The organism is Gemmatimonas sp., assembly GCF_031426495.1.
In the GTDB taxonomy this organism is placed as follows: domain Bacteria; phylum Gemmatimonadota; class Gemmatimonadetes; order Gemmatimonadales; family Gemmatimonadaceae; genus Gemmatimonas.
On the sequence record NZ_JANPLK010000042.1, the window covers coordinates 1 to 57,671 of the forward strand.

General features: G+C 65.7%; 51 protein-coding genes, 1 tRNA gene and 1 pseudogene (1 of these 53 running past the window's edge). 37 read left to right on the plus strand and 16 right to left on the minus strand.

The features are described from left to right. Positions 1–477 precede the first annotated feature (477 nt). Complete coding sequence (locus RMP10_RS10695) at positions 478–1,113, minus strand: hypothetical protein (RefSeq protein ID WP_310570279.1); 636 nt, start codon at positions 1,111–1,113, stop codon at positions 478–480. Between the two features lie 107 nt (positions 1,114–1,220). On the opposite strand from RMP10_RS10695, the gene RMP10_RS10700 reads away from it, so the two are divergent. Both RMP10_RS10700 and RMP10_RS10705 read left to right on the plus strand, forming a co-directional pair. Continuing rightward, positions 1,221–1,297: transfer RNA gene (locus tag RMP10_RS10700), tRNA-Ser, on the plus strand. A 435-nt stretch (positions 1,298–1,732) separates the two neighbouring features. Then, on the plus strand, positions 1,733–3,316 hold the full coding sequence (locus tag RMP10_RS10705) for a hypothetical protein (protein WP_310570280.1): 1,584 nt from the start codon (positions 1,733–1,735) through the stop codon (positions 3,314–3,316). Positions 3,317–3,351: 35 nt separating this feature from the next. On the opposite strand, the gene RMP10_RS10710 is transcribed toward RMP10_RS10705, so the two are convergent. Both RMP10_RS10710 and RMP10_RS10715 read right to left on the minus strand, forming a co-directional pair. Beyond that, complete coding sequence (locus RMP10_RS10710; RefSeq protein ID WP_310570281.1) at positions 3,352–4,308, minus strand: NADP-dependent oxidoreductase; 957 nt, start codon at positions 4,306–4,308, stop codon at positions 3,352–3,354. Continuing rightward, positions 4,305–5,702, minus strand: a complete 1,398-nt coding sequence (locus RMP10_RS10715; RefSeq protein WP_310570282.1) for an NAD-dependent succinate-semialdehyde dehydrogenase — start codon at positions 5,700–5,702, stop codon at positions 4,305–4,307. Before RMP10_RS10715 ends, RMP10_RS10710 begins: the two co-directional genes overlap by 4 nt. A gap of 270 nt (positions 5,703–5,972) precedes the next feature. On the opposite strand from RMP10_RS10715, the gene RMP10_RS10720 reads away from it, so the two are divergent. The 5 genes from RMP10_RS10720 (at position 5,973) to RMP10_RS10740 (ending at position 10,806) form a co-directional block, all read left to right on the plus strand. Continuing rightward, positions 5,973–6,518, plus strand: a complete 546-nt coding sequence (locus tag RMP10_RS10720) for a DUF427 domain-containing protein (protein WP_310570283.1) — start codon at positions 5,973–5,975, stop codon at positions 6,516–6,518. A gap of 162 nt (positions 6,519–6,680) precedes the next feature. Then, positions 6,681–8,186: an NAD(P)/FAD-dependent oxidoreductase gene (locus tag RMP10_RS10725; protein WP_310570284.1), complete on the plus strand. Its 1,506-nt coding sequence runs from the start codon at positions 6,681–6,683 to the stop codon at positions 8,184–8,186. Then, on the plus strand, positions 8,186–8,794 hold the full coding sequence (locus RMP10_RS10730) for an SDR family NAD(P)-dependent oxidoreductase (RefSeq protein WP_310570352.1): 609 nt from the start codon (positions 8,186–8,188) through the stop codon (positions 8,792–8,794). The genes RMP10_RS10725 and RMP10_RS10730 overlap by 1 nt, the downstream gene beginning before the upstream one ends. An 8-nt stretch (positions 8,795–8,802) precedes the next feature. Next, entirely contained in the window at positions 8,803–9,855 is a 1,053-nt protein-coding gene (locus tag RMP10_RS10735; RefSeq protein WP_310570285.1) for a saccharopine dehydrogenase NADP-binding domain-containing protein, read from the plus strand. A 108-nt stretch (positions 9,856–9,963) separates the two neighbouring features. After that, positions 9,964–10,806: a hypothetical protein gene (locus tag RMP10_RS10740; RefSeq protein ID WP_310570286.1), complete on the plus strand. Its 843-nt coding sequence runs from the start codon at positions 9,964–9,966 to the stop codon at positions 10,804–10,806. On the opposite strand, the gene RMP10_RS10745 is transcribed toward RMP10_RS10740, so the two are convergent. From RMP10_RS10745 to egtB, 7 genes are read right to left on the minus strand one after another with little or no spacing between them, the layout of a single operon-like run. Next, complete coding sequence (locus RMP10_RS10745) at positions 10,796–11,923, minus strand: Rieske 2Fe-2S domain-containing protein (RefSeq protein WP_310570287.1); 1,128 nt, start codon at positions 11,921–11,923, stop codon at positions 10,796–10,798. The genes RMP10_RS10740 and RMP10_RS10745 overlap by 11 nt on opposite strands. A gap of 48 nt (positions 11,924–11,971) precedes the next feature. Next, entirely contained in the window at positions 11,972–13,564 is a 1,593-nt protein-coding gene (locus RMP10_RS10750; protein WP_310570288.1) for a glycine betaine ABC transporter substrate-binding protein, read from the minus strand. Beyond that, a complete protein-coding gene (locus RMP10_RS10755) occupies positions 13,564–14,316 on the minus strand; it encodes an ATP-binding cassette domain-containing protein (protein WP_310570289.1) in 753 nt (250 codons plus the stop codon). The genes RMP10_RS10750 and RMP10_RS10755 overlap by 1 nt, the downstream gene beginning before the upstream one ends. Positions 14,317–14,355: 39 nt before the next feature. Beyond that, positions 14,356–15,768, minus strand: a complete 1,413-nt coding sequence (locus tag RMP10_RS10760; RefSeq protein WP_310570290.1) for a mercuric reductase — start codon at positions 15,766–15,768, stop codon at positions 14,356–14,358. Beyond that, positions 15,765–16,046, minus strand: coding sequence for a DUF427 domain-containing protein (locus tag RMP10_RS10765; RefSeq protein WP_310570291.1), 282 nt, complete (start codon positions 16,044–16,046; stop codon positions 15,765–15,767). The genes RMP10_RS10760 and RMP10_RS10765 overlap by 4 nt, the downstream gene beginning before the upstream one ends. Beyond that, positions 16,043–17,029 (minus strand): L-histidine N(alpha)-methyltransferase, encoded by a 987-nt coding sequence (gene egtD / locus RMP10_RS10770; protein WP_310570292.1) that lies wholly within the window; start codon positions 17,027–17,029, stop codon positions 16,043–16,045. Before egtD ends, RMP10_RS10765 begins: the two co-directional genes overlap by 4 nt. Then, positions 17,026–18,291, minus strand: coding sequence for an ergothioneine biosynthesis protein EgtB (gene egtB, locus RMP10_RS10775; RefSeq protein ID WP_310570293.1), 1,266 nt, complete (start codon positions 18,289–18,291; stop codon positions 17,026–17,028). The genes egtD and egtB overlap by 4 nt, the downstream gene beginning before the upstream one ends. 136 nt (positions 18,292–18,427) lie before the next feature. On the opposite strand from egtB, the gene RMP10_RS10780 reads away from it, so the two are divergent. Further along, positions 18,428–20,230, plus strand: a complete 1,803-nt coding sequence (locus RMP10_RS10780; protein WP_310570294.1) for a phospholipase D-like domain-containing protein — start codon at positions 18,428–18,430, stop codon at positions 20,228–20,230. A 55-nt stretch (positions 20,231–20,285) separates the two neighbouring features. Here the strand turns inward: RMP10_RS10780 and RMP10_RS10785 are convergent, their stop codons facing one another. Genes RMP10_RS10785 through RMP10_RS10795 form a run of 3 tightly spaced genes read right to left on the minus strand, consistent with a single transcriptional unit; the run spans position 20,286 to position 22,925 of the window. Beyond that, positions 20,286–21,575, minus strand: coding sequence for a hypothetical protein (locus RMP10_RS10785; RefSeq protein WP_310570295.1), 1,290 nt, complete (start codon positions 21,573–21,575; stop codon positions 20,286–20,288). Positions 21,576–21,582: 7 nt separating this feature from the next. Continuing rightward, positions 21,583–22,530, minus strand: coding sequence for an ABC transporter ATP-binding protein (locus tag RMP10_RS10790; protein ID WP_310570296.1), 948 nt, complete (start codon positions 22,528–22,530; stop codon positions 21,583–21,585). Then, on the minus strand, positions 22,527–22,925 hold the full coding sequence (locus RMP10_RS10795) for a GntR family transcriptional regulator (protein ID WP_310570297.1): 399 nt from the start codon (positions 22,923–22,925) through the stop codon (positions 22,527–22,529). The genes RMP10_RS10790 and RMP10_RS10795 overlap by 4 nt, the downstream gene beginning before the upstream one ends. A 235-nt stretch (positions 22,926–23,160) precedes the next feature. Between RMP10_RS10795 and RMP10_RS10800 the strand changes: the two genes are divergently transcribed. The 11 genes and pseudogenes from RMP10_RS10800 (at position 23,161) to RMP10_RS10850 (ending at position 35,474) form a co-directional block, all read left to right on the plus strand. Then, on the plus strand, positions 23,161–25,338 hold the full coding sequence (locus RMP10_RS10800; protein ID WP_310570298.1) for a penicillin acylase family protein: 2,178 nt from the start codon (positions 23,161–23,163) through the stop codon (positions 25,336–25,338). Between the two features lie 305 nt (positions 25,339–25,643). Beyond that, positions 25,644–26,894 (plus strand): annotated as a pseudogene (locus RMP10_RS23420) (M28 family peptidase). A gap of 133 nt (positions 26,895–27,027) precedes the next feature. Further along, positions 27,028–27,435 carry a hypothetical protein gene (locus RMP10_RS10810; protein WP_310570299.1) on the plus strand — a complete coding sequence of 136 codons (408 nt, stop codon included), beginning with the start codon at positions 27,028–27,030 and terminating at the stop codon, positions 27,433–27,435. Between the two features lie 95 nt (positions 27,436–27,530). Continuing rightward, entirely contained in the window at positions 27,531–28,748 is a 1,218-nt protein-coding gene (locus tag RMP10_RS10815) for an ATP-grasp domain-containing protein (protein ID WP_310570300.1), read from the plus strand. A 28-nt stretch (positions 28,749–28,776) separates the two neighbouring features. Next, positions 28,777–30,003 (plus strand): ATP-grasp domain-containing protein, encoded by a 1,227-nt coding sequence (locus tag RMP10_RS10820; RefSeq protein WP_310570301.1) that lies wholly within the window; start codon positions 28,777–28,779, stop codon positions 30,001–30,003. A gap of 220 nt (positions 30,004–30,223) precedes the next feature. After that, positions 30,224–30,703 (plus strand): hypothetical protein, encoded by a 480-nt coding sequence (locus tag RMP10_RS10825; protein ID WP_310570302.1) that lies wholly within the window; start codon positions 30,224–30,226, stop codon positions 30,701–30,703. A 46-nt stretch (positions 30,704–30,749) separates the two neighbouring features. Continuing rightward, positions 30,750–31,301: a bifunctional pyr operon transcriptional regulator/uracil phosphoribosyltransferase PyrR gene (pyrR, locus tag RMP10_RS10830; protein ID WP_309673382.1), complete on the plus strand. Its 552-nt coding sequence runs from the start codon at positions 30,750–30,752 to the stop codon at positions 31,299–31,301. 4 nt (positions 31,302–31,305) lie between these two features. Beyond that, positions 31,306–32,265, plus strand: coding sequence for an aspartate carbamoyltransferase catalytic subunit (locus tag RMP10_RS10835; RefSeq protein ID WP_309673381.1), 960 nt, complete (start codon positions 31,306–31,308; stop codon positions 32,263–32,265). Further along, the gene (locus RMP10_RS10840; RefSeq protein ID WP_310570303.1) at positions 32,262–33,548 is read left to right on the plus strand and encodes a dihydroorotase; all 1,287 of its coding nucleotides are present in this window, start codon (positions 32,262–32,264) and stop codon (positions 33,546–33,548) included. The genes RMP10_RS10835 and RMP10_RS10840 overlap by 4 nt, the downstream gene beginning before the upstream one ends. After that, entirely contained in the window at positions 33,520–34,263 is a 744-nt protein-coding gene (locus RMP10_RS10845; protein ID WP_310570304.1) for a class II aldolase/adducin family protein, read from the plus strand. Before RMP10_RS10840 ends, RMP10_RS10845 begins: the two co-directional genes overlap by 29 nt. Positions 34,264–34,364: 101 nt before the next feature. Further along, positions 34,365–35,474 carry a hypothetical protein gene (locus RMP10_RS10850; protein ID WP_310570305.1) on the plus strand — a complete coding sequence of 370 codons (1,110 nt, stop codon included), beginning with the start codon at positions 34,365–34,367 and terminating at the stop codon, positions 35,472–35,474. Positions 35,475–35,553: 79 nt separating this feature from the next. Here the strand turns inward: RMP10_RS10850 and rpsT are convergent, their stop codons facing one another. Then, positions 35,554–35,802 (minus strand): 30S ribosomal protein S20, encoded by a 249-nt coding sequence (rpsT, locus tag RMP10_RS10855; RefSeq protein ID WP_171224605.1) that lies wholly within the window; start codon positions 35,800–35,802, stop codon positions 35,554–35,556. A gap of 272 nt (positions 35,803–36,074) precedes the next feature. Between rpsT and RMP10_RS10860 the strand changes: the two genes are divergently transcribed. From RMP10_RS10860 to groL, 18 genes are all read left to right on the plus strand, one after another. Continuing rightward, positions 36,075–36,755 (plus strand): site-2 protease family protein, encoded by a 681-nt coding sequence (locus RMP10_RS10860; protein WP_310570306.1) that lies wholly within the window; start codon positions 36,075–36,077, stop codon positions 36,753–36,755. A 7-nt stretch (positions 36,756–36,762) separates the two neighbouring features. Next, positions 36,763–37,512 carry a ScpA family protein gene (locus RMP10_RS10865; protein WP_310570307.1) on the plus strand — a complete coding sequence of 250 codons (750 nt, stop codon included), beginning with the start codon at positions 36,763–36,765 and terminating at the stop codon, positions 37,510–37,512. Beyond that, entirely contained in the window at positions 37,487–38,041 is a 555-nt protein-coding gene (scpB, locus tag RMP10_RS10870) for an SMC-Scp complex subunit ScpB (RefSeq protein WP_310570308.1), read from the plus strand. The genes RMP10_RS10865 and scpB overlap by 26 nt, the downstream gene beginning before the upstream one ends. Continuing rightward, positions 38,038–39,099 carry a pseudouridine synthase gene (locus RMP10_RS10875; RefSeq protein ID WP_310570309.1) on the plus strand — a complete coding sequence of 354 codons (1,062 nt, stop codon included), beginning with the start codon at positions 38,038–38,040 and terminating at the stop codon, positions 39,097–39,099. The genes scpB and RMP10_RS10875 overlap by 4 nt, the downstream gene beginning before the upstream one ends. Before the next feature lie 124 nt (positions 39,100–39,223). Further along, positions 39,224–40,198 (plus strand): AAA family ATPase, encoded by a 975-nt coding sequence (locus tag RMP10_RS10880; RefSeq protein ID WP_309669933.1) that lies wholly within the window; start codon positions 39,224–39,226, stop codon positions 40,196–40,198. A gap of 5 nt (positions 40,199–40,203) precedes the next feature. Continuing rightward, positions 40,204–41,250: a DUF58 domain-containing protein gene (locus tag RMP10_RS10885; protein ID WP_310570310.1), complete on the plus strand. Its 1,047-nt coding sequence runs from the start codon at positions 40,204–40,206 to the stop codon at positions 41,248–41,250. Beyond that, positions 41,250–42,365: a hypothetical protein gene (locus tag RMP10_RS10890; protein ID WP_310570311.1), complete on the plus strand. Its 1,116-nt coding sequence runs from the start codon at positions 41,250–41,252 to the stop codon at positions 42,363–42,365. Before RMP10_RS10885 ends, RMP10_RS10890 begins: the two co-directional genes overlap by 1 nt. After that, on the plus strand, positions 42,362–43,423 hold the full coding sequence (locus RMP10_RS10895) for a VWA domain-containing protein (protein WP_310570312.1): 1,062 nt from the start codon (positions 42,362–42,364) through the stop codon (positions 43,421–43,423). Before RMP10_RS10890 ends, RMP10_RS10895 begins: the two co-directional genes overlap by 4 nt. Beyond that, positions 43,420–45,135: a VWA domain-containing protein gene (locus RMP10_RS10900; RefSeq protein ID WP_310570313.1), complete on the plus strand. Its 1,716-nt coding sequence runs from the start codon at positions 43,420–43,422 to the stop codon at positions 45,133–45,135. The genes RMP10_RS10895 and RMP10_RS10900 overlap by 4 nt, the downstream gene beginning before the upstream one ends. Beyond that, positions 45,132–47,435, plus strand: a complete 2,304-nt coding sequence (locus RMP10_RS10905) for an SH3 domain-containing protein (RefSeq protein ID WP_310570314.1) — start codon at positions 45,132–45,134, stop codon at positions 47,433–47,435. Before RMP10_RS10900 ends, RMP10_RS10905 begins: the two co-directional genes overlap by 4 nt. Before the next feature lie 8 nt (positions 47,436–47,443). After that, positions 47,444–49,249: a DNA mismatch repair endonuclease MutL gene (mutL, locus tag RMP10_RS10910; RefSeq protein ID WP_310570315.1), complete on the plus strand. Its 1,806-nt coding sequence runs from the start codon at positions 47,444–47,446 to the stop codon at positions 49,247–49,249. Beyond that, entirely contained in the window at positions 49,213–50,277 is a 1,065-nt protein-coding gene (miaA, locus tag RMP10_RS10915; protein WP_310570316.1) for a tRNA (adenosine(37)-N6)-dimethylallyltransferase MiaA, read from the plus strand. Before mutL ends, miaA begins: the two co-directional genes overlap by 37 nt. Further along, the gene (bshA, locus tag RMP10_RS10920) at positions 50,274–51,419 is read left to right on the plus strand and encodes an N-acetyl-alpha-D-glucosaminyl L-malate synthase BshA (protein WP_310570317.1); all 1,146 of its coding nucleotides are present in this window, start codon (positions 50,274–50,276) and stop codon (positions 51,417–51,419) included. The genes miaA and bshA overlap by 4 nt, the downstream gene beginning before the upstream one ends. Beyond that, a complete protein-coding gene (gene uppP, locus RMP10_RS10925) occupies positions 51,382–52,254 on the plus strand; it encodes an undecaprenyl-diphosphatase UppP (RefSeq protein ID WP_310570318.1) in 873 nt (290 codons plus the stop codon). Before bshA ends, uppP begins: the two co-directional genes overlap by 38 nt. Next, the gene (locus RMP10_RS10930; RefSeq protein WP_310570319.1) at positions 52,254–52,988 is read left to right on the plus strand and encodes a biotin--[acetyl-CoA-carboxylase] ligase; all 735 of its coding nucleotides are present in this window, start codon (positions 52,254–52,256) and stop codon (positions 52,986–52,988) included. Before uppP ends, RMP10_RS10930 begins: the two co-directional genes overlap by 1 nt. Positions 52,989–52,998: 10 nt before the next feature. Continuing rightward, positions 52,999–53,775, plus strand: coding sequence for a type III pantothenate kinase (locus RMP10_RS10935; RefSeq protein WP_309669945.1), 777 nt, complete (start codon positions 52,999–53,001; stop codon positions 53,773–53,775). A 274-nt stretch (positions 53,776–54,049) separates the two neighbouring features. Further along, positions 54,050–54,352 carry a co-chaperone GroES gene (locus RMP10_RS10940; RefSeq protein ID WP_309669946.1) on the plus strand — a complete coding sequence of 101 codons (303 nt, stop codon included), beginning with the start codon at positions 54,050–54,052 and terminating at the stop codon, positions 54,350–54,352. Between the two features lie 34 nt (positions 54,353–54,386). Beyond that, the gene (gene groL, locus RMP10_RS10945; protein ID WP_310570320.1) at positions 54,387–56,033 is read left to right on the plus strand and encodes a chaperonin GroEL; all 1,647 of its coding nucleotides are present in this window, start codon (positions 54,387–54,389) and stop codon (positions 56,031–56,033) included. A 79-nt stretch (positions 56,034–56,112) separates the two neighbouring features. Here the strand turns inward: groL and RMP10_RS10950 are convergent, their stop codons facing one another. Both RMP10_RS10950 and RMP10_RS10955 read right to left on the minus strand, forming a co-directional pair. Next, on the minus strand, positions 56,113–56,955 hold the full coding sequence (locus RMP10_RS10950) for an MBL fold metallo-hydrolase (protein ID WP_310570321.1): 843 nt from the start codon (positions 56,953–56,955) through the stop codon (positions 56,113–56,115). A 43-nt stretch (positions 56,956–56,998) separates the two neighbouring features. Next, positions 56,999–57,671 carry the 3' portion of a putative sugar nucleotidyl transferase gene (locus RMP10_RS10955; RefSeq protein ID WP_310570322.1) on the minus strand. The gene runs 596 nt beyond the window's last position, so only the last 673 of its 1,269 coding nucleotides appear in the window; its start codon lies off the right edge, out of view; the stop codon is at positions 56,999–57,001.

Genomic DNA, 57,671 nt, shown 5'->3' on the forward strand with positions numbered 1-57,671 from the left:
CACCCGCGAGGTACGCCTCCACGACCCCGAGCTTGAACTCGGTACTGAACCGTCGGTACGTCTTGGCCATAGATCCTCCGAGGGGCTGCCTCGAAGGTCAAACCGAACCCGCCATCTGTCCAGCCGATGGGGGTCACTCCAGCTTCTGTGCAATTTCATTTCAGCACTGACACGTGTCAGTCCCTGGCGCATCGCGTGTGGACTGGTCGCGCACCACTCGCGCACTGCTACTGCATCACACGCGCACCGCGAAATAAATAATAAAGATGAAACAGGTCCTGAAAAAGTGCTCCGTGGCGGTTCTAGTCGGGGTATTTATTTTGACGCCCGTTGCACCGAATACGCGAAGCGGATCGTGCACCACGAGAATGACTTACGCGCTTGGAAATTCCGAGTTAATCGACTCATCGGCAAAAAAACGCCCAAGGGAAAAGACCTCCGCGAAACATTTTTCTAAAAGAGCCAGATACATGGGGACTATTCGGGCCCCAACAGCGTCGTCGGATCGTTTGGGGACTCATCGTCGCGCAACAGCGACGCCTGATTCCAGAGCATCAGGCGCTTGCGACGGAAGCGCAGCACGCGTTCGACCAGGCACTCATCGTCGCCGAAGTCGCGCACCGTGGAGAGCCCGACGTTGTCCGTCGGCATGCCCGCATGCTGCACCACGCCGGCCGCCAGCGCCTTCTCCCGCAGCAGAAACCCCGCGAGCGCGGTGTACATCAGCGGCCGAGCGTGGTTGTACTGCCACACCTGGGGCGAGCTACAGTCGATCCATACCAGGCGCCCGGTTCGATGGTTCGGGACGTACACCCCCATCAGATTGCGACTGACGACGCGGGGCATCGAGGCATCCTTTCCGAGCCCCTGCGCCTCCGCGAACAGCAAGTCGGCGAGGTCGTCGTCGTGCAGCATTACGACTTCCGGTGAGCTTGCGATCTCCTGTCGCCAGTGCTCCGGTCCAAGTTGTGCGAGTTCCTCTTCGACCCATTCGATAGGTGCGATGCTCACTACGAAGTAATCCGTCGACACCCAAAAGCGCCGGACGCGCGTGCTCACGTTGATCATGTGGCCGCACGCGGGGCCGCCAGTGAACTGATATGGGAGAGGCATACACCGACGCTACGGGCGCTCGAGGGGGCGCAGCAAAGCCTCGTCGGGGTCAGTTTGGGGTCAGGTTGGCGCCGCCTACTGCACTATGTTGCGAGGCAGCGACAGAGGGATGGGGCCTAAGGCGCACGCCTGGAAAGCGTGTGTGCGTGAAAGCGTACCGTGAGTTCGAATCTCACTCCATCCGTAAACGCGAACACCCCGTGCTGAGAAGCGCGGGGTGTTTTGCGTTGGGGCCGTGCGCGGTGAGTCCGATCCCACTCCCGACGGCACGAATCAGAACGGTGTTGCCACGATGCAGTGGCGCGATGGCGGGATAAAATGCTGAGCGGAAGAGCCTAGGGTGATCGCGCGCATGCTCGGAGATGGGTGTGCGTGGAGTGAGCCACGGCGCGGCATCGTTGCCGGCATGTTGCTGCGCACCCGCGTGATACTGAGGCGTCTCATCGTGTCGATACCTCCGGACCAGGAATACGGAGATGCACTCTGGGAGTGAGGTATAGGTGGCCGGCGCGCCGGTGTTGCGTACATCGCCGCGCCATGCCGCTTCAGTCCGTCGTAAGGGAGTTGCCAGAACCGCCGACGCACCGCAACGTCCATCAGCCGCCACTGGAGAATAGTCATGATTCGCATCGGCTTGACCGCGCGCGTATCGCTGCTGCTTGTCGCTGTTGCCGCTGGCGCCAACGCGCAGGCACACGGTGCCGATCACGGCGCGTCGATGGAACGACTGGGGGCGGTGCACTTTCCCACGTCGTGCAAACCCGCAGTCGCACTGTCATTCGACCGTGCGGTCGCGCTGTTGCACTCGTTCGAGTTCGGTGCGTCGATCCGCGCCTTCACACAGGTGCTCGACACCGACTCAACCTGCGCGATGGCGCAGTGGGGCATCGCGCTCAGTCGGTGGTCGAATCCGACAGCCCCGTCCGTCCGCACCACCGCGCAGTTGCAGCCCGGTCGTGCGGCCGCAGCGGCGGCGCGGCGACTGAGCGTGCGCGGCACCGCACGGGAACGCGGATACATCGCCGCCGTGACGGAACTTTACGCCGATGTCGAACAACGGGATCAGCGGGCGCGCATCATGGCCTACGAGCGCGCCATGGCCGTCCTCGTGGCGGCGCAACCGGCAGACACGGAAGCGAAAATCTTCTACGCCATTGCCCTTGTCGCCTCCGCCTCACCCACGGACAAGTCGTACGCCAACCAGCTCAAGGCGGGCGCGATACTCGAACCCATCTGGGCGCAGCAGCCCGATCATCCGGGGCTGGCACACTATATCATCCACACCTACGACTATCCCGCGTTAGCCGGCCGAGCCGAGGCCGCGGCGCAGCGCTACGCGCAGATCGCGCCGTCGGCGGCTCATGCGATGCACATGCCGTCGCACACGTTCACCCGCGTGGGACTCTGGAAGGAGTCGGTGGAGACCAACCTTCGCTCGGTGGCACTGGCGCGCGAGAGCGCGTCGATCGCTGAGGCGCTCCATGCGTCCGACTATGCCGTGTATGCGTATCTCCAGATGCGCCGTGACTCGGCCGCCAAGTCCATTCTCGACGAATTGCCGATGTTGGCGAAGCGCTTTGATGTGAATGCGGTGACCGGGGCCGCGCCGGGATGGGCCGGCGTCTTCGCGCTCGCCGCCATTCCCGCGCGATACGCCCTCGAGCGACGCGATTGGGCTGGTGCCGCGAGGTTGGTGCCCGCGCCCAGCGCGTTTCCGTATACCGAGGCGATGGTGTATTTCGCGCGTGCGCTCGGCGCGTCGCACACGGGTGATCTGCTGGTCGCTCAGGCCGACGCCGATTCTCTTGCGGCCATCAGCCGCCGGCTTGCGGCCAGCGGGGAGAGCTACTGGGCCGAGCAGGTTGCCATTCAGGCACTCTGCGCGAAGGCTTGGCTCGAACACGCGCGGCAACAGGATAGTGATGCGCTCGTGCACATGCAGGAGGCCGCCGCACGCGAAGACGCCACGGAAAAGTCGGCCGTCACGCCGGGGCCGCTGGCGCCTGCGCGTGAACTGCTGGGCGATCTCCTGATGGAACTGAAACGGCCACAGGCCGCGCTGGCCGCCTATCGTACGACGCTGGCCAAGGAGCCAAATCGATATCGCTCGGTCGAGGGTGCCCGACGCGCCGCCGCGGCAACGGGCGACCGGGCCGCCGAAGCGGCGTATGCCGCACAGCTGCGACGCATGGTGGGAGCGTAGCAGCGCGCGGCCTGCCGACGTTTTCCCTGTGCGCCTTATGGTCTCGATGTCTCCGGATTGGCAGCGGAGTCGCTGATCGTGACCACGATTTTCCCGACACTGTGGCCGTTCGCCAGCTCCTCGTAGGCGGCCGCGGACTGCTCCATGGTGAACGTCTTGCCGATGACCGGTTGCACCGCGCCCGTATCGATCAAGGCGCCCAGTTCGCCCAGCATCGCACCATCCGGCTCCATCAAGAACCATTCGAAGTGCACGCCAAATTTCTTCGCTAGGTTCTCGGTGTCCTGGCCTTTAATGGAAATCATTGTCCCACCCGGTTTCAACACCGTGAACGAGCGCGCCATGGTCTCACCGCCGAGCATGTCGAACACGAGGTCGTAGTCGGATAGCTGCTGGTCGAACGCGTCGGTCGTGTGATCGATCACCACATCGGCGCCGAGCCGCTTCACCAGGTCGATGTTGTGGCCACTGCACGTGGTGGCGATATGCGCGCCGATATGCTTGGCGATCTGAATCGCGAACGAGCCGACCCCGCCTGACCCGGCATGGATCAATACCTTGTCGCCGGCTTTGAGCTTGCCTCGCGTGATCAAGGCTTGCCATGCGGTAAGGCCGGCCAGCGGCACCGATGCGGCCTGGGCGTGACTCAGCGTCGCGGGCTTCATGGCCAGTTCGCTGCCCTTCACTCGGGCGAACTCGGCGATGGCGCCGGCGTCGTTCTGACTGGGTCGCGCGAACACGGCATCGCCGAGCGCGCACTGGGTCACGTCCGCGCCGACGGCCACGACCACGCCGGAGACGTCGTACCCCATGACATGCGGGAAGGTGAGCGGCATCACGTCCTTCATTTTCCCGAGCCGGAGTATGTCGTCGATCGGATTGATACTCGCGGCGTGGACGGCGATCAGAACCGAATCGCCCGTAAGCGCTGGTGTGTCGACGCGCCCGATCGTGATTGGTGCCTCGTACGCCGTGATGATCGCGGCGTTCATGATGCGCTCCGTGCGCTGGACGGCATGTAAATCGCCTTCACGTTCACGAATTCCTTCATGCCAAAGCCACCGTGCTCGCGACCGAATCCCGAATCCTTCGTGCCGCCGAACGGCATGTTGGGATCGGCTGTGCCGAACGAGTTGATGCGCACCATGCCCGTGTCGAAGTGGTCGCGGGCAAGCCGGAACGCCTGCTCCTCGTTGCGGGTGAAGATCCCACCGCCAAGACCGTAGCGACTGTCGTTGGCGATGCGCATGGCATCGACGTCGTCACTGGCCTTGATGATCGCGGCGACCGGTCCGAACAGTTCGTCGTCGTACGCGGGCGTCCCTGGCTGGCAGTTGGCCAGCACCGTGGCGGGGAAGTAATACCCGACAGCTTTGTCGGGGACGCCGCCGCAGAGCAGGGTCGCGCCGCCATCGATACTCTTGATGACTTGTTCGGACAAGGTGTCGAACTGTTCCTTGCTCGACATCGGACCGAGTTGCGTGCGCTCGTCGGTCGGCTCGCCCATCACGATGGCCTGCATCTGCTCGACGAAGGCGCCGACGAAGGCATCGTACACGGCGGCGGTGATGATGAATCGCTTGGCCGAGACACAGGTCTCGCCGTTGTTGAAAAGACGACCGATCACGCACGTCTTCACGGCCAGTGCCACGTCGGCGTCTTCGAGCACGAGGTAGGCATCATTCGATCCCAGCTCGAGCACCGTTTTCTTCAGGTGCTTTGCCGCAGCCTGGCCGATGTGCCGTCCTGCCGCATCGCTGCCGGTCATCGTGACGCCGCGCACGCGTGGGTGCGCGATGATCGCATCCGACGTGTCGTGGTCCACGACCACCACCTCGAACAGGCCATTCGGCAAGCCCGCCTCGAGACAGATATCGCGCAACATGAGCCCGCTGCCGGTGCAGATGCTGGCGTGCTTGAGAATCACGCCGTTGCCCGCCATCAAATTGTCAGCCAGCACGCGAACCGGTTGATACACTGGGAAATTCCACGGCTGCACGCTGTACACCACACCGATCGGGCAATAGGCGACGACCCCCGCCTTCGTACCGCCGCTGTGAGTCCGCGCTTCATCGGCCAGCAGGACGGGACCGTGTTCGGCCGCGTACTCGAAGAGTTGCGCGCACAGCTCGACTTCAAGCATACCGTCGCGCAGCAATTTCCCGGTCTCCGCCGTCATGAGCGCGGCGAGGGCGTTGGCGTTCTTGCGCAAGGCGCTGGCGATGTCGCGAAGACACGATGCGCGTGCGTGGTGCGTGGTCGTTCGCCACTCCATGAACGCCGTGTGGCAGGCCTCTACCTTCTGGAAGGCCGCGTCCGAACGCATCAGTTCGTAGGTCGCGATGGTGTGTTCGGTGGCGGGGTTGATCGTGGTAATGCGTGTCACGGTCGAGTCTCCTGGTACGGCCGATGTCGTGGAGGCAGCGCCGCGACAGATGGCGGATCTGTAGACGGCCTGGATACGGACATCGGACCTATGCAAGGTTCAGGCGCGTGGGGATCTCCGCGTGAAGAACGCGCAGGATGGTGGTCAGCGCGTAACAGGGTCGAGGTCAAGGAACGCCATGCCGCGCGACACGTTTATCTCCGGCGATCGACGCGCGTTCCAGTGAGAAGGCCGCACGACGCGAACTTCCCGTACCCGGACGTACGCCCTATGAACGACCGCCTTCGCCGCGCCGCGGCCCTCTGGACGTGGACCGGCAACACCCGTCCGCCATTCGCGCACACACCAGCCGATGGACAGGAGTCGGTGTGGGACTACCCCCGTCCGCCGCGCGTGGTCGCCGATTCACGCGAAATTGTCGTGCGCGTTGGCGGCATCGAAATCCTGCGCACGCGGAAGGCGTTGCGGCTGTTGGAGACCGCCAGCCCACCATCGTTCTATCTGCCGTTTACCGACGCCCTGCGCGCCGCGTTCGTTCCGGCACCCGGCGCCTCGTATTGCGAGTGGAAGGGCGCGGCTCGATACTGGACCCTGGTGGCCGGCGATGTACGATTGGAGCGCGCCGCGTGGTCGTATGACGCGCCACTCGAGCCGTATGAAACGCTCCGCGATCACGTGGCGCTGTACCCCACGCACGCGGAGTGTCTGATCGACGGGGAACGCGTGCGCCCGCAAAACGGCGGATTCTACGGCGGATGGGTCACGGATGACATCGTTGGTCCGTGGAAGGGTGGAGCGGGCACGGGTGGCTGGTAGCCAGGCGGCTGGCAATGTGCTGCCGAAATCCTTCGCGAAAGTCAACGTGCGGAGACGGTGCCGCCCTTCCCCCGCCACCCTCGCTGCGAGGCGAGGCCACGGGATAGCTTAACGCACCCGTCCGGCAAGCCCGCTGGTCGTTCCCGATTCTCCGGAGATGACGTGGAGCACCTCGACGTTCTGATCATCGGCGCCGGTCTTTCGGGCATCAGCGCCGCATGGCACCTGCAGACGTCGTGTGCCGAGCGGTCGTACGCGATCGTGGAAGGTCGCGAGAGGATGGGTGGCACCTGGGACCTATTCCGCTATCCCGGTATTCGCTCCGACTCCGACATGTACACGCTCGGCTATCGCTTCCGTCCGTGGCGGAACGCGAAAGCGATCGCCGACGGGCCGTCGATCAAGGCCTACATCGAAGAGACGGCGCGCGAGTTCGGCATCGATCGCGCCATCCGCTATCAGCACCGGCTCGTGCGCGCCGAGTGGTCGACGGCTGATGCGCGCTGGACGGTGGACCTCGAGGTCGGCGCCGATCGCACGCCGTTGCGTCTGAGCTGCGGATTTCTCTACAGCTGTGCGGGCTACTACGACTACGCGCAGGGATACATGCCCGAGTGGCCCGACATGTCGACCTTCACCGGGGCGTTGGTGCATCCGCAACACTGGCCCGAGGATCTCGACTACCGCGGCAAGCGTGTGGTCGTCATTGGCAGCGGGGCGACGGCGGTGACACTTGTGCCGGCCATGGCGAGCGGTGATCAGGCGGCGGCCCACGTCACCATGCTGCAGCGTTCCCCGACCTATATCGCCACGTTGCCCTCGGTGGACGTGGTCGCCAACACGTTGCGTCGATGGTTGCCATCAAAGTTGGCGTACGCGATCTCGCGCTGGAAAAATGTGGCCCGCAGCATGTTCTACTACTCCATCGCCCGCTCGCGTCCGGAGACCTTCAAGACGGCGCTCCGCACCGAGGCCCTACCGCAACTCGGTGCAGACTTCCCATTCGATGAGCACTTCAGTCCGCGCTATCAGCCGTGGGACGAGCGCCTGTGCATGGTGCCCGATGGCGACTTGTTCGTGGCCCTGCGTGAGCAGCGGGCGTCGATCGTGACCGACCAGATCGCGCGCTTCGATGCCACGGGAATCGTGTTGCATTCGGGCGCGCATCTCGACGCGGACATTATCGTGGCAGCCACGGGGCTCCGCATGTCGCTGCTCTCCGGGGTCACGCTCGTCGTCGACGGCGACGCAGTCGAATTCGGGAAGGCCATGATTTACAAGGGAATGATGCTGAGCGACGTCCCGAACATGGCGGCCGCGGTGGGCTACACGAACGCGTCGTGGACGCTGAAGTGCGACTTGATCGCGCAGCATGTATGCCGAATCCTTAATCACATGCGCGATCACCGCTATGCACAGGTCACGCCGCGTCGCGATCCGGCGCTAGTTGAATCGCCGGTGTTCGACTTCACCTCTGGCTATGTGCAGCGCGCGCAATCGCGACTCCCCAAGCAGGGTGATCGCGCACCGTGGCGCCTGTACCAGAACTACGTGAAGGACCTGTTCTCACTCCGGCACGGGCGCGTGGACGACCCGGCGCTGGAGTTCCGTGTGGCTCCCGAGCCTTCGCGCTCCGGCGCGGACGTGGAGCTCGCCGCGCTCGCGTGATGGTCGCGGCCTTTCCGGCACTGGTCGTGGCGGCGCACGGCAACACGGATCTCCTCGTGAACAACGCGGGCGTAGCGCTGGGTGGCACCTTCGACATGGTTAGCGAGGAGGACTTCGACTGGCTCTTCAACATCAACTTCCATGGTGTCGTGAGCATGACTCGCGCCTTCCTGCCGCTGCTGCGCGCGAGCACCGATGCACGACTGGTGAATATCTCCAGCATCTTCGGGATCGTGGCACCAGCGGAGCAGGTGGCATACGCGGCCAGCAAGTTCGCGGTACGCGGCTTTTCCGAAGCGTTGCGTCATGAGCTCGAGGGCAGCACGGTCGGCGTGACGGTGGTGCACCCGGGCGGCGTGTGCACGAACATTTCTGGCAGGGCGCGCGCGCCGAAGGGCGTGGATGACATCGACGTGGCGCGTCGTCGGGCCGCCTTCGCCAAGTTTCTCCGCATGCCGCCCGGCAAGGCGGGCGAGATCATCGTTCGGGGCATCGAACAGCGTAAGAAGCGGGTCCTGGTGGGTAGTGATGCCGTGGGACTGTCGCTGCTGGCGCGACTGGCACCCGTCTCATACTGGTCGGTGATGGCGAAGGGGCTGCCCACGTGAGCGGCGTCATGGCCAATACCTTTCTGCTGTATGGGGCAACCGGATACGTGGGCGAGGCGATGGCTCGCGCGTGCGTACGTCGCGGAATGGCGCCGATACTAGCCGGTCGCAATGCACCGGCGCTGTCCGCGCTGAGCCGCGAGTTGGGGCTCAGGCATCGCGTCTGCGCCCTCGACGATGCGCGCGCCGTGGATGCCATGCTGACGGATGTGTCGGCGGTGCTGCACTGCGCCGGGCCGTTTTTGTTTACCTCGCAACCGATGGTGGACGCGTGTCTGCGCACCGGTGTGCATTACCTCGATATCACGGGGGAGTTTCCCGTCTTCGAGGCCACGGCGGCACGTGAGATGGAGGCACGGCAGCGCGGGGTCATGTTGATGCCGGCGGTTGGGTTTGACGTGGTGCCGACCGATTGCCTAGCGGTGTATCTCAAGCAGCGTTTGCCGTCGGCGACGCATTTGATGATGGCGTTTCAGAGTGTCGGGCCGAGCGGATTGCCGCCAGGGACGCAGCGCACGGTGATCGAGTTGCTGCGTTTCGGGAATCGCGTTCGGGTCGATGGACGGTTCGTACCCGCCACCTCGGCGATGAAGACGCGGTTGGTTGACTTCGGTGCCGGTCCGGTGGAGGTATCGCAGTTGACGTGGGGTGACGTGTTCACGGCGTACTACAGTACGGGCATTCCGAACATCGAGGAATACACCGTGTTGCCGAGTGCCGCACGGCAGTCGCTGGCCGTGATGCAGATGCTGCGCCCCGTGCTGGCACTGCGTTGGGTACGTGCGCTGCTGCGTCGCGGTGTGAAGCCCGGCCCCTCGCCGTCGCGCCGCGCGCAGACCGTCACGCACGTGTGGGGCGAGGTCACCGATGGTGCAGGAGGCCAAGTAGCGGCGCGACTGCACGGGCCGGAGGCAGGCGTGGATTGGACGGTGGCCTGCGCGCTGGCGGTGGTGGAGCGGGTGATGCAGGGTGAGGTCCAGCCCGGATATCAGACGCCGGCAGCTGTGTACGGCGCGGATCTGGTGATGGCGTGCGCCGGCGTGACGCGCGAGGACCTGTGACGCGTTCGCTGCGGTGACGTCTCTCGGTTTCGGTCTGCTCGATCCTTTCGGATGTTTTTGCCCATTAACGCGCCCTCCCACAGGGCTTTATCGCCGAGGTTACGCCCGATGACCCCACACGACAGCCTATCGCTCTGGGAACCCATGGATCCGTCGGTGATGGGCGAGGTGGCCGACGCACGCCTGCAGGTGCATCATGCGGCGCAGTTCGCGAGCGCCTTCGGTATCTCGCTCTTGGCGCACGCGTCAGACGACAGCCACACGAGTCTCACGTGGGATGCACGACACGGTGCACTCACGTCCGGGCGCGCGCCCGGTACCGACGTTGCTGTCGCACTCGGCGTCGCTGACCTCACGGTGCTGGTCGTCGTGGGTACGCGCGTGCACACCACGCTCCCACTCATCGGCCGCACGATCGACGAGGTTGCCACCGAACTGCGCGCGGCGCTCGACGTCGCCGGGGTCGACAGCCTGCGCTATACGCTGCGTCGCCACTTTGAGATCCCCGACCATCCCGTAGCGCACGGGGCGCGCTTCAGCGCTACGCCGGCCCACTGCGCCCAGCTCGCGCATATGTTCGCCGCTGGTGATCTCCTGCTCGGTGAAATCGCGCGATCGACAGACGGCGGGACCACCGTGCGCTGCTGGCCGCACCACTTCGACATCGCCACGCTGCTCACGTTCCCGAACGGCCGATCGAACAGCGTTGGTCTCGCCGCAGGTGACCACTTCTACGAAGCGCCCTACGCGTACGTCAATGTGCACCCCGCCACGGAAAACGCATCACGTGCAGAGCCGCTGGCCGGCGGAGGCTCGTGGCACATGCAGGGCTGGGTGGGCGCGGTGCTCCCGCTCACGCAACTGACGGTTAATGGCGGCGCGCAGGAGACGCAGCTGCGCGCGTTCTACACCTCCGCAGTCGCGGCCTGCGAGCGCCTCGTCACTCGATAACAGGCGTCGTCGCCTCGACGTCGCCGAGGTCGTTCGTCACGAGATGGTGCGCCTTGCGGCCACCGCGCGGCATTTTCGTGGCATGGCGCGTTGATTCGTGATCGAGCTGGAGTTGGGCTTCGTCGATGGCACGAGCGGCAAGACTGCGCGCCGCCTCGTGCAGCTCGGTGCTCTCCCGCACCTCGACCACGTTGTGCTCCATGTCCTCGGCGGTCCAGCCGCGCGAGTGGGCGATGTACGGAAACTGCGGGAAGTGGAAGCCGATCTCGGCAAAGAACCCGAGCAACTGCCCCGCCACAGCTTGCACGTTGTCTTGGCCGCCGGTGATGATGAACGACGCGACCTTGTTCTTCAGGAGCACGCGATTCGCGATGGTCACCTGATTCTGCACACAGTTCAAGCGTTCGACCATGCGAAAGTACAGTGAGCCGGCGGTTCCCCAGCGGATGGGTGTGGCGACGATCACCACGTCGGCCCAGTGCACCATTGCTTCGTACACCTGCTCCATCTGGTCGTCGGGATCCATCTGCGTGATGGAACAAGGCCAGGTACAGGCATGGGCACTCTTGGAGTAGTAGCCCTCGCACGGCCGGAACGAGAGCTCGGCCAAGCGGATGGTGCGCGTCTCCGCGCCGAGCGATGCGGCCTCCGCCATGGCTTCACCAAGCAGCGCGTCACTAGTCGAGTAGCGCGGGTTCGCGATGTCCATGTTCGTGGTGGAAATGCCGACCACGCGCACGGGGCCCGGCGCGCGCACGACCGGACGCGCGAGCGAGTGTTTGGGATGCGGACCGTGCGTGCGCTTCGATGGCGGTGCGTCGCTCAACAGCAGCCGACCGTTCTCCGTCTTCACCTCGTAGCGCGGCAACGCGTCGGCCTCGAAGCCCGGCTCACCGCGGCCGGTGCGGCAATGGTACTTCCAGTTGTGCCACGGACAGACGATGTACTCGCCGTCGAGTCGGCCCTCGGCGAGAGGGCCACCGGCGTGGTTACAAATGCCCGAGAGGGCGCCGAACTCGCCATCCACGTGCGTGATCACCAGCTTCGTCGTGCCGATGGTCGCGGCCGTCAGTGGGCGCGTCGTGAACTGCTCGATCGGTCCGAGGTCATGCCACATGGCGGAGGGGGATGAGGGAAGGGGTACAGCCTGGAGGACTCGCCTTGCTCAGCGCATGGCGCGGCGCAGGTAGCGGGGGGTCGCTGCGTATTCGAGCAGCGCGAGCACGCGATCCACGACCAGTGCGAGCACGGCCGCCGGTAACGCACCGGAGAGCACCATGCGCGTGTCGGCGAGCGCGAGGCCGGCGACAATCGGGTCGCCGAGGCCGCCGGCGCCGATGAACGCCGCGAGCGTCGCGGCGCCCACGGTGATCACGGCCGACGTGCGAATGCCGATGAAGATCGTGGGCATGGCCAGCGGCATGCGCACCCACCACAGCCGTTGCACGGGGCTGGCGCCCATGGCCTCACAGGCCGCGACCGCATCGGCGTCGGCGGTGCGCACGCCCGTGTACGTACTGCGCGCAATCGGAAAGAGCGCGTACAGCCAGAGCGCAACGAGCGCTGGCACGGTGCCGATGCCAAGCACCGGGATCATGAACGCGAGGAGCGCGATACTCGGCACGGTCTGAATCACGCCAAGCGCGCCAAGCACGCGCTCAGCGGCGCGCGGGGCGCGTTCGAGCGCGAGGCCAAGCGGCACGGCAACGAGGATCGCGGCCGCGAGCGCCATCGCCACCAGGGCGAGATGACGGGCGGTGAGCGCCGCGATCGTGCTTCGCTGGCTCCAGAGGTACGCGGCGAAAGAGGCACGGGCGACCGATGCGCTTGTGGTCGGTTGCTGCGTACCGAGCCCGATCGCGGTCAGCAACTCGCCGGCGACGACGCGCACTTCGGTCTGCTCCACCTCTACGCGGCGGTTCGCGTCGCGCATCAGCTGTTCCGTGAGACGACCGCTCAGGCGTGCCAGTTCGGCGACCGCGTCGGGGCGATCGCGCGCGAGTCCCGGCCCGACCAGCGCAGCCGCTTCATACGGAGGAAAGAAGTGGAGATCGTCGTCGAGTGTGACGAGGTCGTATTTGCTGAGCAGTCCGTCGGTCGAGTAGCCGTCGATGATGTCGACCGCGCCGCTGGCGAGGGCGGTGTATTTCACGGCCGGGGCAAGTGGCCGCACCGCACGCCAGCGCAGGCCGTAGGCGCTGGCGAGCCCGGGCGCGCCGTCCGGGCGTCCGAGGAAGTCGGCGGTGAATCCACCGGTGAACTCGCCCGGGTGTGCTTTCAGGTCGCTCAAGCTGCGTAAGCCAAACCGCTCTGCCGTCTCGCGCCGCACGGCAATGGCATACCCGTTCTGGAAGCCGAGCGGCGGCAGCCAGCGCACGCCATATCGCGCGTCGAAGGCAGCTGAGACGTGCGCGAATGTGAGCCGTGGATCGCGGCGCATCGCGTCGGTGAGCGAATCGCGCAGGATGGCGAGGAGTCCGGTCCCCGTGTATTCCGGATACACATCGATCGCGTCGCGCTGCAGCGCGCCGAACGCGACCTCGGTGGCGCCGAGCCCCAACCGCCGGTCCACGGCGATACCGCGGCGCTCGAGCAGCTGCGCGAACATCTCGGCAAGCACATACGACTCGCCGAACGGCTTGGACGCGATAACCACCGCGCGCTGCGCTCCCGCTGGATTCACCATCGGATTCATCACCGCCAGCAACATCATCAACACTGAGCAGACTCCGGCCCAGTGGCGGTGCAAGGGTGTCATCACGCCGTCTCCATCGCGCGCGCGCCGTCGCGTGCCCGGGCGACTAGCGCGGCCACGTATGGCGTCGCGGGCGCGTCGCGGAGCGCGGCGAACGATGCGGCCTGTTCTACCCGACCGGCGCGCATCACGATGACGAGGTCGGCCAGTCGGGCCGCCTCAGCGAGATCGTGGGTCACGAACAGCGCCGTGAAGCCGCGCGCCGCACGCACGGTCTCGAACACGCCATGGATCTCGGCGCGCGAGATCGCGTCGAGCGCGCCGAACGGTTCGTCGAGCAGCACCACTTCCTGCCGCGCGGCGAGGGCGCGGGCGAGTGCGGCGCGCTGACGCTGGCCGCCCGAGAGGTCGCGCGGCAAGCGATCGCCGAACGTCTCATCGGGAAGTCCCACCAGGCGGAGCGCTTCGCACGCGGCGGCGTTCCCATCTTCCATTCCCGTGAGGCGCGGTACGAGCATGACATTGCGACGCACACTCCAATGCGGCAGAAGTCCACCCGTCTGCGGAACGAATCCGATGCGACGGCGCAGCGCATCAATGGCTTCCGATTTCACCCCGGTGTCGCCGATGCGCACCTCACCATTGTCGGGTGTCACGAGTCGGTTGAAGCACCGCAGTGCCGTCGTCTTCCCGGACCCACTCTCGCCCACGATTGCGGCGACCGTTCCCGCCGGTACCACGAAGCTGACGTCGTCGAGCGCCACCACCGATCCGAATCGGTGACCAAGGTGGCGGGCTTCGAGGGTGAGCGACATGTACGCGGCGGAGAGAGAAAAGCGAAGCGCCCGCTGTCGCTACGCGAGCGGCTTGAGGCGCCCGAGCATCGTCGGGAAAAATTCGGTGATCGTGGGATGGATCGGCAGGAAGTCACGCAGCACTTCGTACGGCGCATCGGCTGCCATCATCGCGGCGATCACTTGCACGACCTCGTCGGCCCCGATGCCAAGCATCGTGATCCCGGCGAAGCGATGTGTATCACCATCAACGAGGAGCTTGATGACGCCGGTCGTCTCGCCTTCTTCTTTCGCGCGGGAGACGGCGGCCATTTCGATCGTCGTCTGCAGAAAATGCCGACCGTCGGCGAGCTCGCGCCGCGCCTCCGTCTCCGACAGGCCGATGCGCCCGAGCGGCGGATCGGTGTACATCGCATACGTCGTGATGCGCCCGTCGGCCGTGCGCGGCGTATCGTCGTGGTTGGCCAACACGATCTCGTGGTCCTGATACGACGTGTGCGTGAAGGCGCCCCGTCTATTAACGTCGCCCAAGGCGAACACGCCCGCAACCGACGTCTCGAGTGCTCCGTTCACGGGCACGTATCCCTGGGCATCGACCGCCACGCCAATGGTGTCGAGACCGAGCCCATCGGTGCATGGACGGCGTCCGGTCGCAACCAGCACGTGTGTCCCCGTCACGCGTTCGTCCGCGGTGCTGTCGGGACGACGCAGCGCGACCGCCACGCGACCATCGGGGTCGCGCGAGATCTTCGAGATCCTCGCGCCCGCGATAATACGCAGCCCCTCGGCCTCGAGCATCGTGGTGATGCGGGCCGAGACGTCGGCGTCCTCGCGAGACGCGACCGCCGATCCTGCCTCGAGGATGGTCACCCGGCTGCCGAGCCGCGCATACAGCTGCCCCAACTCGAGGCCGATGTAACTCCCGCCGATGACCACCAGCTCCGCAGGCAGCTCGTTGAGTGCCAGGAGCGAGTCATTCGTCAGCGCCGCGACGTCGCCCAGGCTGGGGATTGGCGGCAGCGATGGTGCCGTGCCCACGTTGAGGTAAACACGCGTCGCGTGCCACTGCGCGTCTCCCGCCCGCACCACGAACCGGCCGTCCGGGGCGCGTCCTTCCAAGCGGGCCCACTCACGCACGAGCGCCACACCAGGCGTTCCGGTTAGCCAGCTTTCAAGGCCGCTGCGGGATCGGGTGACGACACCCCGCATACGCGCCAGCGCCGCGGGAAGATCAACACGTACGTCGCCCACTTGCACGCCGAAGTCGGCCGCGCGTCGGGCGAGATGAGCAACGCGCGCGGTTTTCCGAAGCGTCTTGGTGGGCGTACAACCCACATTGACACAACTCCCCCCCAGCACTCCGCCCTCGAACAGCGCCACCGAGAGCCCGCGTGCCGCCAAGCCCGTCGCCAGCGACGGACCCGCCTGTCCGGTCCCGATAACGGCGGCGTCGACCAGCGTTGGCGAACTCACTGTTCGATCTGCACGCCCTTCCAGAACGCGACGCGGCCGGCAACCGACTCAGCCCCGGCTTTCGGCGTCGGATAGTACCATGCCGCATTCGCATTGTCGGCACCGTCCACGCGCAGCGTGTAGTAGCTCGCCACGCCTTTCCACGAACAGGTGGTCTGATGGCTGCTGTCGATCACGTACTGTCGATCCAGACTGGCGAGTGGGAAGTAGTGATTGCCTTCGACGACGACGGTGTCAGCCGATTCGGCGACGACGGTGCCTTTCCAGATGGCCTTCATGACTTCAGACTCGTTTTAGTGGTGTCGCCCACCGGCACCAGCCAGCAGACCCAGAACCAGTTTTTCGCGTCGGTGAAACACTCGACGACGCGCCAGCCGCCAGCCGCGGCCACGGCATCGAGTCGTGCGCGGTCGTACTTGTAGGATACTTCCGTGCGAATGGTCGCACCGGCGGCGAAGGACAATTCGAGGTGCTCGACGCGGGCCGTCTGCGGGGACACGGCTTCGAGATGCATCTCGATGCGGCTCTCCGCGTCGTTGAAGAAGGCGCGGTGACGGAACGCCGCGCGGTGGAAGGTGCCTCGGAACTCACGGTTGAGACGCGTGAGGACGTTGAGGTTGAAGTCCGCGGTCACGCCGGCAGCGTCGTTGTACGCGGCGTGCAGAATGCGCGGGTCCTTGCGGCGATCCACGCCCAGTACCAAGCCGCCGTCTGGGCCGACCACCGCCGCGATGTCGCGGAGGAAGTGCGCAGCCTCGTGCGGCTGCAGGTTGCCGATCGTCGAACCAGGAAAAAACACGACGCGGCGTGCGTCTCCCGGCAGCGGCGGCAGTGGAATCGCATCGCGATAGTCACCGAGCACCGCACGCACGCGGAGCGCCGGAAACTCCCGGGCACGCTCGGCGCTGACACGCGCCAGCTGTTCCTCCGCGACATCCACCGGCACGTAGGCGATCGGGTTGTCCAGCGCGCGCAGGAGCTGTCGGACTTTCGTGGCCGCGCCGCTGCCGGGTTCGATGATCGCCGCCCGCGGTCCGATCAGGTCGGCCAAGTCGCCGGCATGCGCCGACAGGATTTCCTGCTCGGTGCGCGTCGGGTAGTACTCGGGGAGGTGACAGATCGCCTCGAACAGGGCGGCGCCGCGCGCATCATAGAACAGCGTCGCCGGCAATGTTCGCGGCGTCGCCTTGAGCCCGGCGATCACCTCTCGACGCAGCCGTGCGTCGACGGCATCGGTGGTGACAAGGAGGGGAGCGGTCACGCGACGTCCCTCGCCAGCCGGACGCCGGTGAACTGCCAGCGCGCATCGCTCGGGAAGAAGTTGCGGTAGGTGCGACGTGCGTGAGATGAGGCCGTCGCACAGGAGGCGCCTCGCAGCACCCACTGATCGCTCATGAATTTCCCGTTGTATTCGCCAATGGCTCCGGGCGCCGGGCGGAACCCGGGATACGCCAGATAGGCACTTTGCGTCCATTGCCAGACGTCACCGTACCACTGCTGGGGCGTGTCGGTAGCGTCCGCCGACGGATGTCCCGCTCCGGAGTCGGCAAAACGGCCAACGGTGGACGGTTCCGGAGCCGTGATCTCCCACTCCGCCTCGGTGGGCAGTCGCGCCCCCGACCATCGGGCGAACGCGTCAGCTTCGTAGTGGCTCAGGTGGGTCACCGGCGCCTGTGGGTCGAGCTCACGTAGGCCATGCAGTGTGAACTCGTGCCAGGCCCCGTTCACCAACTCCCAGTACAGCGGTGCCGACCAGCGCTCCGCCTGCACGGCCGCGAAGCCGGCGCTCAGCCATAGCGCCGGCTGCCGATAGCCGCCGTCGGCGATGAACGCGGCATACTCCGCATTCGTGGTCAGTCGCCGCGCCAGTTCGGCCGGCTGCGCGTACACGCGGTGTCTCGGCCCCTCGTTGTCGAACGCGAAGCCGTGCCCTTCGTGGCCGATGTCGTGGACCCCTTCGGCAACCGGGATCCACCCCTGCGCCGTGGCTGGCGCCGGTGCCGGGGCATCGGATCGGTAGGCCGGTCGTAGCGGGTTCGTCCACAGCACGTGCTTGATGTCCGTGAGCAGTAACTCCTGATGCTGCTGCTCGTGGTGCATCCCGAGCGTGATCACGGCGCTGGCGGGATGCGACGGATCGTCGCCGATCCGATCCAGGAGCGTCATCATTGCATCGTTCACATACGAACGGTACGCGAAAACGTCGCGCACCGTGGGGCGTGTGACGAGGCCCCGCTGGGCTCGGCAATGACGCTCGCCGGCTTGTACGTAATACGAGTTGAACAGGAACGCATACCGCGGTTCGAGCGCGCGGTACTCGGGGAGATGCGGCGCGAGAACGAACGTCTCGAAGAACCAGGTGGTGTGGGCCAGATGCCACTTGGTCGGGCTCACATCGGGCATGCTGCTGACGACGAAATCCTCGACCTCGAGGGGGTCGCACAGCGCCTCGGTGGCGCCCCGGACGGCCGCAAACTGCTCAGCCATCGTGTCGGAGTCGGTGTCGATAGCGGTCGTGGCCATGGCGATCCTGAGGGAGGCGTCGGTGGTCGCGCCCGTTAGACGAGAGCGGCGGAAGGAGACATATTCCGAAGATGGCTCCAAAGTTCCGTCGAGTTCCGGACTGACGGGGTCTCACGATGCTCCCCATGAGGCACTCATGCGTTCCGAGATTGCTCGCAGCACCAGTGGTGGGTTTCAGGCACGAGGCATCGCCGGTACGAGAGCCATTCTCCTCGCCATGGACTGCAGCCCCAAACGACTGCAAGGCTTGCGGGGCTTCGCGATCTGGCGCGAGACGAAAGGCAGACCGACGAGCGGTCGGTGGCTGCGTTCGTTCAAGGTCTTTAAGAGCGTCGTGCCGGATCCCAAGCCCGCCACCGGCAAGAATGCGCCGCGATACAGTACCGAAGATCACCCGATCCAGAGCTTTCTCTGGAGTGACTACACCGCCGCACCCGACACGACGTACCTGTTCCGGATCATCCCGAAGTACGGAACATCGGGCTCGTTGAGTGACGACGACGCAGACTCTCTCAAGGTCGAGGTGCGGACGGAGGCGGAGGAGGTCGTCGATGGCCATGGTGTGTGGTTCAATCGCGGAGCGATCGCGAGCCAGGCGTTCTCGCGCGAGTTCGGCGATGTCTCACCCGCGGAGTACGTCGATGACGTGGATGCGCCGGTCACGAAGTGGCTCTCCCGCGGATTGGCGGAGGCGTGCATCGCGTTCATCGATGGCGTCCCGAAGGGCGACGAGCTCGTGGGCTGTGTGTACGAGTTCACGTATCAACCGGTGCTGATCGCCATCAAAGCGGCGATCAAACGAGGCGTTCGCGTGCAACTTAGCTATCACGAGACAGACGTAAACAGCAGTGCGATCGCCACCGCCAAGCTCCCGCGCACGTCAAAGGGCAAGCAGGTCCTCTTCCCGCGCACCAAGCCGAAGATCCCGCACAACAAGTTCTTCGTTCACGTGCGGAAAGCGGTGCCGCATGCGGTATGGACGGGTTCGACGAACATCACGCCATCAGGATTCCTCGGCCAGAGCAACGTCGGGCACGTCGTTGAGGACGGCCACGTCGCGCAGGCATATTACGACTATTTCGAAGCGCTCTCGCTCGACCCGACACTTGCCAAGGCACGCGACGCGGTCGTCGCTCTGTCTCCGCATCCACCGGAGCTCGTCGCTTCCTCACCACTGCCGGTGGTCTTTTCTCCACGACGTACCAGCAACATGCTGGACTGGTATGGGAACCGCATCGAGGACGCCGCCGAAGGCGTGATGTTCACCGGTGCATTCGGCATCAATGCACGGCTGCTGCCGAGGCTGACGAAGAACCGGAGCTTCCTTCGCTTTGTCATGCTGGAGAAGCGTCCGTCGGCGGCCGAATCCGCGCAGCTGCGCAGCGACCGTGATCTGGTGGTCGCCTATGGTGCGGAGCTTGGGAAAACCTCGATCTACAAAAACAAGAAGTTTCAGAAGGTGCGCATCAAGAACTTCAGCCTAGACAAGTGGTTCGCGCGTGAGGAGCACTATCGCAAGCAGGGAAACATCTTCTTTATCCACACGAAGATTCTGCTGATCGATCCGCTCTCGGAAGATCCGCTCGTCTGCACGGGTTCCGCCAACTACTCGAAGAACTCGCTCGAGTCCAACGACGAGAACATGCTGCTCATTCGCGGCGTTCCCCGCATCGCGGACATCTATCTCACGGAGTTCGATCGCCTCTTCCGGCACTTCTACTTCCGCGACGTCGCCAACGAGATCGAAGCAAAGGGCGGCGATGCGACAGGCGCGTTCCTCGATGAACGGGACAGCGGAGTGGACGTGTGGACGAAGTCGTACTTCCGGAAAGGAGCGTTCAAGACACGACGGCGTGAAATGTTCTTCGCGACAGCAAAGAGGAAGTGGACGGCCGCGTCGGGCCGTCGCAAGAAGTTCGAGACGTCGGACGAAGCGTAGTCGCGTCAGCAGGTAATCGAAGACGAAGGGCGGCTTCGGCACGGTGGAACGCTCACTACGCCAGTGGCGCCACCAGATCCGCCCGCCGATACACCCGTTGCAGCGCCGCGTATTGCACCAGTTGCACCGCCACGCCCACCACGCCGATCATCGCCAGCGCCGGCAGCATGCCGCGCTGCGCGTCGATCAACTTCTCCGCGCCAAATCCGAGCGCCATCGTGGCGAACATGAACGCAAACGCGTATCCCATGAAGCGGTACGCGCGTGACGGCGGGATCGGGCCCCGTACCCGCGCCCACTGCAGAATCGGCGCCAACGCCACTGCCGCCGCCAACATCACGGGCCACACGCCCTGCGCGAGTGACGCCATGAACGACACCGTCGGCGCGTGTACCGCCCGCAACGCCACGTAGGTCACGGTAAAACAACACGCCAGCAACGCAATATCGATTGCATTGCAGACATACAGAATCGTGGCGCGCTCGCGACGGCTGATGGGATACACCATCGTGCTGCCCAACTGTAGCCCGCGCTGCGAGACCGACATCAGCGCCAACGGCACCGGCGTTTGGAACAGGTGCGTAATGACCGCCATCATCACGCCGCTCACCGTGAAGGCGGCCCGCCCGCCGGCCATGTACTCGTAGGCCGCCGCCCGCACCCAGAACGCAAGCGTCGCCACGAGGCCCTCATCGAGTTGCCCCCGCTCGCTCATCGCACGCGCACGCGAGAACACCACCTTCGAACCCGACAGCAGCGCCTCCGGCGCGCCCACCGCGGCCCGCATCCGCACCACGCCGGGCGACCATCGCGCCCGCATCAACACCACTGTCGCGCAGGCGGCGACTAAAGCAGTCAAGGGCAGGGCGCCCGTTACCACCCGCGAGTACATAGTCGGCGCTGCCCCCATCGCGAGCACCACCAAACCCAATGCGCCAATCAGCTTTGGTCGCTTCGCCGCCAGCCGCGCACCACCACCAACCGCGTACCAGAACGGCGCGATGATCGCTACACCCACCGCCACCGCAACGCCGCCCGCGCGCCACGACACCGCACCCACGATCGCACTGAGCGCGAGCATCATCAGTACGTCGCCGGCCGCAAGCGAGCGCCGAAGCCCCGGCAATACCCAGCTCCCCGGCTGCCTCAACAACTCGTCGGCCGCGGTCGATGCCAGCACTCCCACAATCAACGGCAACGTGAGCCCAAGATGCACCGCCGACTGCACCGCGCTCACCTGCTCGCCGAACATCACGAACGGCGCCATGGCGGCAAGAGAAATCATGAACAGCGCCCCGAACGAGGCCGGTCGCCAGAACAGTCGGAAGAGCGCCCCGATGTGCATGGTCAGCTCACCGACCCGCCGCCGCGAGTTCCGACGCACTCGTCGGCGCCGACGGAAGCTGCGTGAGTACCGGAAACAACCGATCGAGGTTGAGCGGACGTACCACGATCTCCGCCCCCAACTCGGCGCCGATCGCCGCCGCACGCCCCCGCATGCCCCGAACCACCCAGCGCATCGCGCTGCCCGTGCGATCGCTGCTCACCACCCACGGTGCGCTCCACGAAGCGTCCAGCGCGCCGGACACCGGCGTCACGATCCACTCTTCATACGTCTCTTTCAATTCATCCAGCTCGGCATCCGCCGTCACGCGACCACCATTCAGGCAAACAATGCGACTCACCACCGGCTCGATATCCTGCAACAGATGCGACGAAATCACGATGGTGGGCCCGTCGGCATCGAAGCGCTCCAACAACACCGCCAGCACCTCCTGACGCGCCGTGGGATCGAGATCGCTGAGTGGCTCATCCAGCAACAGCAACTCAGGGTGATGACAGAGCGCCAGCAGCAACGACAACCGCTGCACGTTGCCCGGTGACAAGGCGCCTATCCGCGCATCAAGGTTGATCCCCAAGCGCCCGGTGAGCTGCGTCTCCAGCGCCTCGTCCCATCGCACGTAGAACGTCGCCACGTAGCGCACCAGCTGATACACGCTCATCCACTCCAGATACCGTGCATGCTGATGCACCACGCCAATTCGCGCCAGCTCGGCGCTGCCCAACGAGCTGGCATCGACGCCGAACGTGCGCACCGCCCCCGCCGACGGCAGCATCATGCCCGTGACATGATGCAGCAGCGTCGACTTGCCACATCCGTTGCGCCCCACCAGCCCCACGATCGCGCCACGCGGAATCGACAGCGACACGCCGTCCAGCGCCGTCGTGCCGCCAAAGCGCTTCGTTACCCGGTCCAGTGTGAGCACGTCGGAGAACGCGCGGTCTGTGCCGTCAATCATTGATCTCGCTCCTCGTAATCCACGATGTGTGAAAGCAGCTGACGGAACACGGCCACCGCCTTCGCCGGTCGCATCCCCAACTGTCGCGCCGCCAGCGCCGCCGGCTCCAGCAACACACGCAGCTGCTCATCGCGCTCCGCATCCGCATGCGGCCCCGATAGGGCCAACACCTCCAGCGGCAGCCCGGGCCGACGTCGCACCAGCCCTTCGGCCTCGAGCAGGCTGTACGCCTTGCTTACCGTCATCGGGTTGATGCCCAACTCCTGCGACAGCGCCCGCGTGGACGGCAACTCGCTCCCAGCCACCAGCCGCCCGCTGGCCATCTGGAAACGGATCTGGTCCACCAGCTGTCGGTATGTCGGGACCCCACTGTTGGGGTCGAGCAGAATGAGCACGGAGGCGCCAGGTGTATAGGTGACCTAATACACCATATGATGCTCAGATCAACCGTATTAGTCAAGCAATACACTAGAAACGCGGTTCATCCGCCACCATCCGCGCCAGTCCGTGGTTAAGCACTTCCTTCCCGCAAGCGCTACGACGGCGGACACGAAGGCACCCCGCACACCGTCCGTGAATCTCTCAGTCCGTGTGGTTGCGCACCGCCGTGTGACGGCGCAGCATTGCCAGATGTTCTCCCATGTGCCGCGCCGCGCGCGCCTCCTGATTCCCGCGCTCATCGCCTCTACGGTTCTCGGCGCCACGCGGCTCGTCGCTCCGGCGGACAGCGAGCCGATCATTCGGCGAACGGAGTACGGCGTGCCTCACATCAGCGCCAACGACTTCCGCGGCATCGGCATTGGACTCGGCTACGCGCAAGCCGAGGACTATGGCGTGCGCGTCATACTGAGTCTGATACGTTCGAAAGGATGGATGGGCCGCACGTTCGGGCGTGACAGCCTGTCGTCCGATTTCTCGGCGGCGCTCGAACACGCCCGGGTCGAGCAGACGTATCACGTGCTCGACGCCGACACACGTGACATGTACGACGGATTCGCAGAAGGTGTGAACCGCTACATCCGCGCGAATGCGAAGACACTGCCCACGTGGGCGAAACCCGTGTTCCACGGACACGATGTCGCCGCTGGCGATATCGGTACGGCGAATGTAGCCACCGCCGAGCGTCTCGTAGCGCGGTGGCTGCAGCGCAGCGCCGGTGGTGCCGCGCGCCCCACCGCCCGCGACACAGGCAACCTCGATGTCGACCCGGCTGCCATCTTCGGGGCCGACGCCGACGTCGGCTCGAACGCATGGGCACTGGCCCCGAGCCGCACCAAATCCGGACGCGCGATCCTGCTGCGCAATCCGCATCTCGCGTGGACCGCCGGCTACTGGGAAGCGCACGTCACGGTCCCCGGGAAGCTCGACTTTTACGGCGATTTCCGCATCGGCAGTGCGTTCTCGGTGATCGGCGGCTTCAACAAGGATCTCGGCTGGGCCACCACCAACAACGCGCCAGATCTCGACGAGGTCTATGAGCTCGACCTCGATCCCACCAATTCTGAGCGCTATCGGTTCGATGGGACCACCATACCCATTCGGTACGAGTCCGTCACGCTTCCATATCGCTCTGGCGGGACCGACGATTCGCTGGTCAGCGAAACGCGCCGCGTCGCCTTCACTCCACTCGGACCGGTGGTACATCGCACGGCGAGTAAGCTGTACATCGTGCGCGCTGGCCCTGATGGCGAGTATCGCGCCGGGTCACAGTTCCTTGCCATGATGCGCGCACGCAATCTCGCCGAGTGGAAGAGCGCGTTGGCTACACGTGCCCGCGCCACATCGAACCTCACGTACGCCGATCGCGCCGGCAACATCCTCACGATATGGATGGGGACCGTCCCGCACCTCCCCACGCCCTCAGGTGGCGACTCGGTGCCGATTCCTGCGCGCGGATCGGCCGATGTGTGGACACGCTTGATCGCGCTCGATTCGCTGCCGCAGTCGCTTAACCCGCGCGGCGGCTACGTGCACAACGAGAACGACGCGCCGCACTTCGCCAATCTCAACGCGCTGCTCGACACCGCGCGCTATCCGGATAATGTGGAGCGCGGCGAACTGCGCTTGCGCAGCCAGCATGCGCTACAGCTCATTGGCGGCAAGGATAGACTGTCCCTCGAAGACGTGCTGGTGCGAAAGCACAGTATGCGCATGCTGCTCGCCGACCGCGTGAAGCCCGATCTCGTCGCGGCGCTGAAAAAATCGTCACCCACTCCGGCGGTTGCCCAGGCACTCGCCGTTCTCGAGAAGTGGGACAACACGGTCGCGCCGACCAGCCGTGGAGGATTGCTCTTCGAGACATGGTGGCGCCGCTATCAGTCGCAGGCGCGCGACTCGGCGTACGCCGAGAAGTGGTCGTGGCAGAATCTGACCACCACGCCGCGGGGCATCGGTCAGCCGGCTCGCGCCGTCGACGCGTTCAGCTGGGCCGTCGACGACATGCAGCGTCGCTACAAGGCGGTCGACGTGGCGTGGGGCGATGTGCACCGCGTGCGACGGGGATCGGTGAACGAGCCGGTCGGTGGCTGTAGTGGTGCCCTCGGCTGCTTTCGGGTGCTTTCCTATGAACAGCGCCCCGACGGCACCCGCAACGCCAATTCCGGCGACGGCTGGATTCTCGCCGTCGAGTTCGGCCCCCGCGCTCCGCGTGCCTTTTCGGTCTTGGCCTACGGGCAGAGTGCTGACTCGACATCGCCGCACTACAGCGATCAGGCCGCAATGTTCGCCCGCGGCCAGCTCAAGCCCGTGTATTTTCTCGATGCGGACATTGCCGCGCACACTCTTCGCTCTTACCGGCCCGAACCCTGAGGTTCTCCATTCGAATCGTGCGGCTCGCGGCCCTCGTGGCCACGCTCGCTCCCGGGCTGGCGCTGTCGGCGCAAGCCAGCGCCAAGGGCAAGACCACCGGCAACGCCGGCGTGCCGCTGGCAATGTCTGCCATCAAGCGCGCCGACCTCGAGCGTGATCTCTACGCGATGGCTGGTGACGGCATGCGCGGACGCGAGGCCGGGACACCCGACGAAATGCGGGCTTCCATTTGGGTGGCCGAGCAACTGCGCAACATCGGCGTGAAGCCGTTGGGCCAGGACGGTAGCTACTTCCAGTGGTTCAACATGGTGCGGACGCGCGTCTCCACCGTGTCCACCACCGGCGCACTCGGCGACAAGCCACTCGTCGTGTGGAAAGACTTCGTGCCGCTGGGCTCCGCCAACGCCGATGTCAGCGCCCCCATCGTATGGGTTGGTGACGGCGCGGACTCCACCATCGACATACGCGGCAAGATCGCCGCGGTGCAGATCACCACACCCCCCGCCGCGTCGATTCGGACCACGACCAACTCGGCGGAAGTGCGGTACGCCAATGCGGCGATTGCCGCCGCCACGCAGCGGGTCCAGCGCCGTGGGGCCGTGGCCATCATCCTCGTGGCCGACGCCACCACTGACGTCGCGTTCGACGGGCTCGGTGTGCTGCGCGAGCGCGGCACATATGACGTCGACGGTGGCGCTCCGCGCTTCGCCGGTCAGGCCACGCAGGCCGCCCGCCCGCAGCCCGCGCGCACGGCGCCGACGCCCGCGTTACTCGTTCGCGGCACGATGGCGGTCGCGCTCAAGGCCGGTGGCACGGCCGAAATGCACGTCCGCGTCGAACACTTCACGACGCCGTCCACCAACATCATCGGCGTGGTGCGCGGCACGGATCCCAAGCTGCGCGACGAGTACGTGTTGTACAGCTCCCACCAGGAGCACGATGGCGTGCGGTACGTCATCGACGGCGATTCCGTGTGGGCAGGGGCTGATGACAACGGCACTGTGAGTGTCGCGTTGCTCGCTATCGCCCGGGCCTTTGTGAAGCAGCCCGGCAAGCGCTCGGTGCTCTTCGTGTACCACGGTGCGGAAGAACGTGGGCTGCTTGGCTCGCGCTATCACGCCGCGCATCCCGTCGTGCCCCTGCAGAACATTGTGGCCGTCCTCAACGGCGACATGATCGGCCGCAATAACCCCGATTCGGCCAGCCTGCTTGGCATCCAGCCGCCGCACCGCAATTCGACCGAACTCGTGGCTATGGCGCTCCGGGCCAACTCGCTGACCGGGGCCTTCAAGCTCGACTCGATCTGGGATCGGCCCACGCATCCGGAAGGGTGATATTTTCGCAGCGATCACGTGCCGTACGCGCGCCTCAACGTGCCCGCCGTCATGTACTCGACCAACCTGCATCCCGATTACCACACGCCCCGCGACAAGCCGTCCGCGATCGACTATCCGAAACTCACGCGCATGACGCAGTGGATGTACCTCACGGGTTGGTACGTGGCGACCACACTCAAGCGCCCCGCCATCGATCCCGGGTTCAAGCTGGAGCGGTGATCGGGCGCACGAATGCGACGAGGCACGAAGCCGGGGAGGGGGTACCAGTTTGCGTTCTCTCCTCTCGTTCTCCATTTTCACATGCACGTCGCGGCATATGTCCGATGGCGTCACCTAACTAGGAGGATGTGCGATGCAGGCATTCGTGCGCCGCATGCTGGGCCCGGCGTTGGCAATTAGCGCGCTTTCGTTCACCGCTACGGCGGCCAGCGCGATCACTGGACAGGCAAAACCACAGCTTTCCATCGAAGCCGAGCGGTCGCCGCAGGGCGCCCGCATCACCTTTAAAGGGAAGAACTGGCCGGCCGCCGCGCGGGTGAAGCTCACCGCCACGCGGGCGCCTGCTTCCACCAAGCCTCAGGACTTCGGGATGGTCGACGCGGATAGCAGCGGCGTGTTCACGGTACGCAAGGTTGCCATTTGCACTACCCAGAATCAGGAAGACGGATCGCTTGAAACGGTGACCTTCACCGCGGCCGATTCGGCCACCGGCGTCAAGGCCACGGCGAGCACCCGCGGCGGCGCTTGGGTCTGTCAGTAACTCGGATCGCTGTTCACGCACGTCTCGCGGTGTTGCCCTTTGGGTAGCACCGCGATCGTGTATCCGCCGTCGATCTTTCCCAATTGAGCCGCTTCATGTTCGTCATCTTCGTTTGTCCCATCTTCTCGCCAGCGGCCACTCAGATGATCGAGGCCGCGCTCAACGTGCCGCACGTACGACTGGGCGTCATTGCGCAGCAACCGCTCACCGCACTGGCGCCGAATGTCGCGGCGGGACTGGCTGCGCACTGGCAAGTAGACGACGTCACGAATACGGCCTCGCTCGAACAGGCGGTGCGCGCCCTTGGCGCCACGCACGGGGCGATTGCGCGGTGCTTCGGCGCCTACGAACAGCTGCAGCAGCCGCTGGCCACGGTGCGCGAACGGCTTGGCATTCCGGGGCTCAGCAGCGAGGCCGCGCACAACTTTCGCGACAAGGCGCGCATGAAGGATGCGTTGCGGGCGGCGGGCGTGCCGGTTGCGCGACATCGGCTGATCGCCTCCCGCGATGATGCTTTGGCCTTCATCGCCGAGGTCGGATTCCCTATCGTGCTCAAGCCGCCCGCGGGCGCTGGCGCGATTGCGACCCAACGCATCCGCGACGTAGCGTCCCTCGACGCGATGCTTGCCAACTATCGCGCCACGCCCGCCAATCCGATGCTCGCCGAGGAATTCCTGCGAGGCACCGAGTACTCGCTGGAAACGGTGTCGATCGACGGCACCGCGATCTGGCATTCGCTCACCCGATACGGTCCCACGCCACTCGACGTCGTCGAGAACTCATGGATCCAGTGGACCGTGTTGTTGCCACGCGAGGTCGACGCCCCCGAGTTCGATGACATCCGCGCCGTCGGCGCGAAGGCATTGGCGGCGCTGGGCATGGGGACCGGGGTGTCGCACTGCGAATGGTTTCGCCGCGACGATGGCACCATCGCCATCAGTGAGATCGCCGCACGTCCCCCCGGCGCTAACATCACGACCATGATCTCCCGGGCGCACGACATCGATTTCGTCGCAGCCTGGGTCCGTCTCATGATCAACGGCACGTTCGATCCGCCCGTGCGGCGCTTCGCCGTTGGCACCGCGTATCTGCGAGGGCAGGGCACGGGCCAGGTGCGCACCGTCGAAGGCCTCGAGTCCGTGCAGGAGCAGTTCGGCGCTCTCATTTGCGATTCCCGTCTGCCGTATCCGGGCCAGCATCCCACCGGAAGCTACGAGGGCGAAGGCTACATCATCGTTCGCCATCCCGACACAACGATGGTGCAGAACGCGTTACAGCGTATCGTTTCCAGTGTTCGCGTTCGACTCGGCTAAGCCCCTCCACCTTCTACGAAACCGCCCTGTGTCCAAAACCGTGTTGATGCTGACCCCGGGATTCCCCGGTGAAATGCCGCTCTTCACGCGTGGCCTCTCCGAGCAGGGCGCCACCGTGTTGGGTGTCTCGAATACGTCGGTGCAGGATCTGCCGCACATCGCGCGACAGCACCTGACCGACTATCTGCAAGCGCCCGATCTCTTCACGAATCCGACGGTCGCCATCGAGCAGATCCGCCGCTGGCTCGGCTCCCGCACAGTGGATCGCGTCTGCTGTCTCTGGGAACCGGGCGTCGAGATTGCGGCGCAGATCCGGGAAGCCCTCGGCGTGCCGGGTCAGTCGTATCAGCAGTCGCTCCGCTTCCGGAACAAGGATCTCATGAAGCAGGCGCTCGCCGAAGGTGGTGTGCGGGTGCCGCATCATGCGATCGCCAGTACGCCGGCCGAAGTCTGGGCCGCGGCCGAGCAGGTCGGGTATCCCCTCATCATCAAGCCCATCGCCGGCGCCGGCTCCATGGACACGTTCCGTTGCGATGATGCGGCCGATGTGACGAAGGCGATCGCGCAGCTCGGGCACATCGCCGTTGTCGACGTCGAGGAGTTTATCGACGGCGAGGAGTTCACGTACGACACCGTCTGCGCTGGCGGTGACATCAAATACTTCCACATCGCCTTCTATCGCCCGCGGCCGCTCATCGCCCGGACCAACGAGTGGATCTCGCCGCAGACGCTCACGTACAAGAACGTCGATGATCCGAAGCTCGCCGGTGGTCGCGCCATGGGTGAGCAGGTGCTCAAGGTGCTTGGCTACGACACCGGCTTTACCCACATGGAGTGGTATCTCAAGGCTGACGGTGAAGCCGTGTTCGGCGAAGTGGCGGCCCGTCCGCCCGGCGCGCGCACGGTGGATCTGATGAACTACTCCGGTGACATGGATCTCTTCAACGGGTGGGCCGAGGCAGAGCTCCACGGCACCTTCTCGCAGAAGATCGAGCGGAAGTACAACACCGCCTGCATTACAAAGCGGGCGCACGGGCAGGGCCGTATCCAGCGCATCGAAGGGCTCGAACAGCTCCGTCAGCGCTTCGGGGACGCGATCTGCGTCGTCGATCTCCTCCCGATCGGCGCTCAGCGGCGCGATTGGAAGAGCACGCTGCTGTCCGATGGATACCTCACGATCCGGCATCCCGATTGGGAGACCACGATGGCGATGGCCGACGCCGTCGGCACCGACCTGAACCTCTATGCGGGCTGAGGCATAGACCGGTCGCCGGTGGGTTCGCTGTAGCACACTCGCCTCACCTATGGTGGGAGCTACGCAACGTGTGGCGAACCCATCTGTGACGCTTCAGAGGCGAATCAGAGGGAAATCGTCAGGATTTCGGGTGGGAAGGGTTCGGCACGTCACTTGCCCCCTTACCCGTATGCGAAGTCGCCGAATGGCGGCCGTCGCGACGACCCGAGCCGGAAGAGCCATGTCCCGTATTCTCGAAGAGCCGCCGATTGATCCGATCCGTGGCTACTTCTCGCAGCTGTGCGTGATGCTCACGGGAATCGCATCGGGCGTAGTCGAGCCGCCATCCGGCGAGGCCTTGCAGTCACCCACGTATCACATGGGGCGCCGTGACGGCTTCCATGTCGTCGTCGCCCACTTGGCGTCCAGCCGGAATCTGCGCGAGGCCGCTGACAAGTGCGTGGCCTTCGGTATGGGTGTCGAGGAACGCGCCGACTCGCACCCGTACGGCCCCGACTGGTCACACGGATTCGCGCAGGCCACCATGGAGGCCGCCGCCGACATCGCCATGTACGCCGCGACGTCCACGATACCGTTCATTGACAAGTCTCGCCTGCGTGCCGCTCGCACCGCCGCCCGTCATTTGTCGCCGCTCTCCGGGCTCTGGACACAGCGGCCGGCCGCCGGCGCGCAGCCGCCGCGCAGTCATCACGAGTGGTAAGCATGTGAGAGGCGTGTGAGAGGCATGGCCGCGCTATATTGTGGCCATGCCTCGAAAGCCTTCCATCGTCCTTGATGCCCGCGCGCTTGATCGCACGCTGCGTCGCATGGCCGACCAGATCGTCGAATTGAATGCGGGCACCGACAACTTGGTGCTCGTCGGAATCCAGCGCCGCGGCGTGCAACTCGCCGAGCGCATCGTGCGCATTATCAAAGCGCAGGAAGGCGTCGACATCAGCAGCGGCGCCCTCGACATCACGCTCTATCGCGACGACCTGCAGACGGTCGGACCGCGTCCCGTGGTCGGCACTACCCAGCTGCCGTGGACGCTCGACGACCAGAACGTCGTCATCGTCGACGATGTGCTCTACACCGGACGTACCGTCCGCGCGGCGCTCGACGAACTGGCGGATTTCGGACGACCGGCGCGTATCGCTCTCGCCGTGTTGATCGATCGTGGCGGTCGCGAGTTGCCCATTCACGCCGACGTCATCGGTCGCAAAGTCGAAGTACATCCCGGACAGCGCGTCGATGTGTTCATCGAAGAACTCGACGGGCGCGATGAAGTGCTGATCGCCGCGCGCGACGACGAGGCCTGAGACTATGGCCGGCCCGCTCGGTAAGGATCTCCTCGGACTCGCGCCGCTCTCGGCCGATCAAATCCGCCTCGTACTCGACACCGCGGTGCCGTTTCGCGAAATCTCCGAGCGCGCGATCAAGAAGGTGCCCACGTTGCGCGGCGCCACGATCGTCAACCTGTTCTTCGAAGCGTCTACGCGCACCCGCATTTCGTTCGAATTCGCCGAGAAGCGACTGAGTGCCGATACGGTCAACGTCGCGTCGGCGGGATCGAGCGTCTCGAAGGGCGAAACGCTGGTCGATACGGCGCGCAATCTCGAGGCGATGAAGATTGACATGGTGGTCATCCGCCATGGCGCATCGGGAGCCGCGCAGTTCCTGGCCGAACGGATCGAGTCCAACGTCATCAACGCCGGCGACGGTACGAACGAGCACCCCACACAGGGATTGCTCGATATTCTTACGCTGCGCAATCACCTCGGCGATCTCACCGGACGCCGCATCTGCATCGTCGGTGACGTGCTCCATTCGCGTGTCGCTCGCTCCAACATCTGGGGCCTCACCAAGCTCGGCGCTGAAGTCGCTGTGTGCGGTCCGCGCTCATTGCTGCCCAGCGCCATCGGCGAGATGGGCGTGACCGTGTTCGATCGCATCGAGGAGGCAGTCGAGTGGGCCGATGCGTTCAATGTCCTGCGGTTGCAGCTCGAGCGCATGCAAGCTGGCTACATCCCGTCGTTGCGCGAATACAATCGCGTGTACGGCGTTACCCGCGCGCGGCTCGAGAAGGCGCCGCGCGATATCCTCATCCTGCACCCTGGCCCGATGAATCGCGGCGTGGAAATCGACAGTGACGTGGCCGATGGGCCGCACTCGGTGATCCTCGATCAGGTCACCAATGGCGTGGCGGTCCGCATGGCCGTTCTGTATCTGCTGGCCGGCGGCAAGCCGGAACTCGCCGAAGCGGCGAAGAAGGGAGGCGCATGAGCCGGGACCTGCTGCTGCGCGGCGGACGTATTGTCGACCCGTCGCAGGGAATGGACACCATCGGTGACGTGCTGCTACGCGATGGTCGCGTGGAGTCGTGTGGAAGTGGCATCGGAACACCTGATGGCGCCGAGGTCATCGACGTGAGTGGCCTGGTCGTCACCCCGGGTATGCTCGATGTGCATATCCACTTGCGCGAACCGGGCCGGGAAGACGTGGAAACCATCGCCACCGGCGCACACAGCGCGGCGGCCGGTGGATTCACCGGCGTCTGCGCGATGCCGAATACCAAGCCCGTCACCGACAATCAGGCGGTCGTCGGCTTCGTGAAGCGTCAGGGTGAGGCCGCTGGCTATGCGCGCGTGTACCCGTACGGCGCGATCTCCGTGGGGCAGAAGGGCGAGACGCTCGCCGAAATCGCCGAGATGGTCGGCGCGGGCGCCGTCGCCTTCAGCGATGACGGCAAGCCCGTGGAAAGTGCGCAACTCATGCGCACCGCCCTAGAGTATGCGCGCGCCTTCAACGTGCCCATCGCCGAACATTGCGAGGATATGACGCTCGCGCGCGGCGGCAGCATGAACGAAGGCATCATGAGCGCCAAGCTCGGTCTCAAGGGCATTCCAGCCGAAGCCGAAGAGATCTACGTCATCCGCGATATCCTGCTCGCCAAGCGCACAGGCGGCCATATCCACCTGTGCCATCTCAGCACCAAGGGCTCCGTGGAGCTCGTGCGCTGGGGCAAGGAACGCGGCATCAACGTCACGTCGGAAGTGTGCTCGCACCACATCTCGCTCACTGAAGATGCGGTCGAAGGCTACAACACCAACGCGAAGATGAATCCGCCGCTACGGACCGCGGCCGATGTCGAAGCGCTGCAGCAAGGCCTCGCCGACGGCACCATCGACCTGCTCGTCACTGATCATGCACCGCACCACTACGACGAGAAGGAACGCGAGTTCGCCGACGCGCCCAACGGCATCGTCGGTCTCGAGACGGCGCTGGCGATCAACTGCACGTATCTGCTGCATCGCGGGGTCATGACCATGTCGCAGATGGTCGACGCGATGAGCTGCAAGCCGGCCAAGGTCTTCCATCTGCCCGGCGGAACGCTGGCCCGGGGCAGCCTCGGCGACGTGACCGTGTTCGATCCGAATCGCATCTGGACCGTCGATCCGAAGGCGTTCAAGTCGAAGGGCCGCAATACGCCCTACGGCGGCCGCCAGCTCACCGGACAGGCCCGCCTCACCGTCGTCGGTGGCCGCGTCGTGTATCGCGCCGACTGAGCCGACGGTGATCGACGAGCACGGACTGCGCGTCATGCTGGCCGCCGCCTGCCGGCGCCTGCATGCGCGCGGCCTGCTGGCCGGAGCGGAGGGGAATCTCTCCTGCCGGCTGCCCGACGGCGATCTGCTGGTCACCGCCAGCGGCGTGGATAAAGGGGCCATCGACCACACTCATGTCGTCCGGGTTCACGCCGACGGCACGCCCTGTCACGAGGAACGAGCGCAGGCGCTGCCGGGTGACCCCCGTACGCGTGACACCACCTGCCGCCCCTCGTCGGAATTGGGGATGCATCTCGCCTGCTATGCGGCTCGCGCCGACGTCCGGGCGATCGTGCATGCCCATCCCCCGGCAGCCACCGGGTTTGCCGCCGCCGGGATCCCAATCCCCGCCGACGTCTTGCCGGAGGTGCCCGTCGTCGTGGGGCCGATTGCGTTGGTGCCCTATGGGCGCCCGGGCACACCGGCCCTCGCCGACGCCATGCGTCCGTTTCTCGCGACCCACGAAGTCTTCCTGTTGGCGAACCACGGCGTCACCGCCCTCGGCACCTCGATCGAGGAAGCGTTACTGCGCATGGAAACCGTGGAGCAATCCGCCCGCATTCTCACCGTGGCGCGCCTGTTGGGCGGCGCCCAGTCGCTCCCTCCAACCGAAGCGGCCGTGCTTGCTTCACTGCATCCCCGGTACGAGGATGCATCGCGGACGAACAGCACCTGACGTAACATTGCGACCTGCGTCACACATGGCTGTGATTCACCTCGGCCATATTCGTCAGGTTCGCATCTGGAGTCGGTTCGTTCATTCAGCAGCGCCCTCACATGACGGAGTCTCGCGCAGTGTCCATCGACGAAGTCCGGTCGCTCGTTGCCGAGCGGCAACGCTATGATGACTGGTTGACCGCGCTCGACGCGCGTCGCGCGGAGACACCGAGCCGCGTGTTTGACCGCGTCCACGGCGACTACGTGGCGCGTCGCGATGCCGTGATGGGGCAGCTCCGTGAACACGTCGGCGCGCTCTCCACGCATGGCGATGAGCTCGACCGTCGGCTCAGCACACTCGAGGCCGAGCTGGCCACGCTCGAAGACGAACGGGTCGAAGCCATGCTTCGCACCGCCGTTGGCGAATACGACGACAATCGCTGGGAAACGGTCCGTCAGGACGTCGAAACCAAGATCGCCTCACTCGGCGAACAGCGCGGCGGCCTGCTCACCGAGATCGACGAGATCCGCACCTTGCTCGCGAGCGCAACGAGCGAGCCTCCGGCCGCCGATGTTGAGGCGCCGGCCGAGGAACTCACGAGCGAGGCGCCAGTCGAGGCGCCAGGCGAGATGGATTCGGTGCGCCCGATCTTCGCGACGGGCGATTTGGCGGCCATCGAGCCGCCCGTAGCCTCCGCGGCGGAACCCTTCGCTGACGTTGACATCGCCTTCGGCGGCACGCCCGACGTGATGGCAGACGTGCGCCTGGTGACCGAGATGCCCGAGCTGGTGCCGACCACGTCGCCAACCTCACAGCCGACGGCCGACCAGTCCTCGACCGAGTTTGACGACGCCCTGGCGATGTTCGCCGACAGCACGGGCACGCCTGATCCGACCTTTACCCGGTCCCTCGAAGGCATCGAGGTCGAGCTCGATGTCCACGGCGCCTCGTCGATGTCCGCGCCGTCCGCATCGCAGGCCAACACCGCGACCGCGACCCCGGCGAACTCGGTCCCGGTGGATGCCGGTGATACCTTCGACGACCTCGCGTTCCTGCGGTCCGTGATTGACCCCACGCCCGCCGCTTCCGCACCGGGCGTGTCGTCGGTCCCGACGGCCGCCCCGACCAACGAGCCGCTCAAGACACTGCGCTGCACTGAATGCGGCACCATGAACCTGCCGACCGAGTGGTACTGCGAGCGTTGTGGTGGAGAACTCGCCGCGTTCTGACGCGTTGCGAGCCACCATCACGACGAAGGGCCGGACTCACAGAGTCCGGCCCTTCGTCGTACCGCAGATGTCGCGAAGCTTACGCGGCCGCGGCGTTGGCGGCCTTCGCCAGCTTGCTCTTCTGACGAGCAGCGGCGTTGCGATGGATGAGTCCCTTGCGCGCCGCACGATCAAGCAGCGAAACGGCAGACAGGCGATCATCGGCAGCAGCAGCGGCGAGCTTCGCCCGCTTGACGGCCGTACGCAGCGCCGAACGCTGCGCACGATTGCGCACTGCAGCCGCACGCGACTTCCGCAGGTCCTTCTTCGCGGACTTGATATTCGGCACGGAAAACTCCCCAGCAGGTAGAATCGGTAAGTTCGAAAACGACAGTGAGGTGAGGCGACGCCCCAGGCCACTGCGGACAGACCGGAAAACATACCCGCAAAGAGGGCGGCGGTCAAGAACCCCCTGCATCTCTGGCCACCGCCTGCGCTTTGACACCCGACCCACCCTGGGCTACCTTCCAGTTCGTACTTGCTTGCATTCGCGTCCTGCGCGGGTTGACCGGAACCGGCCCTCCGCCGCCCTCCTGGCGCCCTTTCCCAATCGCCGCTGCGGTGGATTCTACACAGCAACTCGTCCTCATCGCACCCGTGTTGCTCTTCTCGATGGTCGCCCACGAGTATGCGCACGGCTATGCGGCGTTCAAGCAAGGGGACATGACGGCGTACCAGCTCGGGCGCCTCACCTGGAATCCCCTCAAACACATCGATCCGTTCATGACCATCATTCTCCCGGTCATGCTCGCGCTCATCGGTGCGCCCATCTTTGGCGGCGCCAAGCCGGTCCCCGTCAATCCTCGCAACTATCGCCACTACCGCCGCGGCGACATCATCGTCTCGCTGGCCGGTGTCGCCACCAACGTGGCCATCGCCATCCTGATTGTGCCCCTCATCGTCCTCGTAGGGCTGCTCGGACAGTATGTTCCGTCACTTATCAGACCCCTCGGCGTGCTGCAACAAATGCTCGCCGCCGGTATCTTCATCAATCTGATTCTCGCGGCGTTCAATCTGATCCCGATTCCGCCGCTCGATGGATCGCACGTCTTCAAGTATTTGCTCCCCCCGAAGTGGTCGCTCCAGTACCAGCGCCTTGGGGGAGTCGGACTGCTGTTGCTCTTCGCCGTGCTCTCGTTCGCCCGGCCGCTTGTGAATATCTGGTTGGCACCCGCATACATTCTGCGAGCGCTCGCCGAGCAGTTCTACTTCCCGTACATGCTGCCCAACCCCTTCGCGTGAAGGCCGCGTGATCGCTCCGAATTTCCGCTACGCCGAACACTCGGCGCCCTCCTTTGTCGTTGAGCTGAGCCACTTCACCGGCCCGCTCGATCTGCTGCTGTCGCTCATCCGCGATGAACAGCTCGACATTTACGACATCCCCATTGCCCGCATCGCCGAGCAGTTCCTGGCGCGCATCAGCACGCTCGGACTCGACGAAGCGGCCGATTATCTCGAGATGGCCGCCCGACTGCTCCGCATCAAAGCGCAGATGCTGCTCCCGCGGGCCGATGGCGAGGAAGCGTGGGAAGATCCCCGCGCCGAACTCGTACGTCGATTGCTCGAGTATCAGCAGATGCGCGAAGTCGTCGATCTGCTCGAGCGTCGCGGAGAAGAGCGTCGTCATCAGTTCCCGCGTCGCTGGGTGCCGCAAGCGGCCGACATCACGCCCATCAACGCGCCGCTGTCTCTCTCGCTCGGCGAGCTGCTGGCGGCCGTCGATCGCGTGCTGCGCACGACGAAGGAACCCGCGCTGCACGAGGTCATCCCGCGTGCCCTCGATGTCGCGGGCGCCATGGTCACCGTGCGTGCGGTGCTCGCCATGCGGCGTTCGGCCCGTTGGTTCGATATGGTTGGTCGCGACGCCGAGCCCTGGCAGATTCTGTCGGTGTTGCTCGCGTTGCTTGAAATGGCGAAGCTCGGTGAACTGCGGATCGCGCAGCATCATGCCTTTGCCTCTGTGGAGATCCGTCGTGACGCCGTTAGCGAAGCTGCTTGAAGCCGCCCTGTTCGCCGCCCCGCGCCCCATTGCCATGGAAGCGCTGGCGGCGTTGGACGTCGAATCGAGTCCCGCCGCAGTAGCCGCGGCGCTCGATGAACTGCGCGAGCACTACGACGTCGACGGACATGGCGTCGAACTGGTCGAGCAGGGAGGCGGCTGGCAGATCCTCACGCGCGCCGAATTCGCCGAAGCCATTGAGCGCGCGCAGGTCGCCGTCCGGCCGCAGCGACTCTCCGCCGCCGCGCTCGAAACGCTCGCCATCATCGCCTATCGCCAGCCCATCGGCCGTGCCGAAATCGAAGAAATCCGCGGCGTTGCCGTGGGCTCCGTGCTGAAGTCGCTCCACGAGCGCGGGCTCATCGACATCGTCGGGCGCAGCGAGGGCATCGGCCGTCCGCTGCTGTACGGAACCACCTCTCAGTTCCTCGAGCAGTTTGCGTTGCGACACCTGGAAGAACTCCCGCGCGCCGATGAGTTGGCGATCGCCCTGCGTGGCGCCGGTAACACAGCCGTCGTGCCGGAGTGACCAAGCCCCCGAAGAAGACGGCCGCCGAGAAGAAGGGCGAGTACCGCCGCGGCACACAGAAGAAAACACCCAAAGGCCCCTCGGCTCGTGGGGCCGCCGCTCGCGCTGCCAACGACAAGCGCGGGGTCCCGTCGGTCGCCAAGCCAAAGCCCCCGCGTGAGCGGAGCGTGCGCGATGCGGAGTCGCGCGACACCGCGCCACGCGACACCGCACCACGCGAGAAGCCGGTGCGCGATCGGAGTGGAGCGGGGTCCTCCAAGCGTCGTGTCAAGCCGCAGCGCTCGGCCGATGCGCCGCCCTCCAAGGCCGGTGGCACCGTCAAGGCCGACCGCGAAGGCCCCATGCGCGTGCAGCGGGCCCTCGCCCGGGCCGGCGTGGTGTCGCGCCGCGGTGCCGACCAGGCCGTGGCCGAAGGACGCGTGCAGGTCAACGGAGCGATCGCGACCGTCGGACAGGTCGTTGATCCCTTCCGCGACGTCATCGTGCTCGATGGGACGCCGGTCATCACGCGCGTCACGTCGCACACCTGGATCGTGGTCCACAAGCCGGCGGCGGTCATGACGACCCGCAAGGATCCCGAGGGACGCACCACCGTGTTCGATCTCGTCGACGACGTTCCGGGACTCGTGTACGTGGGGCGCCTCGATTTCATGACCGAAGGCGTGCTGCTGCTCACCACCGACGGTCGCGCCGCGCACGCGCTCACACACCCCAGCAATGAGGTGGAGCGCACGTACGTCGCCACGGTGCGCGGTGATGCCGTCACCGCCGCCAAGGTCGCCCGCCGCGGTGTCCAGCTCGAAGACGGACTGGTCGTCCCCCGTGAGGTGGTCGCCCACCCGCTCGGCGGACGTCGCTGGGCCCTCGAGATTACCATCGCCGAGGGCAAGACGCACGAAGTCCGTCGCCTCTGTGATGCGCTCGAACTCGAAGTGGAGCGCCTGGTGCGCACGCGGTTCGGTCCCGTGCGGCTCGGGGATTTGCCACCGGGCGGGGCCCGGGCCCTCAACAGCACCGAGCGCGAAGTACTCGAAGCCCTCATGGTCGGCGGCAAGTAGAACCGTCGGAACGTGCCACCTGGCCACATGAGGGAGCCCCGTGTGGGAACCCCGTAAGGGAGCAGACCGGACGCTGTCGGGTATGCTCGACGGAACGAGCCACCCAAAAGAGGAGCAGCAGATCGTGACCACGAGCGTTGCCGCGTCGCAGGATGCGGCCCTGGTGCAGGGTGTCCTGCGCGAAGTCGCCAAGCGAATCGTCGGACAGGAGTACATGGTGGAGCGCCTGCTGATCGCGCTCCTCACCGGCGGTCACGTGCTCCTGGAAGGTGTGCCGGGACTCGCGAAGACGCTCACCGTGCGCACCCTCGCCGAAACGGTGCGCACGAGCTTCCAGCGTATTCAGTTTACCCCCGACCTGCTCCCCGCCGACGTCGTCGGCACGCAGATCTTCGACCAGCCCACCGGCGAATTTCGCGTCAAGCACGGGCCGATCTTCGCCAACATCATCCTCGCCGACGAAATCAATCGCGCTCCGGCCAAGGTGCAGGCCGCCCTGCTCGAAGCGATGCAGGAAAAGCAGGTCACGATCGGTGGGACCACGTATCGCTTGGCCGAACCGTTCCTCGTGCTCGCCACGCAGAACCCGATCGAGCAGGAAGGCACGTATCCGCTGCCGGAAGCGCAGGTCGACCGCTTTATGATGAAACTGCGGGTCGGCTATCCCACCCGCGCCGAGGAGAAGGAAATCCTTCGTCGCATGGCGGGCGGTGAGAGCATCGTGGTCAATGCGATCGCCTCGCCGGAAGAATTGCTCGATGCCCGACGTCGCATTGCCGAGCTGTACATGGACGAGCGCATCGTCGACTACATCGTCGATCTGGTCCACGCCACGCGCTCGCCAGCCGATGTCGGTGCCGCCGATCTGCGCCCGCTCATCGAATTCGGTGCGTCGCCGCGCGCCACGATTTCACTCGCCCAGGCGGCACGGGCCCACGCGTTCCTGCGCGGTCGGGCGTTCGTCACGCCCGACGACGTGAAGAGTATTGCGCCCGACGTGCTCCGCCACCGTGTGCTGACCTCGTTCGAAGCCGATGCCGAAGGCGTCACCAGCGACACCATCGTTTCGCGACTGCTCGCCGTCGTCGAAGCGCCCTGATCGCCGTGGCGAAGTCCGACACGTCTCCGCAGCCCGGCGTGCCCGCCGCCGTGTCACCGATGTCGGTGGCACCGGCCGAAGTGCTACGGCAGGTGCGTCGCATCGAAGTGCGAACGCGGCGGCTCGTCGATTCGCGATTCGCCGGCGAGTACCGCTCGCTCTTCAAAGGGCAGGGCATGGAGTTCGCCGAGGTCCGCGAGTATCAGCCCGGCGACGAAGTCCGCTCGATCGACTGGAATGTGTCGGCCCGCATGGGACGCCCGTTCGTTAAGCGCTACGTCGAAGAGCGCGAGCTCACGATCATGCTCGTCATCGACATGTCGGGCTCTTCCCGTTTCGGCACCCGCGCGCACTTCAAGCACGAACTCGCGATTGAAATGGCCGGTGTGCTGGCCCTCGCCGCCACCCGCAACAACGATCGCGTCGGGCTACTCATGTTTTCCGATCGCGTCGAACACGCGTTACCGGCCCGCAAAGGCCGCAAGCATGCGTTGCGTCTGATCCGCGATCTCATGACCACGAATCCGGTCGGACGTGGCACCTCGGTAGCGGTCGCCGTCGATCGGCTCATGCGCTTGCTTCCGCACCGCTCGGTCGTGTTCTTCGCGTCGGACTTCCTCGCCGACGATCTCGAGAAGCCGTTGGCGCGACTCGCGCAACGTCACGACGTGATTGCCGTGACGCTCGAAGATCCGTCTGAACGCGTGTTGCCCGACATCGGCCCGGCGCGACTGCAGGATCCAGAGTCGGGCGAGGTGATCGAGATCGACACGTCGCATCCATCGGTACGCGCCGCCTTTGCCAAGCAGGTTGGCGCCGACGACACGCTGCGACGCAAACTGTTCGGCCGACTGGGCCTCGACGAGATCGTGGTGCACACCGAGCACGGCTACGTTGATGCGCTGTTGTCGTTCTTCCGCGCCCGCACCCGTCGCCCGCATGGCGCGGTGCGCACCGGGCCGCGTGGGGCGATGGGAGATGCCGCCGGCACGGCCGCGCCGGTGCGCGCACCAATCGCGCCGGTGTCCGTCGCCGATCAGCGGAGCCGTTGATGCGACGCGTCCTATCGATACGCCGCGCGGCGGCGCGTCTTCTGGCGATGCTCGCGTTCCTCGCTGGATCGCAAGTCACTATGTGGAGCTCCGTCGCGACCGCGCAGGCCGCACCGCCGGTGTCGCGCGGCGTCCTCACGCCGCCGACCGGATCACGCGTCAAGGCCGGCTTTCTGGTGCGTCCCGACACGATCGAAGTGGGTGATCCCTTCACGCTGATTGTGACGGTCGTCGTACCCGAAGGCGCGCGCATCGAATGGCCGACGCTCGACGATACCACGGCCATGGTCGTGAGCCGCGCGCCGACCAAGGTGACGCAGGAGTCGATGCGCGCCGGAGGTCGCACCGAGCGCGCGGAGTACGCCCTCGCCGCCTGGAACGTCGGTGTGCTGCCGATCGGTCTCAAGGACGCGACCGTGCGCTATGGATCGACCACGCTCAAGGTGCCGCTCGTCGACGCCAATGTGTTCGTGAAGTCGGTGCTGCCCGGCGATACCTCGATGCACAAACCCAAGCCGCCACGGGACCTCTTCCCGCGGGTGGTGCCCTGGTGGCAGCGCTGGTGGCCAGCGCTGCTGGTGCTCGCGGTGCTTGCCCTGCTGTGGTGGCTCCTCAAGCGACGTCGGAAGCACGCGAGCGCAACCGTCCACGCCGCGCTCGATCCGTACGCGCGCGCCGTGCACGACTTCGACCGATTGGATCGACTGGCGTTGGCGGACGCCGGCGAGCGCGGTCGCTACGTCGCACTCGCGATCGACGTGCTGCGCAGCTATCTCGCGCTGCGGAATCCGCAGGCCGTGCTGTCGCTCACCAGCGCTGAGCTGATCGGTGCCGTGGCGGACGACGAGCGCATTCCGCGCGATCGTCTCATCTCGCTGATGGCCGACGGCGATGGTATCAAGTTCGCCCGTCGTATCGTCTCCGGTACCCGTGCCCGGGAACTGGCGGCCGATGCCCGAGCCGTCGTCGACCACATCGAAGCGGCCGAACGCGACCGCCGTGCAGCCGTTGAAGCCGCCCGCGCCGCCGCCGCCAAGGCCGAGCGCGACGCGAAGCAGAGGGACGAGGATGATGCGCGCCGCAAGTCGCGACGGCCCAAAGCGGGGGCGACATGAATCGCGCCCTCGACTGGTTCCGCGAGTTCCTCAGCGAGTTCAGCGGCTCCCTGAGCCCCGACTCGTGGTCGCTCTTCGGTATCAACTTCGCCCATCCGGCGCTGCTGCTGCTGTTGCTGCTCCTGCCGCTCTGGTCGTGGTGGCGTCGCCGCGCCGCGCCGCAGCGTGCGATTCCGTTCTCGCGTGCCGCCGTGCTCGGTCTCGGACCGCAACCGTCGCTGTCATGGGTGCGCTGGTTGCCGTGGCTGCGCTCACTCGCGCTGGCGGGATTCATCGTGGCCGCCGCGCAGCCGCGCTCCGGCGCGCGGGCAGAACGCGTGTCCAGTGAAGGCATCGATATCGCCCTGGTCGTCGACATCTCGAGCTCCATGCTCGCCGAAGACTTTCAGCCACAGAATCGCATCGAGGTCGCCAAGGAGAAGGTGAAGCGCTTCGTCGTCGGCCGGAAATCCGACCGTGTAGGCCTCGTCGCGTTCTCCGGTGAAGCGCTCACGCAGGTGCCGCTCACCACCGACTACCCGGTGGTGCTCACCGCCATCGATAATCTGCAGGTGGGTCAGCTCGAGGATGGCACCGCGATCGGTACCGCGATCGCGACGGCGGCCAATCGCCTGCGTACGGCGCCGGGACGTTCGCGCGTGATGGTGCTGCTCACCGACGGTGAGAACAATCGCGGCGCCATCGATCCGCGCACGGCGGCGAAGGCCGCCGGTGCATTCGGGATTCGTATCTACACCATTGGCGTGGGACGCGAAGGCATGGCGCCAACTCCCGTCGGTCGTGGGCTCTTCGGCCTGCGTTATGAGAATCGGCTAGTCAAAATCGACGAGCCCCTGATGACAGAAATCGCGACGACCACCGGCGGTCGCTATTTCCGCGCACAGGACGCACAGGCGCTGCAGAACATCTACGAACAGATCGACGCCCTCGAGCGCTCGATCGTCGAAGCGCGCGCCTACATCCGCTACACCGAGCGATTCCGGTGGCCGCTCCTGTTCGGGCTGGCGGCGCTGCTCGGCGAACTCGCCTTGCGCGCCCGGCGCGGAGTACTGCCATGAATCTCGGCACGCTCCCTCCCCTCATCTTCGACGTGCCGTGGTTGCTACTCGCGGCGCTGTTCCTCCCACTTGTGGTATGGTGGATGCGCTCGGTCCGCACGCGGCAGCGACGCGTCCGCCTCGCGCGATACGCCGAGTCGTCGGCACTGCGTCGTCTGGTCATGATCACCGACCCCGACGAAGGCGGCCGCACGCTGCGCCTCGTGCTCATTGCCTTCCTCGCGGGACTCGCGCTGTCGGGGCCGCGCTGGGGACTCGCCCATGGACCCGTGAGCGCGCGCGGCATCGACATGGCCATCGCGATCGATGCGTCGCTGTCCATGATGGCGCCCGACGAACGGCCGTCTCGGCTGGAACGAGTGAAACAGGAAGTGCGTCGCTTGCGCGCCATGTCGCAGGCCGATCGCGTCGCGCTGATCGCCTTTGCCGGTCGGAGCTATATCCTCACGCCGCTCACCAGCGACGACGGGGCCATCGAACTCTTCCTCGATAATCTCGATCCGTCGGTCGTGGGGCAGGCAGGCAGCTCGATTGCCCGCGCCATTCGACAGGGCACCGAACTGCTGTTGGCCAGCGACGGCAGTGCCGATCGCGCGCTCGTGCTCATGACGGATGGCGAAGCCTTCGAGCCGGCCGAAGATGTGAAGGCCGCGGCCACCGAGGCGGGCGTGAAAGGCGTGAGCCTGGTCACCGTCGGTTTCGGCACCGCACAGGGCAGCACGATCCCCATTCAGGATGGTTCCGTCACGCGCGAGAAGCGCGACGACGAGGGGAAGGTCGTGATCACGCGCTACTCGCCCGAACTGCTGGAGGCCGCCGCCAAGGCCGCCGGCGGCACCTTCATTCCCGCTGAAGCCTCCGACAAGGCCACGCGTGTACGGGGCGCGTTGCGCTCGCTGCGAACCGCCAAGCGCAAGGTGGATTCCCGCGAGGATCACGTGCCTCGGTATCTGTGGCTGCTACTGCCCGCGCTGGCCCTGCTCGCATACGACACGTGGTTGCTCTCGCGTCGGCGTACGTTGCCCGATGATATGAATGATCGCGACGGCGCGCGATCGTCGGTCGCATCGACGATGCCGCAGGTTGCGCCGCTGTTGTTGATGGCGCTGCCGGCCGCACTCATGTCGTGCAAACAAGCACCCGATCCGGCGGCCCTGTTCGCCGAAGGCAACGTCGCCGCCGCCATCGCCGGCTACCGCGCACAGATCGCCAGCGGCGATACGACCGTGCGCACGCGATACAATCTGGGCACCGCGATCATAGGCGCCGATTCGCTCAAGGCCGCCGCCGAGTTGCTGGAGATGGTGCGACGCGACAGCGATGGCGAGACGCGCATGCGCGCTCGGTTCAACGCCGGCTATGCGTCGCTCGTGATGGGACGCGCGCCACAGAATCCCGAAGCCGAAGCATCGTTTGCGGCAGCGCGCGCGGCGTATCGGGCGTTCCTGACCGATCGCCCCGTCGATGCCGACGCCAAGTGGAACTACGAGCTCGCGCTTCGCAAGCCACCGCCGCCTCAGGGCGGCGGCGGGGGCGGCGGTGGCGGTGGTGACTCGCAGAGTGATAAGCAGGACGAGCAGCCGCAGAATCAGGGTGGGCTTGACCAGAAGCAGGCCGAAGCACTCCTGAACAGCGCGGCGCGCGAAGAGCGCGACGTTCAGGGGCGCAAGCAGCGACAGGGCCGCACACCGCCGGGAGGAAAGGACTGGTGAGCCGACCTTCGTTGTTTTGTCAGGCGCGTGTTCGCCGGCATGTTCGGTGCGCCCTCGCGCTCCTGACTGGTCTTGCGACGCAATCCCCAGCGGCGCCGCTGCACGCGCAGCCGTCCCCGACCGCGATCCTCGATCGTTTGCAGGCCAACGGGAATCGGCCGATCGACTTTCACGCGGCCACGTTTCCCGACACCGTGTACGTGGGGCAGCAGGTCACCTATCAAGTGGCGGTGCTGCTCAGCGAGTCGGCACGCGCACGGCTGCGACGCAACCCGGAGTTTCTTCCCCCGGAGTTACGCGGTCTGCTGGCGTACGAGCTCGGCACACCGCGTCGTGTCGCGCCGCGCAGCTACGGCGGCGGCACCTTCGAGGCGCACGTGTTTCAGCGCGCGCTCTTTGCCGTGGCGCCGGGCACGCTCATGGTGCCGGCACCGCAACTCAGTTACACGCTGCCGCAATCGTCCAGCTACTTCAGCCGCGAAGAACGCTACATCGTGCGGGCCGAAAGTGCGCAATTGGTTGTGAAACCGCTGCCGGACGCCGGTCGTCCGCAAGACTACACCGGCGCCGTCGGTGTCCTGCGCGCGTCGGTGAAACTCGATTCGTCCACCGCACGCGTCGGCGATCCGCTGGTGCTGACCATGCGCGTCGACGGCACCGGCAATGTGAAGCTGCTACCGCGCCCGGTGCTCGAAGTGTCATGGGCCTCCACGGTGCCGGGCACCGAGCGCGTGAGTGTGGACACGAGCGGCGCGATGGTGCGCGGCTACAAGGAATTCGATTGGATTCTGACGCCCGCACAGGCCGGGAGCGTCGAAGTCCCCACGCTGCGCTACAGCTACTTCGATCCCTATCGGGGCGAATACGCCTACGCCGAAACCGCCCCGAGCGCGCTCTCGGTCGACGACGGCACGCTCGCCACCGCCGCTGAAGGCGACAACCTGTCGGTGGTCCCGCTCCGCGAGTGGCGTGGCGCCGCGACGGTGTCGTTGGCCGTGCAGTTGGCCACCTGGCGCGTGCCGCTCGCTGGCCTGTTGCTGCTGGCGCCGCTCCCCTGGCTCGCGATCATGATCGGTGGGCGCGTCGGTGGCGCCCGTCGCGCCCGCAACGCCACGGCCGGGGGAGGGGGGAGTGCGGCTGCGCCGCGGGTCGTGAGTGATGATGCCGGTGATCATGCGCGCTACACCCGGCGCACGCTGCTTGGTGCGCTCGCGCAGCGATTGAACGTCTCACCGCAGGAGCTTGTATCGCGGCGCGACGTCGAGCGCACGGTGCGACGTCGTGGTGTCACGCGCGACACCACCAAGGCGTTGCTCACGCTGCTCGATGCGCTGGCCGAGCAGGGCTTCAGTGATGTGCCGGGGCAGCTGGCCGGTCGCGCTGACCTCACCACTCGTGCCGATGCGCTGCTCGCCCGCATCGACACCGAGGCCGTCACCCACGCGCGCGCCATTCGCAGCGCCCGACACGCGCAGGCGCGCTTCGCGTTATTCATCGCGTTGGGGGCCGCTGCTTTCGCCGCCGTACCGCGCGTGAGCGCCGCCCTGCAGTCCACCCCGACGACCTCCACGCCGGTACAGGCCATACCCGCGCCGTCGGTTCCCGATCGTGGTGCCCTCGAGGCCACGGTGACGCGGGCGACGGCCCTGTACGCGCAGCGTCAGTATTCGCGCTCGGCCGAACTATTTGCCGAGGCCGTGGATGCACGCCCCACCGACGCGGATCTGCTCGCGAATTGGGGGGCTGCCGCTTGGGCCGCCGGCGATACCGTCTCCGCCGTGATCGCATGGCAACGTGCCGCTCGACTCGAACCCGTCGCCGTCGATCTGCAGGAACGGCTCACATCGCTCCCCGCGGGTGCGCGCGGCGGCGTTGCCGAAGTTCCCATGATTCCCGTGCCCGCTCTCGTGCTCGCCTCGATCGCGGCGTGGCTGCTGGGGTGGATCCTGCTCGCCGTCGTGCGAGTTCGGCGCCGCCGCGGAAACGCCTCGACGTGGATGGGATTCGCCTCGTCCGCTGCCGTGTTCGCGTTGCTGCTCGCCGTCGGCACTGGCGCGGCGGCCGCGTGGGGATTCCGGGAGCTCGATGCCACCGGCGTGCTGGTCGTGCGACGGCCCGAGACGATGCGCACCGCACCGGGCAATGACGCGAACGCCATGGGTGGTGTCGCCACCGGTGACGTCGTGCGCGTCGAAGACGCTGCGGAAGGCTGGCTCAAGGTGTTGCACGCCGACGGACGTCGCGGATGGTTGCCGGCGGGACGCACCATACCGCTCGTCTCGCCAGCCGTCAGTCGGTAGCTTGTCGTATGTCGCGTATCGCCATTCTCTCCAGCGCGGTCGCCGACCAGATCGCGGCCGGTGAAGTCGTGGAACGACCCGCGTCGGTCGTCAAGGAGCTTGTGGAGAATGCGCTCGACGCCGGGGCCACGACGGTCGACGTCACCATCGAAGAAGGTGGCCGCGCGCTGATCCGCATCGCCGACGACGGCAGCGGCATGGATCGCGAGGACGCCGTACTCTGCCTTTCGCGCCACGCCACGTCGAAGATCACGGCGGCTGAACAACTGGTGGGCGTGCGCAGCTACGGCTTCCGCGGCGAAGCGTTGCCTGCCATCGCATCAGTCTCCGAAATCATGATCGAGACGGCATCATCGGACGATGGGGCGGGGACGCAGGTGCGCGCTGCCGCCGGGGCCGTGCTCGAGACACACGAGACCACGCGACGTCGCGGCACCACGGTGTCGGTGCAGCGACTCTTCTACAACACGCCCGCGCGACAGAAATTCCTGCGCAGTGCGCGATCGGAATGGCGCGGTATCATGGACACCATGCACGCCATCGGCGCCTTGCGTCGTGACGTGCATTTCACGGTGCGCCACGACGGCAAGGTCGCCCTCGATCTACCCGCCGTGCCCACGCTGCGCGCGCGACTGGCCGAGTTGTGGGGACATCGTGACGTACAGCGGTTTGTCGATATCGACGACGTACAGGGGCCTATCCACATCACAGGAATGGTCGAGCGTCCGGCTGATGTTGGTACCGCCACCCGCCGCGTTCTCCTCATCATTAACGGACGCGTCGTGCGCGATCACGGCATCGTGCGCGCCGCCGAAGCCGCCTATCGGTCCACGCTGCCGTCCGGTGTCCGCCCCTCACTCGTGCTGTCGCTGCATGTGCCCGGCGGCGACGTCGATGTGAACGTGCACCCCGCGAAGTCAGAAGTGCGACTGCGCGATCGCTGGCCCACGGAGCGCGCCGTCGAGAACGCCATTCGTCGCGCCCTCGGTCTGTTCGACGCCAGTGCCGGCATCGGATGGCGCACCTGGACGCCGGCGGCTGCGCCGTCATGGCGCGATGATGTGCACGCCATGGAGCCGGCGGCGCTGCGTGCCACCCCGGTCGCCGAGGGACTCTTCGCGACGTCTGACGCCGACACCGCCGCCGCCGAAACCGACACCGACGCGGCGGCGGCCGCGTACGCGTCGTCCGTCACCGTGGAAACGCGCGCGGCCGACGTTCGCGCGGCTGACGACGCGCCCATTTCCGTGCCGCCGCTGCTACAACTCCGGCGCATGTATCTCATGTTTGAGCACGAGGACGGCGTCATCCTCATTGACCAGCACTCCGCGCATGAGCGCGTGCTGTACGAAGACTTCCTCGGTGTGCTCGAGCGCGGCGAGGCACCGTCCCAGCGATTGCTCTTCCCGATGACGCTGCACCTCGGTCCCGACGAAGCCGACGCGTTCGATGCGAATCGCGCATCGTTCGAGAAGCTCGGTTTCGAGATGGCGGGTTTCGGCGGACATTCGCTGCTGGTCAACGCCGTGCCCATGCCGCATCCGCGCTTCGATGCCGAACGTTGTCTGCGCGAAACGCTCGCCGCGCTCACGGGCGATCGCGCCGCCGGTGATGCCAAGCGACACGAGCGGCTCGCCGCCACGTTCGCGTGTAAGGCCGCCATCAAAGCCGGCGATGTCATGTCACCGGGCGAGATGCGCGCGCTCTACATCGCGCTGGCGAACACCAAGCTGCCGGCCCACGATGTGCACGGTCGCTCGACCATCGTCCGCCTCTCGTGGGACGAGCTCGACCGGCGATTCGGGCGGAAGTGATCGCGATGCGCACCGGCGAGATCGCCCCGATGATGTCGACGACGCGGCGCATCATCGTCGGGCCCACCGCCGCCGGCAAATCGGCGTTGGCGATGTCGCTCGCCCGGCGGCGCGGGTTGGCGATCGTCAGCGCCGACTCGCGACAGGTCTATCAGGACTTCGACATCGGGACCGCGAAGCCGTCGCTCGCCGACCGGCAGGCGATCCCGCACTTCGGCCTCGATGTCGTCGCGCCCATCATTCGGTACTCTGCCCACGCGTGGGCCGCCGACGCGATGCGCTGGTGCGGCGACGCCGAGCACGCTGGGACGCCGCCAGTCGTTGTAGGGGGAACCGGGCTGTATGTGAAGGCGCTGGTCTCGCCCCTCGATGCGGTTCCGGCGCTCGACCCCGAGCGTCGTGAGGCGCTGAGGGCTTGGCTGGCAGGACGGCCGCTCGACGAGCTGGCGCGCTGGTGCCGTCGCCTCGATCCGGCCCGTGCGCATCTGGGTCGCACGCAGCTCCTGCGCGCGATCGAAACCGCCCTGCTGGCCGGGACGCGCCTCGGCGATGCCCTCCAGTCCCTCCAGTCGGGAAACGCGCCCGATGACGTTCCGGATTACGCGGCGGATGTCTCGACGTCGCCATCCGCACGGTATCTTGTGGTGGATCCGGGGCCCGTGCTGGCCGAACGGATTGCTCACCGCGTGCATCAGATGATCGCTGACGGATTTGTGCAGGAAGTTGAACGATTGCGGGTGACGATCGCTCACGACGCCCCGGCGTGGTCCGCGAGCGGCTATCGTGTCGTGCGCGATGCACTCGAGGGAACCGGTGGCTCGCGTGCACTCGATGCCGCGATCGAGCGGGTCATCATCGAAACGCGGCAGTACGCCAAACGGCAGCGCACTTGGTTCCGGCATCAGTTGCCGGCCGAACAGGTGACGCGAATCGACCCGGATGCGCCAAACGCGCTCAATCAGGCGCTTGCCTGGTGGGATCACGAGGAACCCGTCGCGACCGGCGCGATGCAGACGAGGACCGCATGAAGATCGGAATCACCTGCTATCCGACGTACGGTGGATCGGGCGCCGTCGCGACCGAGCTCGGGATCGCGCTCGCCGCGCGTGGGCACGAGGTGCACTTCATCACCTACCAGCAGCCGTTCCGCCTGCCCAGTTTTCTGCCGCGAGTCTGGTTTCACGAGGTGGATGTTGGACGCTATCCGCTCTTCGAGTATCCACCGTACGACCTTGCCCTCGCAGTGCGCATGCACGAAGTCGTGCGCGATCATCAGCTCGACATCCTGCATTGCCACTACGCCATTCCGCATGCCACCAGTGCCTGGATTGCGCGCGAGATGCTGCGCGAGGGCAATGCGGATGTGCGCGTGGTGACCACACTGCACGGTACCGACATCACCATCGTCGGTCAGGAACGCTCGTTCTATACCATTACCCGTTTCTCGATCGAGAAGTCCGATAGCGTGACCGCCGTTTCCGACTATCTGCGCGACGAGACGTATCGCGCCTTCGGGTGTGTGGGCTGTAACGTCGAAGTCATTCCGAATTTCATCAATCCTGAGCTGTACGATCGTAGCCGTCATCTGTTCCCGATTCCCGCCGACGTCACGACCGGGCGAAAAGTGGTGATGCACATTTCGAACTTCCGGCCGGTCAAGCGCGTGCGCGACGTCGTGCGGGTGTTTGCGGGCGTGAACAAGGAAGTGCCGGCGGTGCTGGTCATGATTGGTGATGGTCCGGAGCGCGTCGAGGCCGAAGCAGAGGCGCGCGAGCTCGGTATCGCCGAGCATGTGCTGTTCCTCGGCAAGATCGATGCAATCGCGCCACTACTCGCTGGCGCCGATCTCTTTCTGCTCACCAGCGACAAGGAGTCCTTCGGCCTCAGCGCCCTCGAGGCGTTGGCCTCCGGCGTACCGGTCATCGGCGCGCGGGCCGGCGGTCTTCCCGAAGTCGTCATCGACGGCGAAACGGGATTCCTGTGTGAGGTTGGCGACGTCGACGCCATGGCGGCGGCCGGCGTGCGTCTGCTTTCGGATCCGGCGAAGTGGCAGCAGATGAGCACCGCTGCCGCCGCGGACGCGCGCAAGCGCTTCTCCGAAGCGGCCGTGGTCGCGCAGTATGAGGCGCTCTATGAGCGTACCATCGCATCGGCGGTTGCCGGTCGGTGAGTTCAGGACTTTTCCGTGGGCGGATGACAGCGTGACGATTTTTCAGGCGGTAGTACTCGGCATTGTGCAGGGACTCGCTGAGCTGCTGCCGATTTCGAGTTCGGCACATCTGGCGCTCACCCCCTATTTCTTCGGATGGACCGATCCGGGTCTCGCCTTTGATGTCGCGCTGCATCTTGGTACGCTCATCGCGTTGGTGTGGTACTTCCGGGCCGAGTGGATCGACATGACGAAGAGCGCGTGGAAGATCGCGTCCACGCGGCGTATCGAGACGGTGCATGACCGCCGACTCGTGTACTTGGTCGTAGCGACGATTCCGGCCGGCGTTGGCGGATTGCTGCTCAACGATCTCGCCGAAACGACCTTCCGCTCCCCGATGATCATCGGTACCGCGCTTGTCGTGATGGGTGTACTGCTCTGGGCGGTCGACAAGTGGAGCGCCCGCGCCCGCATGATCGAGGAAGTCACCATGCGCGACGCCATCATTGTTGGCTGCGCACAAGTGCTCGCCCTCATCCCCGGTGTATCGCGCTCTGGCTCGACGATCACGGCGGGACGTTTGCTGAAGCTCGATCGCCCCAGCGCGGCGCGCTTCAGCTTTCTCATGAGCATGCCGATCACACTCGCCGCGGTCATTCTGAAGGTGCCCGAAGCGGTACGCTCCGAAGGCATCTCCGCGCCGCTCGTCGCTGGTGTCATCGCGGCCGCCATCAGCAGCTGGCTGGCGATCACCGTCCTCCTGCGCTACGTGAGCAAGCATAGCTTCGGTGTGTTTGCCGTGTATCGCGTCATCTTGGCCGCCGTCGTCTTCGCCACCATCGCGACGCGCCGCTGATGACCGCGCCCTCGCCCACGCTCGCTGCTGAGTGCGGACTCGCCCGGCTCGCCTATCAGGCGTTGGTTGGATCCACCATGGACGAGGCGCATCGACTCGCGCAGGCCGGTGCCAAGTCGGGTACACTCGTGCTCGCCGAAGCCCAGGAGGGGGGGCGTGGTCGCGGCGGCCGGAGCTGGGTCTCTGAACCCGGCGCGGGACTGTGGATGACGCTCATCGAGCGCCCGCGTGATCCGCAGGCCCTCGATGTGCTTGCGCTCCGTATCGGTCTGGCTTTGTCCGACGCACTCGAGCCGCTGTGCAACGGTCGCATCTCGCTCAAATGGCCCAACGACCTGTTCGTCGGAGCGGGGAAGCTCGCCGGAATCCTGATCGAAGCCCGTTGGCGCGAATCGCTCCCGGAGTGGGTCGCCATCGGTGTCGGCGTCAACCGTCGCGTACCGGAGGCTATCCCAGGTGCCGCGTCGGTGCGCGGCGACATCCCGCGCGACGACGTTCTCCGCGCCATGCTGCCCGCGATGCGAAACGCGGCAGCCCAGCCCGGCCGACTGACGCCCGAGGAATGTGCGCGATGGGCCGAACGTGATCTGGCCTTCGGTCGCGAGATTGTCGAGCCGCGCGCCGGACGCGCGATGGGGATTGATGCGACGGGCGCGCTGCTGATTGCCGAGCCACGCGGTGCCGTGCACGCCGCCCGCAGTGGCTCGCTCGTATTCGCCGGAGAGGCGCCGTGAGAGGCTCGCCGTGCTGATCGTGTTCGATGTCGGCAACACCGAAACCACCATCGGGTTGTTCGAGGGAACCGCACTGCGCGCCGACTGGCGAATCATGACCGCCGTGCCGCGAACCTCCGACGAATTCGGCATCGTGCTGCGCAGTCTCCTCCGAGCGTCGGACGTGGAACTCAAGGCCGTCACGGCGGCGGCGATCGGCTCTGTCGTCCCGCCCATCACCGATCCGCTCGCGCGGGCCTGCGAGCGGTACTTCGGCGTCACCCCGATTCTCGTCGACGCGAAGGCGGCGCTGCCGATCACGGTGCAGGTTGACGAGCCACTCAGTGTCGGCGCCGATCGGCTGATCAACACGCTCGCTGCGAGCCAGTTGTATCAGCGTGACACCATCTGCGTCGACCTCGGCACCGCTACCACCTTCGATTGCATCACCGCGGACGGGGTCTTTCTTGGCGGAGTGATCATGCCCGGCGTGCGCACGTCGGCGGAAACGCTCACGCGACGTACGTCGAAGCTGCCCGCCACCGAACTGCTGCCGCCCAAGCGCGTGATCGGCACGCGCACGGAAGAATGCATTCGCGCCGGCGTGTTGTTCGGCGCCGCCGATGCCATCGACGGTATGGTGCGCCGCATCAAAGCAGAGTGGCCGGGTCGCGAGGTCCCGCTGGTGGTCGCCACAGGCGGTCTGGCGGAGACTCTGCAGCCGTGGTGTTCGGAGTTCGATCTCATCGAGCCGACGCTTACCCTGCAGGGATTGCGCTTGGCATACGAGCTGCTGGTTGTGCAGTAGGCAGCGGCTTCCCCGATGCGGGGGCTGCCGTCAAGGCAGTCTGCTGCGGGATACATCTGCCACATTGAGCCGTCGAATGTCGAATCGGCAGTTCGAGTCGAACGCTAAACGCTTTTATTGCTTGCAGTTACAGAATTGTATCGACCGTGCGCCCCGCTTGACTGCCACCGTCGTTTCGTTTAGCTTTTGGTCGTTAGCACTCGACTCGCTTGAGTGCTAACATCGAGCATATTCATTGGTTCGATCCCTGACACATACGCAGGAGACAACAGTTATGGCCACTCAGAGTGCCGCCAAGGTAGCGCCGCTCGCTGATCGCGTCGTCGTGAAGCCGAGCGAAGAAGCGGAACAGATGCGCGGTGGACTGTACATCCCGGATACCGCCAAGGAAAAGCCGCAGCAGGGTTCTGTCGTGGCTGTTGGCCCGGGCCGTTATGAGAAGGAGACCCGCGTGCCGATGGACGTGAAGGTCGGCGACAAGATCCTGTACGGGAAGTACAGCGGTACGGAAGTGACGATCGACGGTGAGCAGCTGCTCATCCTCCGCGAGTCGGATGTGCTCGCGGTGATCAGCTAATCGTCTTCGAACCACTCAACGGAAAATAGCAACCATGGCTGCCAAGGAACTGCATTTCAACGTGGACGCGCGCGCTGCTCTCAAGCGTGGCGTCGATCAGCTCGCCGAGGCCGTGAAGGTCACGCTCGGACCGAAGGGCCGTAATGTCGTCATCGACAAGAAGTTCGGCGCCCCGACGATCACCAAGGACGGTGTCACGGTCGCGAAGGAAATCGAGCTGGCCGATCCGATCGAGAACATGGGCGCGCAGATGGTGAAGGAAGTCGCGACCAAGACGTCGGATCTCGCTGGCGACGGCACCACGACCGCCACGGTGCTCGCCCAGGCGATCTTCCGTGAAGGCCTCAAGAATGTGACCGCCGGCTCCAACCCGATGGCGCTGAAGCGCGGCATCGAAAAGGCCGTTGCGAGCATCGTTGAAGAACTGAAGCGTATCTCCGTGCCCACCACGGGCAAGAAGGAAATCGCGCAGGTCGGCACCATCTCGGCGAATAACGATCCCGAGATTGGTAACCTCATCGCGGAAGCGATGGAAAAGGTCGGCAAGGACGGCGTGATCACCGTCGAAGAGGCCAAGGGCCTCGAGACGACGCTGGAGACGGTTGACGGTATGCAGTTTGACCGTGGCTATCTCTCGCCGTACTTCGTCACGGATCCGGAGAAGATGGAGGCGGTGCTCGACAACGCCATGATCCTGATTCATGACAAGAAGATCTCTGCCATGAAGGATCTTCTCCCGGTGCTCGAGAAGGTTGCCCAGCTCGGCAAGCCGCTCCTCATCATCGCCGAAGACATCGAAGGCGAAGCGCTCGCCACGCTCGTCGTCAACAAGCTGCGCGGCACGCTGCGCGTCGTCGCCGTCAAGGCGCCGGGCTTTGGCGATCGTCGTAAGGCGATGCTGCAGGACATCGCGACGCTGACCAAGGGTCAGGTCGTGTCCGACGAAGTCGGCTTCAAGCTCGAAAACGCGGTCCTTACGGACCTCGGCACGGCCAAGCGCATCGTGATCGACAAGGACAACACGACGATCATCGACGGCGGCGGCGAAACGAAGGACATCGAAGGCCGCGTCAAGGAAATCCGCGGTGCCATTGAAAAGAGCACGTCGGATTACGATCGTGAGAAGCTCCAGGAGCGTCTCGCGAAGCTCGCCGGTGGTGTGGCCGTCATCAATGTCGGCGCCGCGACCGAAGCGGAAATGAAGGAGAAGAAGGCTCGCGTCGAAGACGCGCTGCACGCCACGCGTGCCGCCGTTGAAGAAGGCATCGTCCCCGGCGGCGGCGTCGCGCTCATCCGCGCGCAGCACGTGCTCAAGGACGTCAAAGTCGTCGAGCGCGACGAGCAGATCGGTGTCGACATCGTGCGTCGCGCGATCGAAGAGCCGCTCCGCATCATCGTCCAGAACGCAGGTGGTGAAGGCTCCATCGTCGTTGAGAAGATCCGCACGGCGAAGGAAACCAGCTTCGGCTACAACGCGCTGACCGATGTGTACGAAGACCTCGTGCAGGCCGGCGTGATCGACCCGACGAAGGTGACCCGCACGGCGTTGCAGAACGCCGCGTCGATCGCCGGTCTCCTCCTCACGACGGAAGCGCTTATCGTCGAGAAGAAGGACAACTCGGCTCCTGCCGGCGGCGGCCATGGTGGCGGCGGCGGCGGTGGCATGGGCGGCATGTACTAAGCCGTTCCAACGGTCGAAGGAAACAGAACGGGCGCCCAATCGGGCGCCCGTTCTGCCGTTCGAACCCGTCGTGTGGCGGTTAGAAGCCGAGCGACAATTGCGACGCGCGCACCAACCACGCCGCTTCACCGGTCGACGTCATCGGCGGCAACGGGAGCTGCTGCGACGCCGCCAACAACGCGTCGCGGGTCCATCCCGCGCGGCGCAGTGCTGCGCGCGTTCGCTCGATCGCCAGCGAGGGCAGGTTGTTGGTTTCGCTCAGATGCGTGAGCAGAACCCCACGCAGTCCGCGATGCGCACACGCGCTCACGAACGCGGCGGCGGCGCCGTTCGAGAGATGTCCGAGTCCTCCGCTGATCCGTTGTTTCAGCGACCAGGGATACGGACCGCGCGCGAGCATCTGCTCGTCGTGATTCGATTCGACCACCAAGAGGTCCAACCGCTCAAAGGCGACCGGCAGGGTATCCGGAACACGTCCGACATCCATCGCCACCCCCGCGCGCGCACCACTCCGGATGTCGGTCAAGACGAGTGCACAGCAATCCCGTGCGTCATGCGGCACCGACGACGTCTCGATCAGGAAACCACTGATCAAGGTTGGCCCCTGCGCCGCGAACGCCCGTGCATCGCGCAATGGCACGTCCGTTCCGCTGCCGCTGCCTAGCGCGTCGATCGTGCCCCCCGATCCGTACACGGGCCACCCCCACCGCGCGCACGCTGCTACGGCGCCGCTCGCGTGATCGGTGTGCTCGTGCGTCAGCAAAAGCGCGCTGATCTCTTCCGGCCGACGTCCCACCGACTGCAGCCGTCGCACGAGTGAGCGTGGTCCGAATCCCGCATCGATCAGGACGGCGCCATCCGTGCCATCGATCAGGATGGCATTGCCGCGACTGCCACTCCCGAGGACGGTTATGCGAAGCATTCGTGCTCGGTCGCCGCACCGGTGGCCACGTGGATCACGCCGATCAGCGGCGCGGCCAGCGGCTGTCGGCGGCGCACAGGGCATGCACGCTGGTCCACCATACGCGGCTGCCTTCGCTGAGCGAAACACCGCGCCGCGCCATCATACGCTCGGCCGTCTGCACGAACTTGGTCGCATCGAACGGCTCATACGGTGCGCGCGCGCCCCAGGAAAACGGCGCCACCGCTTTCGGCGGCATCGTGTCGAACACGTTTGCGCCCGCGCCAAGCACACAGCCCGTCGTCAGGCGAAGACCGATGCCCGTCTTCACATGATCGCCGAACATCGTCCCCAGAAATTGCAGGCCGCTGTCGCGCACGCCGTCGGGGGTCCACAGCGCGACCGTGCCGTAGGTGTTCATGAGATTGCTGGTGATCGTGCCGGCACCAAGGTTCACCCATCGGCCGAGCACGGAATGTCCGACGAACCCGTCATGCCCCTTGTTGGCGTGACCGATGAAGATCGACGTCGACAGTTCGCCGTGCACGCGGCAGGTGTCTCCGATCGAAGAGCCGGCGATGCGATCAGCCGTCACCACACTGTCCCGGCCTACATAGCACGGGCCGATCACGCGCGTGAAGGCCTGCACCTGCGCACCACGCCGCAGCAGCACCGGCCCTGCGCTCGTGTCGAACACCGACATCGGTTCGACCGTCGCCCCGGCTTCTACGAGTACC

Coding starts and splice junctions, on each gene's coding strand:
- RMP10_RS10800 (WP_310570298.1), top strand. CDS start 23,161: ATGTTCTCCCATGTGCCGCGCCGCGCGCGCCTCCTGATTCCCGCGCTC.
- RMP10_RS10835 (WP_309673381.1), top strand. CDS start 31,306: ATGGCCGGCCCGCTCGGTAAGGATCTCCTCGGACTCGCGCCGCTCTCG.
- RMP10_RS10900 (WP_310570313.1), top strand. CDS start 43,420: ATGAATCTCGGCACGCTCCCTCCCCTCATCTTCGACGTGCCGTGGTTG.
- RMP10_RS10790 (WP_310570296.1), bottom strand. CDS start 22,530: ATGATTGACGGCACAGACCGCGCGTTCTCCGACGTGCTCACACTGGAC.
- RMP10_RS10730 (WP_310570352.1), top strand. CDS start 8,186: ATGGTCGCGGCCTTTCCGGCACTGGTCGTGGCGGCGCACGGCAACACG.
- RMP10_RS10825 (WP_310570302.1), top strand. CDS start 30,224: ATGTCCCGTATTCTCGAAGAGCCGCCGATTGATCCGATCCGTGGCTAC.
- mutL (WP_310570315.1), top strand. CDS start 47,444: ATGTCGCGTATCGCCATTCTCTCCAGCGCGGTCGCCGACCAGATCGCG.
- RMP10_RS10735 (WP_310570285.1), top strand. CDS start 8,803: ATGGCCAATACCTTTCTGCTGTATGGGGCAACCGGATACGTGGGCGAG.
- RMP10_RS10695 (WP_310570279.1), bottom strand. CDS start 1,113: ATGCCTCTCCCATATCAGTTCACTGGCGGCCCCGCGTGCGGCCACATG.
- RMP10_RS10745 (WP_310570287.1), bottom strand. CDS start 11,923: ATGTGGCATGACCTCGGACCGATCGAGCAGTTCACGACGCGCCCACTG.
- RMP10_RS10815 (WP_310570300.1), top strand. CDS start 27,531: ATGTTCGTCATCTTCGTTTGTCCCATCTTCTCGCCAGCGGCCACTCAG.
- RMP10_RS10890 (WP_310570311.1), top strand. CDS start 41,250: ATGCGACGCGTCCTATCGATACGCCGCGCGGCGGCGCGTCTTCTGGCG.
- RMP10_RS10785 (WP_310570295.1), bottom strand. CDS start 21,575: ATGCACATCGGGGCGCTCTTCCGACTGTTCTGGCGACCGGCCTCGTTC.
- RMP10_RS10895 (WP_310570312.1), top strand. CDS start 42,362: ATGAATCGCGCCCTCGACTGGTTCCGCGAGTTCCTCAGCGAGTTCAGC.
- RMP10_RS10720 (WP_310570283.1), top strand. CDS start 5,973: ATGAACGACCGCCTTCGCCGCGCCGCGGCCCTCTGGACGTGGACCGGC.
- RMP10_RS10930 (WP_310570319.1), top strand. CDS start 52,254: ATGACCGCGCCCTCGCCCACGCTCGCTGCTGAGTGCGGACTCGCCCGG.
- groL (WP_310570320.1), top strand. CDS start 54,387: ATGGCTGCCAAGGAACTGCATTTCAACGTGGACGCGCGCGCTGCTCTC.
- egtB (WP_310570293.1), bottom strand. CDS start 18,291: ATGGCCACGACCGCTATCGACACCGACTCCGACACGATGGCTGAGCAG.
- RMP10_RS10710 (WP_310570281.1), bottom strand. CDS start 4,308: ATGAACGCCGCGATCATCACGGCGTACGAGGCACCAATCACGATCGGG.
- RMP10_RS10810 (WP_310570299.1), top strand. CDS start 27,028: ATGCAGGCATTCGTGCGCCGCATGCTGGGCCCGGCGTTGGCAATTAGC.
- RMP10_RS10840 (WP_310570303.1), top strand. CDS start 32,262: ATGAGCCGGGACCTGCTGCTGCGCGGCGGACGTATTGTCGACCCGTCG.
- bshA (WP_310570317.1), top strand. CDS start 50,274: ATGAAGATCGGAATCACCTGCTATCCGACGTACGGTGGATCGGGCGCC.
- RMP10_RS10780 (WP_310570294.1), top strand. CDS start 18,428: ATGCGTTCCGAGATTGCTCGCAGCACCAGTGGTGGGTTTCAGGCACGA.
- pyrR (WP_309673382.1), top strand. CDS start 30,750: ATGCCTCGAAAGCCTTCCATCGTCCTTGATGCCCGCGCGCTTGATCGC.
- RMP10_RS10755 (WP_310570289.1), bottom strand. CDS start 14,316: ATGTCGCTCACCCTCGAAGCCCGCCACCTTGGTCACCGATTCGGATCG.
- RMP10_RS10950 (WP_310570321.1), bottom strand. CDS start 56,955: ATGCTTCGCATAACCGTCCTCGGGAGTGGCAGTCGCGGCAATGCCATC.
- uppP (WP_310570318.1), top strand. CDS start 51,382: ATGAGCGTACCATCGCATCGGCGGTTGCCGGTCGGTGAGTTCAGGACT.
- RMP10_RS10705 (WP_310570280.1), top strand. CDS start 1,733: ATGATTCGCATCGGCTTGACCGCGCGCGTATCGCTGCTGCTTGTCGCT.
- RMP10_RS10750 (WP_310570288.1), bottom strand. CDS start 13,564: ATGACACCCTTGCACCGCCACTGGGCCGGAGTCTGCTCAGTGTTGATG.
- RMP10_RS10940 (WP_309669946.1), top strand. CDS start 54,050: ATGGCCACTCAGAGTGCCGCCAAGGTAGCGCCGCTCGCTGATCGCGTC.
- RMP10_RS10765 (WP_310570291.1), bottom strand. CDS start 16,046: ATGAAGGCCATCTGGAAAGGCACCGTCGTCGCCGAATCGGCTGACACC.
- RMP10_RS10850 (WP_310570305.1), top strand. CDS start 34,365: ATGACGGAGTCTCGCGCAGTGTCCATCGACGAAGTCCGGTCGCTCGTT.
- RMP10_RS10740 (WP_310570286.1), top strand. CDS start 9,964: ATGACCCCACACGACAGCCTATCGCTCTGGGAACCCATGGATCCGTCG.